This is a genomic window from Micromonospora sp. NPDC002296 (assembly GCF_040296145.1).
In the GTDB taxonomy this organism is placed as follows: Bacteria; Actinomycetota; Actinomycetes; order Mycobacteriales; family Micromonosporaceae; genus Micromonospora.
Map to the genome: position 1 here is coordinate 57,094 of NZ_JBEOWQ010000022.1, position 42,655 is coordinate 99,748.

General features: G+C 74.3%; 40 protein-coding genes and 2 tRNA genes. 18 read left to right on the forward strand and 24 right to left on the reverse strand.

From position 1 onward, the window contains the following. Window positions 1-191: 191 nt before the first annotated feature. A complete protein-coding gene (locus ABT023_RS18395) occupies window positions 192-1,727 on the forward strand; it encodes a glycosyltransferase family 39 protein (RefSeq protein WP_350887073.1) in 1,536 nt (511 codons plus the stop codon). 73 nt (window positions 1,728-1,800) lie between these two features. On the opposite strand, the gene ABT023_RS18405 is transcribed toward ABT023_RS18395, so the two are convergent. Then, window positions 1,801-3,474: a histidine kinase N-terminal domain-containing protein gene (locus ABT023_RS18405; RefSeq protein ID WP_502890709.1), complete on the reverse strand. Its 1,674-nt coding sequence runs from the start codon at window positions 3,472-3,474 to the stop codon at window positions 1,801-1,803. Window positions 3,475-3,499: 25 nt separating this feature from the next. After that, window positions 3,500-4,531, reverse strand: a complete 1,032-nt coding sequence (locus ABT023_RS18410) for an SIS domain-containing protein (protein WP_350887075.1) — start codon at window positions 4,529-4,531, stop codon at window positions 3,500-3,502. 258 nt (window positions 4,532-4,789) lie between these two features. Between ABT023_RS18410 and ABT023_RS18415 the strand changes: the two genes are divergently transcribed. Then, window positions 4,790-6,619, forward strand: coding sequence for a tetratricopeptide repeat protein (locus ABT023_RS18415; RefSeq protein ID WP_350886973.1), 1,830 nt, complete (start codon window positions 4,790-4,792; stop codon window positions 6,617-6,619). 121 nt (window positions 6,620-6,740) lie between these two features. Here ABT023_RS18415 and ABT023_RS18420 read toward each other — a convergent pair whose 3' ends face one another. Next, window positions 6,741-8,336, reverse strand: coding sequence for an MDR family MFS transporter (locus ABT023_RS18420; protein WP_350886975.1), 1,596 nt, complete (start codon window positions 8,334-8,336; stop codon window positions 6,741-6,743). A gap of 78 nt (window positions 8,337-8,414) precedes the next feature. On the opposite strand from ABT023_RS18420, the gene ABT023_RS18425 reads away from it, so the two are divergent. Next, window positions 8,415-9,011 carry a TetR/AcrR family transcriptional regulator gene (locus ABT023_RS18425; protein ID WP_502890710.1) on the forward strand — a complete coding sequence of 199 codons (597 nt, stop codon included), beginning with the start codon at window positions 8,415-8,417 and terminating at the stop codon, window positions 9,009-9,011. Between the two features lie 26 nt (window positions 9,012-9,037). Here the strand turns inward: ABT023_RS18425 and ABT023_RS18430 are convergent, their stop codons facing one another. Both ABT023_RS18430 and ABT023_RS18435 read right to left on the reverse strand, forming a co-directional pair. Continuing rightward, a complete protein-coding gene (locus ABT023_RS18430) occupies window positions 9,038-9,559 on the reverse strand; it encodes a GNAT family N-acetyltransferase (RefSeq protein WP_350886981.1) in 522 nt (173 codons plus the stop codon). After that, a complete protein-coding gene (locus tag ABT023_RS18435; RefSeq protein ID WP_161685399.1) occupies window positions 9,556-9,771 on the reverse strand; it encodes a biotin/lipoyl-binding carrier protein in 216 nt (71 codons plus the stop codon). The genes ABT023_RS18430 and ABT023_RS18435 overlap by 4 nt, the downstream gene beginning before the upstream one ends. A gap of 282 nt (window positions 9,772-10,053) precedes the next feature. On the opposite strand from ABT023_RS18435, the gene ABT023_RS29150 reads away from it, so the two are divergent. After that, window positions 10,054-10,128, forward strand: a complete 75-nt coding sequence (locus ABT023_RS29150; protein WP_386988480.1) for a 50S ribosomal protein bL37 — start codon at window positions 10,054-10,056, stop codon at window positions 10,126-10,128. 135 nt (window positions 10,129-10,263) lie between these two features. Here ABT023_RS29150 and rsrA read toward each other — a convergent pair whose 3' ends face one another. The 5 genes from rsrA to ABT023_RS18465 all read right to left on the reverse strand — a co-directional run bounded on the left by rsrA (window position 10,264) and on the right by ABT023_RS18465 (window position 13,637). Continuing rightward, the gene (rsrA, locus tag ABT023_RS18445) at window positions 10,264-10,551 is read right to left on the reverse strand and encodes a mycothiol system anti-sigma-R factor (protein ID WP_350886986.1); all 288 of its coding nucleotides are present in this window, start codon (window positions 10,549-10,551) and stop codon (window positions 10,264-10,266) included. Window position 10,552: 1 nt separating this feature from the next. After that, window positions 10,553-11,380: a sigma-70 family RNA polymerase sigma factor gene (locus ABT023_RS18450; RefSeq protein WP_350886989.1), complete on the reverse strand. Its 828-nt coding sequence runs from the start codon at window positions 11,378-11,380 to the stop codon at window positions 10,553-10,555. 234 nt (window positions 11,381-11,614) lie between these two features. Next, window positions 11,615-12,232, reverse strand: a complete 618-nt coding sequence (locus ABT023_RS18455; protein ID WP_350886991.1) for an alpha/beta hydrolase family protein — start codon at window positions 12,230-12,232, stop codon at window positions 11,615-11,617. Window positions 12,233-12,337: 105 nt separating this feature from the next. After that, on the reverse strand, window positions 12,338-12,730 hold the full coding sequence (locus ABT023_RS18460) for a WhiB family transcriptional regulator (protein WP_350886993.1): 393 nt from the start codon (window positions 12,728-12,730) through the stop codon (window positions 12,338-12,340). A gap of 199 nt (window positions 12,731-12,929) precedes the next feature. Continuing rightward, window positions 12,930-13,637, reverse strand: a complete 708-nt coding sequence (locus ABT023_RS18465) for an SOS response-associated peptidase (RefSeq protein ID WP_350886995.1) — start codon at window positions 13,635-13,637, stop codon at window positions 12,930-12,932. 103 nt (window positions 13,638-13,740) lie between these two features. On the opposite strand from ABT023_RS18465, the gene aroA reads away from it, so the two are divergent. The 4 genes from aroA to ABT023_RS18485 all read left to right on the forward strand — a co-directional run bounded on the left by aroA (window position 13,741) and on the right by ABT023_RS18485 (window position 17,954). Next, complete coding sequence (gene aroA / locus ABT023_RS18470; protein WP_350886998.1) at window positions 13,741-15,042, forward strand: 3-phosphoshikimate 1-carboxyvinyltransferase; 1,302 nt, start codon at window positions 13,741-13,743, stop codon at window positions 15,040-15,042. After that, a complete protein-coding gene (rsgA, locus tag ABT023_RS18475) occupies window positions 15,012-16,145 on the forward strand; it encodes a ribosome small subunit-dependent GTPase A (protein WP_350887000.1) in 1,134 nt (377 codons plus the stop codon). The genes aroA and rsgA overlap by 31 nt, the downstream gene beginning before the upstream one ends. 64 nt (window positions 16,146-16,209) lie before the next feature. Beyond that, on the forward strand, window positions 16,210-17,028 hold the full coding sequence (hisN, locus tag ABT023_RS18480) for a histidinol-phosphatase (RefSeq protein ID WP_350887003.1): 819 nt from the start codon (window positions 16,210-16,212) through the stop codon (window positions 17,026-17,028). 59 nt (window positions 17,029-17,087) lie between these two features. Next, entirely contained in the window at window positions 17,088-17,954 is an 867-nt protein-coding gene (locus tag ABT023_RS18485; RefSeq protein WP_350887076.1) for a hypothetical protein, read from the forward strand. 16 nt (window positions 17,955-17,970) lie between these two features. On the opposite strand, the gene ABT023_RS18490 is transcribed toward ABT023_RS18485, so the two are convergent. Then, window positions 17,971-19,173 (reverse strand): glycosyltransferase, encoded by a 1,203-nt coding sequence (locus ABT023_RS18490; RefSeq protein WP_350887006.1) that lies wholly within the window; start codon window positions 19,171-19,173, stop codon window positions 17,971-17,973. A gap of 191 nt (window positions 19,174-19,364) precedes the next feature. Here ABT023_RS18490 and ABT023_RS18495 point away from each other — a divergent pair, with 191 nt between their 5' ends. The 3 genes from ABT023_RS18495 to ABT023_RS18505 all read left to right on the forward strand — a co-directional run bounded on the left by ABT023_RS18495 (window position 19,365) and on the right by ABT023_RS18505 (window position 21,830). Further along, window positions 19,365-20,363, forward strand: a complete 999-nt coding sequence (locus tag ABT023_RS18495) for an SDR family oxidoreductase (protein ID WP_350887008.1) — start codon at window positions 19,365-19,367, stop codon at window positions 20,361-20,363. Continuing rightward, window positions 20,363-21,145, forward strand: coding sequence for an STAS domain-containing protein (locus ABT023_RS18500; RefSeq protein WP_350887010.1), 783 nt, complete (start codon window positions 20,363-20,365; stop codon window positions 21,143-21,145). Before ABT023_RS18495 ends, ABT023_RS18500 begins: the two co-directional genes overlap by 1 nt. A 115-nt stretch (window positions 21,146-21,260) precedes the next feature. Next, the gene (locus ABT023_RS18505; RefSeq protein WP_350887012.1) at window positions 21,261-21,830 is read left to right on the forward strand and encodes a DUF5709 domain-containing protein; all 570 of its coding nucleotides are present in this window, start codon (window positions 21,261-21,263) and stop codon (window positions 21,828-21,830) included. A gap of 53 nt (window positions 21,831-21,883) precedes the next feature. On the opposite strand, the gene ABT023_RS18510 is transcribed toward ABT023_RS18505, so the two are convergent. Beyond that, a complete protein-coding gene (locus tag ABT023_RS18510; RefSeq protein ID WP_350887014.1) occupies window positions 21,884-22,537 on the reverse strand; it encodes a response regulator in 654 nt (217 codons plus the stop codon). Next, window positions 22,534-23,661 carry a MacS family sensor histidine kinase gene (gene macS, locus ABT023_RS18515; RefSeq protein ID WP_350887016.1) on the reverse strand — a complete coding sequence of 376 codons (1,128 nt, stop codon included), beginning with the start codon at window positions 23,659-23,661 and terminating at the stop codon, window positions 22,534-22,536. Before macS ends, ABT023_RS18510 begins: the two co-directional genes overlap by 4 nt. A 121-nt stretch (window positions 23,662-23,782) precedes the next feature. Between macS and ABT023_RS18520 the strand changes: the two genes are divergently transcribed. Then, window positions 23,783-24,238, forward strand: a complete 456-nt coding sequence (locus tag ABT023_RS18520; protein WP_350887018.1) for an ATP-binding protein — start codon at window positions 23,783-23,785, stop codon at window positions 24,236-24,238. A 45-nt stretch (window positions 24,239-24,283) separates the two neighbouring features. On the opposite strand, the gene ABT023_RS18525 is transcribed toward ABT023_RS18520, so the two are convergent. Continuing rightward, on the reverse strand, window positions 24,284-25,222 hold the full coding sequence (locus ABT023_RS18525) for a ribose-phosphate diphosphokinase (protein ID WP_350887020.1): 939 nt from the start codon (window positions 25,220-25,222) through the stop codon (window positions 24,284-24,286). A 63-nt stretch (window positions 25,223-25,285) separates the two neighbouring features. Here ABT023_RS18525 and glpK point away from each other — a divergent pair, with 63 nt between their 5' ends. Further along, window positions 25,286-26,770: a glycerol kinase GlpK gene (gene glpK / locus ABT023_RS18530; RefSeq protein ID WP_350887023.1), complete on the forward strand. Its 1,485-nt coding sequence runs from the start codon at window positions 25,286-25,288 to the stop codon at window positions 26,768-26,770. An 84-nt stretch (window positions 26,771-26,854) separates the two neighbouring features. On the opposite strand, the gene ABT023_RS18535 is transcribed toward glpK, so the two are convergent. The 3 genes from ABT023_RS18535 to ABT023_RS18545 all read right to left on the reverse strand — a co-directional run bounded on the left by ABT023_RS18535 (window position 26,855) and on the right by ABT023_RS18545 (window position 29,529). Then, a complete protein-coding gene (locus ABT023_RS18535; protein WP_350887026.1) occupies window positions 26,855-27,982 on the reverse strand; it encodes a hypothetical protein in 1,128 nt (375 codons plus the stop codon). Then, complete coding sequence (locus ABT023_RS18540; RefSeq protein WP_350887029.1) at window positions 27,979-28,476, reverse strand: SigE family RNA polymerase sigma factor; 498 nt, start codon at window positions 28,474-28,476, stop codon at window positions 27,979-27,981. The genes ABT023_RS18535 and ABT023_RS18540 overlap by 4 nt, the downstream gene beginning before the upstream one ends. A 219-nt stretch (window positions 28,477-28,695) precedes the next feature. Further along, the gene (locus ABT023_RS18545) at window positions 28,696-29,529 is read right to left on the reverse strand and encodes a phosphoribosylaminoimidazolesuccinocarboxamide synthase (protein WP_350887031.1); all 834 of its coding nucleotides are present in this window, start codon (window positions 29,527-29,529) and stop codon (window positions 28,696-28,698) included. A gap of 238 nt (window positions 29,530-29,767) precedes the next feature. Here ABT023_RS18545 and ABT023_RS18550 point away from each other — a divergent pair, with 238 nt between their 5' ends. Beyond that, the gene (locus ABT023_RS18550; RefSeq protein ID WP_350887034.1) at window positions 29,768-31,096 is read left to right on the forward strand and encodes an ABC transporter substrate-binding protein; all 1,329 of its coding nucleotides are present in this window, start codon (window positions 29,768-29,770) and stop codon (window positions 31,094-31,096) included. 56 nt (window positions 31,097-31,152) lie between these two features. Here ABT023_RS18550 and ABT023_RS18555 read toward each other — a convergent pair whose 3' ends face one another. The 5 genes from ABT023_RS18555 to ABT023_RS18575 all read right to left on the reverse strand — a co-directional run bounded on the left by ABT023_RS18555 (window position 31,153) and on the right by ABT023_RS18575 (window position 36,211). Then, a complete protein-coding gene (locus ABT023_RS18555; RefSeq protein ID WP_350887036.1) occupies window positions 31,153-31,398 on the reverse strand; it encodes a hypothetical protein in 246 nt (81 codons plus the stop codon). A 224-nt stretch (window positions 31,399-31,622) separates the two neighbouring features. Continuing rightward, window positions 31,623-31,696, reverse strand: a tRNA-Met gene (locus ABT023_RS18560). Between the two features lie 281 nt (window positions 31,697-31,977). Next, window positions 31,978-32,051, reverse strand: a tRNA-Met gene (locus ABT023_RS18565). Between the two features lie 71 nt (window positions 32,052-32,122). Then, window positions 32,123-35,086 carry a UPF0182 family membrane protein gene (locus ABT023_RS18570; protein WP_350887039.1) on the reverse strand — a complete coding sequence of 988 codons (2,964 nt, stop codon included), beginning with the start codon at window positions 35,084-35,086 and terminating at the stop codon, window positions 32,123-32,125. Window positions 35,087-35,197: 111 nt separating this feature from the next. Then, window positions 35,198-36,211, reverse strand: coding sequence for a YlbL family protein (locus ABT023_RS18575; RefSeq protein ID WP_350887041.1), 1,014 nt, complete (start codon window positions 36,209-36,211; stop codon window positions 35,198-35,200). 182 nt (window positions 36,212-36,393) lie between these two features. Between ABT023_RS18575 and ABT023_RS18580 the strand changes: the two genes are divergently transcribed. Then, window positions 36,394-37,626 (forward strand): zinc-dependent metalloprotease, encoded by a 1,233-nt coding sequence (locus tag ABT023_RS18580; protein ID WP_350887044.1) that lies wholly within the window; start codon window positions 36,394-36,396, stop codon window positions 37,624-37,626. 140 nt (window positions 37,627-37,766) lie between these two features. Here the strand turns inward: ABT023_RS18580 and ABT023_RS18585 are convergent, their stop codons facing one another. Together ABT023_RS18585 and ABT023_RS18590 are read right to left on the reverse strand one after the other, a co-directional pair. Next, a complete protein-coding gene (locus tag ABT023_RS18585) occupies window positions 37,767-38,366 on the reverse strand; it encodes a hypothetical protein (protein WP_350887047.1) in 600 nt (199 codons plus the stop codon). A 68-nt stretch (window positions 38,367-38,434) separates the two neighbouring features. Beyond that, window positions 38,435-38,965, reverse strand: coding sequence for a M48 metallopeptidase family protein (locus ABT023_RS18590; protein ID WP_350887050.1), 531 nt, complete (start codon window positions 38,963-38,965; stop codon window positions 38,435-38,437). A gap of 514 nt (window positions 38,966-39,479) precedes the next feature. Here ABT023_RS18590 and ABT023_RS18595 point away from each other — a divergent pair. The 3 genes from ABT023_RS18595 to ABT023_RS18605 all read left to right on the forward strand — a co-directional run bounded on the left by ABT023_RS18595 (window position 39,480) and on the right by ABT023_RS18605 (window position 42,451). Continuing rightward, a complete protein-coding gene (locus ABT023_RS18595) occupies window positions 39,480-39,647 on the forward strand; it encodes a DUF5679 domain-containing protein (RefSeq protein WP_007464795.1) in 168 nt (55 codons plus the stop codon). Between the two features lie 204 nt (window positions 39,648-39,851). Continuing rightward, a complete protein-coding gene (locus tag ABT023_RS18600; RefSeq protein ID WP_350887052.1) occupies window positions 39,852-40,904 on the forward strand; it encodes a hypothetical protein in 1,053 nt (350 codons plus the stop codon). A 215-nt stretch (window positions 40,905-41,119) separates the two neighbouring features. Beyond that, the gene (locus ABT023_RS18605) at window positions 41,120-42,451 is read left to right on the forward strand and encodes an ABC1 kinase family protein (RefSeq protein ID WP_350887055.1); all 1,332 of its coding nucleotides are present in this window, start codon (window positions 41,120-41,122) and stop codon (window positions 42,449-42,451) included. Window positions 42,452-42,655: the final 204 nt, after the last annotated feature.

Below are 42,655 nucleotides of genomic sequence, written 5' to 3' on the forward strand. Positions count from 1 at the left end.
ACGGGCCGCCGATACGAGCGAAAACCAAGATTGCCCCCGATCAGGGAAATTGTCCCCTCCCCGCGCGCCGAGGAAACTCTTTCCATGTTCGAGCGTGACCCTCCCAGCGGCCCGGCGGGGCGGGCCGGAGAGCAGCCCTGACGCGTCCCCCGGGGCGGCCGGCGTGTGGAAGGCTCGACGGTGTGGACGAATTGCCCGTAAAGCGGCATTCGCCGGGGTGGTTCGGTGCGGTCTGGGGGTGGCCGGCGCTGGTGACCCTGGCGGTGACCGGCGCGGGGGTGGGCTCCGCCCAGCCGTGGCGGGACGAGTTGGCCACCTGGAGCGCGGCCACCCGCCCGCTGGGCGCCCTGGCCCGGATGGCCGGGGTCATCGACGCGGCGAGCTGGCCGTACTACCTGCTCATGCACGGCTGGGTGGCGGCGTTCGGCGACTCCCCCACGGCGCTGCGGCTGCCGTCGGTGCTGGCCACGGCCGGGACAGCCGGGCTGACCGCCACCCTCGGGTGCCGGCTGTTCGGCCGACGGGCGGGGCTGCTGGGCGGGCTGCTGTTCGCGGTCCTGCCCGGCACGTCCCGGTACGCCCAGGAGGCCCGCCCGTACGCGTTCGTCGCCCTTTTCGCCGTGCTGGCGACGCTGCTGCTGACCCGGGCGCTGGACCGGCCGGGGTGGCGTCGCTGGGCCGGGTACGCCGCGGCCGTCGTCGGGCTCGGCCTGGCCCACCTGGTCGCCCTCACACTGCTCGCCGCCCACGCCGCGACCGCGCCGTACGCCCACCGGGCCGCCGCACCGCACCCGGTCGGGGCGCCACGGTCAGCCCCCGCGCCCACCCGTCGACGCTGGCCGCCGTGGGGGTGGCTGGTCGCGGTGCTGGCCGCGCTGACCGCGCTGACCCCTCTGGTGCTGCTGGCCGTCGGCCAGCGTGGCCGGCAGCTCGACTGGGTCGACCGTGCCCGCCCGGCCGACCTGGCCGCCCTGCCGGGCGCGGTGACCCAGAGCGGCGAGGTGGGCGGGCTGCTGCTCGGGCTCGCCGCGCTCGGGGCCGCCCGGGCGGGGCGACGCGCCCTGCTCCCGGCCGCGTGCGTGGTGCTACCGGTGCTGCTGGTGTTCCTGGCCGGGCTGGCCGGGCCGCTCTGGGTGCCGCGCTACCTGTTCTTCACCGTCCCGTTCGCCTGCGTCCTGGCCGGCGCGGCGCTGGGCGCGACGGACCCGGCGGCGGAATCGGGCCCGGCGGCGCGGACCCCGGAAAGGGGCGGGGTGGCGCTGTCGGCGGCGCTGGGCGTGGTGCTCCTCGCCGGCCTGCTCGGCCTGCCCGACCAGGCCGCGCTGCGGCGCAGCCACGAGTGGCCGCGCGGCGCGCTGGTCGACTACCGGGGCGCGGCCCGGGTCGTCGACGAGGGACGCCGCCCCGGGGACGTGATCGTCTTCTCCCCCCGGGACGGCTGGCTCTTCCTCGATCTCGGCATCCGTTACCACCTCGGCGACCGGCAGCCCCGGGACGCCCTGGTCGTCCGGGACCGGGACGCGCGCGGGGACTACTGGGCCGACGAGTGCCCGCGCCCGGCCGAGTGCCTGGCCGGGGTCGACCGGGTCTGGCTGGTGGTCGCCGGCCGGCGGGCCGACCCGGTCGACGCCGTGTCCGGCGCGACCGGGGACACGCTGCGCGACGACTTCACCGTCGAGCGGGTCCACCCGCGCCCGGGCCTGACCGTGGCGCTGCTCACCCGGTGACCCGGTCCCCGCGCCATGGGCCGTGGGCCGCCCTGGGGGGGTCGCGGTGACCCGTGGCCGGCGAGCCGGCCGGTCAGGGGCGAGCCAGGGGGACCACCAGGACCGCCTCGGTGCCACCCTCGGTGCCGTTGCGCAGCTCGATGGTGCCGCGCAGCTCCCCGGTCACCAGCGCCCGGACGATCTGCAGGCCGAGCCGGCCGCCGCGCTCGGCGTCAAACTCGGCCGGCAGACCGCGCCCGTTGTCCGCGACGGTGACGTGCAGTTGCTTGCGGAACCGGTGCGCCGAGACGACCACCAGCGGCCCGGCCACGTGGCCGGGGCCCGTGACGGCGGGCAGGACGCGGTCCGCCTCGGGCCGAGCGGTCCCGCCCGCCGACGGGGACCCGACCGCCGGCGCCGCAACCGGCGGAGGGGTCCCGGTCGCTGAAGGCCCGGGCGCCGACGGGGTCCCGGCCAACGGGGCGGGACCGGCCGAAGGGTCCTCCGTGGCCGGCGGGAAGCCGTGCTCGACCGCGTTGAGCAGCAGCTCGTTGAGGACCATCACCAGCGAGGTGGCGATCTCGGCGGGCAGCACCCCGAAGCTGCCCCGGCGGCGCATCCCGACGGTCTGCTCGGTCGCCGCGACCTCGGTCGCCGCGCTGGCCACCCGGTCGACGATGCCGTCGAACTCGACCGCCTCGTCGCTGGACATGGAGAGCGTCTCGTGCACCAGGGCGATGGAGGCGACCCGGCGTACCGACTCCTCCAGGGCGACCCGGGCCTCCGGCATCGCGACCCGGCGGGCCTGGAGTCGCAGCAGCGCGGCGACGGTCTGCAGGTTGTTCTTCACCCGGTGGTGGATCTCCCGGATGGTGGCGTCCTTGGTGATCAGGGCGCGGTCGCGGCGGCGTACCTCGGTGATGTCACGGACCAGGACCAGCGCGCCGATCGGCACCCCGGCGGGCATCAGCGGCAGTGCCCGGGTGAGCATGGTCGCGCCCCGGGCGTCGATCTCCCGCCGGGGCGGTGCCTCGCCGCGCAGCGCGGCCAGGATGGCGTTTCCGGCGTCGGTGCCCTCCAGTGGGTCGCCGGCCAGCCGGCGGTGCAGCTCGGCCAGGTCCTCCCCGCCCAGGTGCGAGGCGTAGCCGAGGCGCCGGTACGCGGACTGGGCGTTCGGGCTGGCGTAGGTGACCTTGCCGCCCGCGTCCAGCCGGACCAGGCCGTCGCCGACCCGGGGCGCGGAGGTGGTCTCCCCCGGATGCCGGGGCGGCGGGAACGTGCCGTCGGCGATCATCTGGGCCAGGTCGTCGGCGGTGGTGAGGTAGTTCAGTTCGAGCTGGCTGGGCGTGCGGGCCGTGGAGAGGTTGGTGTCCCGGCCGACCACCGCGATCACCTCGCCGGACTCCCCGTCGGCGGTGCGCAGCCGGACCGGGATCGCCTCGTGCCGGGCCGGCACGTCGCCGTACCAGACCGGGTCGCCCTCCCGCCAGATCCGGCCCTGCCCGTAGGCGACGTCCAGGTGGGACACCTCCGGCCCGCCGACGATCCGCCCCACCTGGTCGTCCTGGTACGCGGTGGGGGCGGTCGTCGGGCGGACCTGGGCCACACAGAGGAAGCTGCCCTCGGCATCCACCGGCACCCAGAGCAGCAGGTCGGCGAAGGACAGGTCGGACAGCAGCTGCCAGTCTCCGGCGATCCGGTGCAGGTGGTCGATGTCGGCGGGGCGGAGCTGGGTGTGCTCCTCGGCGAGTTCGCGCAGCGTGGACACGCCGACCAGCCTGCCACGCCGGATCTCACATCGTCGCGGTGACCTTCTTGAGACCGCGCGGGGCGTCCGGGTTCTCGCCCCGGGCCAGCGCCAGCGCCAGCGCGAGCCGCTGCAACGGCAGGATGTCCAGCAGCGGGGCGTACCGCTCGTCGACCTCGGGGACGGCCATCCGGGTGGCCCCCTCCACGTCGGCGGAGCCGACCACCACCACGTCGGCGCGGCGCTCGCCGAGCCGGGGCAGCACCTCCCCCATCGACCGGCCGCCGGGGCCGGAGCCGACCACGGCCAGCACCGGGACGTCCGGGTCGGTCATGGCGAGCGGGCCGTGCAGCAGGTCCGCGCCGGAGAAGGCGAGCGCCGGCAGGTACGACGTCTCCATCAGCTTCAGCGCCGCCTCCCGGGCGGTCGGGTACGCGTAACCCCGGCCGGTGGTGACGAGCTGGGCGGCGAACCGGTAGCGCGGGGCGAGTTGGGCCGGGGTGGTGTCGTCCAGGGTGCGGGCGGCCAGCTCGGGCAGGGCGGCCAGCGCCGACCGCTCCTCGGCGGGCAGCACGCCGTCGCCGGCCCGGATGCCCTCCACGAGCAGCAGCAGGGCGAGCAGCTCGGCGGTGTACGTCTTGGTGGCGGCCACCGCCCGCTCGTGCCCGGCGGCGATGTCGACGCTCAGCTCGGCCACCTCGCCCAGCGGGGAGTCCGGGTTGTTGGTGAGGGCGAGGGTCAGCGCGCCGGAGGCGCGGGCGCTGCGCAGCACCTCGGCCAGGTCGGGTGAGCCGCCGCTCTGGCTGACCCCGACGACGAGCGCGTCGGACAGGTCGGGCCGGGCGCCGAAGAGGGTGACCGCGCTGGGCGAGGCGAGCCCGGCGGGCAGGCCGAGCCGGATCTCGGTCAGGTACGCCGCGTAGAGGGCGGCGTGGTCGGAGGTGCCCCGGGCGGTGAAGACCACGTGCCGGGGGCGGCGCTCGGCGACGACGGCGGCCACCCGGGCGATCGCCCCGGCGTGCTCGGCGGTGAGCAGCCGCTCGTAGCCGGCCGGCTGCTCGCTGATGTCGGTGGCCATCCCGGCCCCTGCATGTGTCACGGACACCCCTTTCCCTGCGCGATAGCCGCGCGTTTCCTGCTCAGTCTTGCACTCTTCCTCCACCACCAGCAATCTAGCGAGCAGCATTGCGCAGCGGATCACCATGTCGTCGCAACATCACCTACGCTTGCCCGGCCCGGCGCCGCACCGGCGAGCGGGGCCCGCCCGCCTCCGGCGAGCGCCCTCCGCGCGGACGAACCCGCCGGCGGGCGGGGCACCTACGAGCGGGAGGCCCACGTGTCCGAGGGAAGGGACGATCCCCCGCTGTCTGCGGAGGAGGAGCTGACCCTGGCCCGGCTCGCGCTGGACGAGGGCGACCTGTCGCACGCAGCCGGGCACGTCGCCGGCGCGCTGACCCGGGCGCCCACCCTGCCCGAGGTGCACGAGACGCTGGCCCGGCTCGCCGCCGCCAGCGGCGGGGGCGTCGACCTGTTCCCGCTGCACCAGCGCGCCTTCGTCGGCGTCGTGGTGGCCCGCGCGCACCTGCTCGCCGCGACCGGGCGGCCCGACGACGGGCTGGAGCTGCTGGCCGCCGCCACCGGGCACGACCCCCACGCCGACTGGGCCGGGGTGCCCTGGGTGACGTCCCCCGAGCTGCCCGAACGGCTCGACCCCGAGCGCATCGCCCGGGTGCTGATGCAGGTCTGTGCCACCGTGGGCGACCCGGTGCCGCGCGCCGACCGGGGGCCGCTGTCGCCGTACCTCGTGCTGGCCCGCAACGCGGTCACCGTCCACCCCGACCACGGCCTGCTGCTCGGCGCGGCGTCCGCGCTGGCCCGGCGCCTCGGCGAGGTCACGCTGGCGATCCACTGGGCCAGCCGGGGGGTACGCGTCGCGCCGTCGAAGCTCGGCGAGGTCTGGCTCGGGTACGCCTACCGCAGCGCCGGTCGGACCCGGGACGCCCTCGCGGCGCTCGGCCGGGCCGTCGAGCACGACCCGACAGATCTCGCCGTGTACGCCGACCTCGCCGGCACGCTGGCCGACAACGGCCGGCTCGACGAGGCCCTGGACTGGATCGACCGGGCCCTGGCCCGGGACCCCACCTTCGACTGCGCCGTGCACACCGCGCACCGGCTGCGCTTCCAGCGCGACGGCGACGTGGCGCACCTGGTGGCGCTCGCCGACTTCGTCCGCGACCACCCCGACGACTCGCACGAACACGGCGACCTCGCCGAGGGCTGCCGCAGCCGGCCCTGGCTCGGGCAGGTCACCCCGGCCGCCGGGGCGGCGGTGGCCGTGCTGCGCCACGCCCTGACCGAGGAGAACCGCGGCCACGGCGCGACCGTACGGCTGGAGACGCTGGAGACGCCGAGCGCCATGCGTACCGTGGCGACGGCCGTGCCCGGGCTGCGGGTCGAGGTGGCCGCGGTCGGCGACCCGGACCCGCGCGAGCCCCGGTGGGCCAGCGACCGGCCGCTGTGGCGCTGGGAAGGCACCGTCCCCGCCCCGACTGTGCCGGCGCCCTCGGCCGAGGCCGCGGACCGGATCCGGCAGCTCGCCCACCCGGCCTGGCCGCACCCCCCGGCGGCGTACGACGCGGCGGTCGGCCTGGCCACCCTGGGCCTGACCGACCTGCTCGGGCTGCTGGTGCATCCGCCCGCGGCACCCGCCACCGGGATGGGCCGGGTGCTGGCAGGCCAGGACCCGTCGCTGTGGGTGCGCTGCGTGCAGGTCTGGGCGTGCCTGGGGCTGCTGCACCACCGCACCGACGAGCCCTGGCCGGAGTCCACCCGCCGCCGGGTGCTGGTCGACCTGGTCTGGGGGGTGGAGGACTGGATCACCGAGGCGGCCCTGTTCGCCCTGGTGACCGCCGCCTGGGTGGACCCGCTCGTCCGGGCCGACGTGGCCCGGGTGGTGGCCGAGCGGCTGGCCGACGCGGCGGCGGTGGCCCGGGAGCGGCCGGTGCCGATCGTGGTGTCACTGGCGTACCTGGCGCTGGCCACCCCGGCCCTCGACGCGGGGACGGCCACGCTGGCCGGGGAGCTGATCTCCGGGCCGGGACCGCGCCGGCCGGGACCGCTGCGCCGGCTCTGGGCCCGGCTCACCCGCTCCCGACGCGGCCCCTGACCGACCCGGCCCACCCGCTCCCGACGCCGCCACTGACCGGCCCGGCGCCGGCGGCGACCGCGACCGGCCGCCGGCGGCGCGACCGCGCCGTACCCCGGAGGGTGGGCGCGGCCGGCGGTGGTCAGGCCGTGGGGGCCCGGCCGAGGGCGACCTCCGCCTGCTCCTCCCCGGCGGCACCGACGGGCGGGGCGTCGTTGGTCGAGCGCAGCGGGACCTCCCGGATGAACCAGGCGAGCACCGGCACCAGGACGGTGAACAGCACCGCCCACCAGAAGACGTGCGAGATGGCGTCGGAGAGGCCACCCAGCACCAGCTCCCGGGTCTGCGCCGGCAACTCCTTGAGCTTGTCCAGGTCGAGCTGGCCATCCTCGCCGCCCCCGCCGCTGAACGCGGACCCGGCGGGCGAGTCGGCGAGCCGGTTGGCGAAGATCGCGCCGAACAGCGAGATGCCGAACGAGCCGCCGATGGAGCGGAAGAAGGTGGCCGCGCCGCTGGCCGCGCCGAGGTCCTTCTGCTCGACGCTGTTCTGCGCGACCAGCATCGAGGTCTGCATGAGGAAGCCCATGCCGACGCCGAGGACGATCATGTAGAGCGAGGACTCCACCTTGCTGGTGTTGACGTCCAGGCGGGTCAGCAGCGCCATGCCGGCGGTCATCACCACGCCACCGACGATCGGGAACATCCGGTACCGGCCGGTCTTCGTGATCGCCCGGCCGACCGCCAGCGAGACCACCAGCATGCCGAACATCAACGGGAGCAGCAGCAGGCCGCTGTTGGTGGCCGAGGCGCCCTGGACGGTCTGCTGGTACAGCGGCAGGAAGTTCATCGCGCCGAACATGGCGAAGCCGAGCAGGAAACCGATCGCCGAGATCAGCGCGAAGTTGCGGTTGGCGAAGAGCCTCAGCGGCAGGATCGGCTCGGGGGCGCGGCGCTCGACGAGGCCGAACACGACGAGGGTGACCAGGGCCAGCGCCGCCAGGCCGAGGATCTGCGGGGAGACCCAGTCGTAGGAGTTCCCGCCCCAGGTGGTGACCAACACGATCGCGGTGATGCCGACCGAGAGCAGCCCCGCGCCGAGCCAGTCGATCCGGTGCTCGGTGCGGTACTTCGGCAGGTGCATGGTGGTGGCGAGCAGCACCAGCGCGACGCCGCCGAGCGGCAGGTTGACGTAGAACGCCCAGCGCCAGGAGAGATTGTCCGTGATGAACCCGCCGACCAGCGGGCCGGCGACCATGGCGATGGCCATGATGCCGGCGATCATGCCCTGGTAGCGGCCCCGCTCCCGGGGCGGGACCAGGTCGCCGATGATCGCCATCACGCCGACCATCAGCCCGCCCGCGCCGAGCCCCTGTACCGCCCGGAAGGCGATCAGCTCGACCATGCCGCTGTCCGCCCCGCCGAACAGCCCGGAGCCGGCCATGCCGCACAGCGCCGAGCCGACCAGGAAGATGACCACCGAGGTCAGGAAGACGATCTTGCGGCCGTAGATGTCGCCGAGCTTGCCCCAGATCGGGGTGGAGACCGTGGTGCCCAGCACGTACGCGGTGACCACCCAGGTGAAGTGGTCCACCCCGCCGAACTCGCCGACGATCCGCGGCAGCGCGGTGCTGACGATCATGTTGTCGAGCATCGCGAGCATCATCGCGATCATCAGGCCGAAGAGCACCACCCGGATGTTGGGTCGTCGCTCCACGGTCTGCTGTTGGACCTGACTCATCAGTAGGCTCCCCGAGGTGTGACTGGCTTACTTGCCGGCCGGTCAGCTTACTAGCCGCACGGTAGGTTGGACAGCAAGATGACGTCGAGCGAGTTGGGTGGCAAACCGGTGACAGAGAGCACAGGCGGCACGCGCGAGCGCATCAAGGCCGTGGCCCTGGAACTCTTCACCGAACACGGGTACGAGAAGACGTCGCTGCGCGAGATCGCCGAACGACTCAACGTGACCAAGGCTGCGCTCTACTACCACTTCAAGAGCAAGGACGAGATCGTCAGCAGCTTCGTCCACGACCGGCTGGACCGGATGGACGCGCTGATCGCCTGGGCCGAGGGGCAGCCGGCCACGCTGGCGACCCGGCAGGAGCTGATCGCCCGGTACGCCGACACGATGTTCGTCACCGAGGAGCACTCGGTGATGCGCTTCTTCGAGCAGAACCAGACCGTGCTGAAGAGCCTCGCCGCAGGGCAGCGGATGCGCGACCGGATGATGCGGCTGGCCCTGGCGCTGGCCCGGGGCGACGACTCACCGGGCGCCCAGCTACGCGCCGCAATGGCGCTGTTCGCCGTACACAGCAGTTGGTTCGCGATCCGCGACCCCCACATCACCGACGCCGAGCGGCGCAAGCTCGCCCTTGAGGTGGCCGACGAGTTGCTCGCCAGGATCGGCGAGGGCTGAGCGCGCGCCCCCGAGCCGGTCGCGGATCAATCCCCGGGGGTCGCCACGGGCAGTTCCCGGCGCAGGCCGAGCAGTTCCACCCCCGGCAGCGGGGACCAGTCCCGCTCCGGCGTGCGGACGAAGCCCAGCCGCTCGTAGAGCCTCCGGCCGACCTCGGCGAACCCGTCGCGGACGCAGATCACCACCGCCGAGCAGCCCAGCTCGGCGGCACGGGACAGGCAGGCCCGCGCCAGCGCCGCGCCGGCACCCCGGCCCTGCGCGGCCGGGTCCACCGCGAGCATCCGGAACTCGGCCTCGCCGGGACCGCAGATCTCGGCGTACGGGGTGCCGGGCAGCACGAACGTGACCGACCCGAGCAGTTCGCCGGTGGCCTCGTCCACGGCGACCAGCACCTCGCCGCTCATCGCCCGGGTCGCCACGTCGGCGAGCGCGACGGCGTAGCCGTTCTCCCCCTTGAGCTGCCCGTCAGCCTCGTACGCGGCCACGGTCAGCCGGGCCACCGCCGCGAAGTCGGCCGCGGCGGCCCGCCGGACCAGCAGGCCGCTCAACCGATCACCGCGATCAGGTCGCCGTCCTGCACCACGTCGCCCTCGTTGACCGCGAGCTGTTCGATGACACCGTCGGACTCGGCGACGACCGGGATCTCCATCTTCATCGACTCGAGGATCACCAGCGTGTCCCCCTCGGAGACGGCGTCCCCGGCCGACACGACGATCTTCCACACGTTGGCCACCATCTCGGCGCGGATCTCCTCGGCCATGTCGGCCCTCCCTCTCCACCGGCGTCTCTGCGATCGGTATCCAATCATGCTCCGGCCCGCCCCGGGGCCGGAGCGGGCGTGAGCATGCGACACGCGGCACGCCCAGTGGACGAAACAGGGGGCAGCCCGGACGGGCGCGGCGTCAGCACCGCCCCGGCGGACCACGGCGGACGCCGCCCGCACTAGCATCAGCGGGTCGGCCCGCGGGCGCCCGAGGGCCGGTATCCGACCACCGCCGCGCTCTGGCGCGGGCGGAAGTGACCAGCACCCGAGGAGGTCGACATGGCGAAGAAGTCCCGGAAGAAGAAGGCCCGGAAGAAGAGCAACGCGAACCACGGCAAGCGTCCCAACTCCTGACCGGCGCGGCGGCCTGCCCGCCGACCGTCCAGCGGCCCGGTCCACCCGCGTCGCAGGGGCCGAAGAACGACGGTGGCCCGGGTCGATCGACCCGGGCCACCGTCGTTTCGTTGTTGCGGCGCACACCCCGCCGGGTCAGTCCGCCAGCTCGCGCGACTCGGTCGTCTCGAAGACGACCAGCTCGGTGAGGCGGACCCGCAGCCGCTCGCGCAGCTGCTCCGGCGCGGTCTCGTTGCCGCAGCACCGGGCCACCAGCGCCTTCACCTCCTGTTCGAGGCCGTACTCGCGCAGGCAGGGCCCGCACTCGTCGAGGTGGTGCCTGATCAGCAGGCGACGCTCCTCGGCACACTCCAGGTCCAGGTAGAGGTAGACCTCGGCGAGCACCTCACGGCAATCCGTCCTGTGCGGCTTCCCACAGCTCACGTCACACCTCCCGGCCGGCGGCGGCGGCGGTCGAACCCTTGGCCGGCTGCGCGGCGGAGAACCCGCGCTCGGCGGCGTACCGTTCGAGCAGCTTGCGCAGATTACGTCGGCCGCGGTGCAACCGCGACATCACCGTGCCGATGGGGGTGCCCATTATGTCGGCCACCTCCTTGTAGGAGAAGCCCTCGACATCGGTGAGGTAGACGGCCATCCGGAATTCCTCCGGCAACTGCTGGAGGGCCTCCTTGACGTCGCTGTCGGGCAGTCTGTCCAGCGCCTCGGTCTCGGCCGAGCGGAGCCCGCTGGAGGTGTGCGACTCGACCGCGGCGAGCTGCCAGTCGGTGATCTCCTCGGTGGGCGCCTGAATCGGCTGGCGCTGCCGCTTACGGTAGGAGTTGATGTAGGTGTTGGTCAGGATCCGATACAGCCAGGCCTTCAGGTTGGTGCCCTGCTCGAACTGGTGGAAGGCCGCGTACGCCTTCAGGTACGTCTCCTGGACCAGGTCCTCCGCGTCCGCCGGATTGCGCGTCATGCGCAGCCCGGCGGCGTAGAGCTGATCGACGAAGGGCATCGCGTCCCGCTCGAAGCGGGCCCTGCGTTCGTCCGTCTTCTCGGTGGTCAACCGCACATCCCCTCGCGTCGGATGCTTTCCCGCCGAGGATACGCGCCAGGACCCCGGCGCAGATTCGGTTCCGGCCGGTGTGCTGGTCCTCACCGCCGCCGGCCCGTCCGGCCGTGCCCCGGCGGGCCACTCCGGTGCGTCGAGCAGCCGTCTGAGCCGCCCCGCCTCCCGTTCGTCCCGTTCCCGGCTCCGTGTCTCGGTCGGCACCGGTCACACCCCCCCTGAAGCAGAAATTTCGTCCATGGGAGGTAACGCGGACCGCCGGGCCCGGCATTCCGGCCGATCGGCCCCCGTTCCTGGCCCCGGCCCCGGCGGACGCCGGCGCTGGGACCAGGAAGGGCCTGGGCGGGACGGCGCCGGTCGCCCGGATCGGCACCCGACACCAACGGAGACAACGACGCGTGCCGTGCTCGGTCACGGCCGCCACGACCGGAGCGCGGGTCAGAGCGACGCCCAGCCCCGCCCGCGCAGCCAGTCGACCACCACGCCGGCCGTGCCGGCCGGGTCGTCGCGCAGGTCGTGCCGCTCGCCGGGGCGGACCACCACCCGGGCCGGTGGGCCCACAGCGGGCACGCCGAAGGGATCGCGGTCGCCGTTGACAACCAGCGTCGGCAGCCCGGTGGCCAACTCCGCCGCCCGGGAGCGCTCCGGCCGACCCGGTGGGTGCAGCGGGAAGGCCAGCGCGAGCACCGCGTCGGCGCCGACGGCCACGGCGGTACGGCAGGCCACCCGGGCGCCGCTGGACCGGCCCCCGACCACCAGCGCGGGCCCGGCGGGGTGCCGCCGCCGCACCTCGGCCACGACCGCCGTCCACGCCTCGTCGAGGTGCCCGGCGGGGGCCGGGGCACGCCGGCCGGCGACCCGGTACGGCTGGGTCACCCGGACCACCGCCACCCCGGCGGCCACCGCCGCGTCCCGGACCGCGACCAGGTCGGGCGCGTCGACGTCGCCGCCCGCCCCGTGCCCGAGCACCAGCAGGGCGAACGGCGGACCGGCCGGCAGGTCGGTGTCGACCCGGGCCGGCCCGCGTGGTGTCCCGATCTCCTCGTCATGCCGCACGGGCCCATTCTGCGGGTCGGCGGGGCGCGGCCCGGGAACCGCCCCGGCCCGTACGCCGAGCGCGGCCGTCCCCCCCCGTCCGGACGGGAGGAACGGGCGGCTGGGTCAGCTCAACGGGACCAGGGTGAGCAGCCGGTCCCGCACCGGAGGGCCGGCCTCATCGGCCGCGCCCGGGTCCGGGTCCACCTCGCTGCGCCAGGCCACCAGCATCGCCCGGCGTTCGCGCGGCGTGGTGCCGCCCCAGACGCCGTGGCAGTCGCCGACGTCCAACGCCCAGGCCAGGCAGGGCCCCTGCACATCGCAACTGCGACAGAGGGCCACCGCCGCATCGGCCGGTTCGTTGGGTGCCGGAAAGAATGTCTCCGGGTCCACGCTCTGGCAGGTCCCTCTGGTTCGCCAGGCTTCGTCCTGTTGCCGTTCACGCAGCGCCCGCAGCAATCGCGGATCTCGTCGTGCGGCGGCCACCTCATGCGGGCGGGGCATACGCGCCCGTGTCATCCACCCACCTCCCCCGTGGGACCGGCGTGATCGATGAACGTCGTTCGCACCGTGCGAATCGTCGTCCACTACCGGCGCTGTGTTGTATCGCACTTCGGGACACGGAGACAAGAGCCTCGCATGAAGAATGCCAAAAGAGTGGGCGACGATTCGCCGCAACTCTGGCGAATCAGTACGCGACAATGCGCTTCGTCGACTGTCAGAAAAGCGTCATGTCCCCGGTCGGCGCGGCCTGGGCCGGCACCCGGGCGGTCAGTTCCGGCCCGTCGTTGCGCACGTTGCCGACCGCCGGCCCGACCGGCCGGATCTCCAGGCCGGCCAGCCACCCGGCTGCGGGCGGGGCGAGCAGCGCCGCCGGGTCGTCCACGGGCCCCAGCCAGGACGCCCAGCGCTCCCGGGGCAGCAGCAGCGGCATCCGCTCGTGCACCTCGGCCAGTTCACCGACGGCTGCGGTGGTCAGCACGCTGAACGTCAGCACCGGCCCGGCCGGGCCCTGCCAGGTGGTCCAGATGCCCGCCAGGGCGAGCACCGAGGCGTCGGCCGGGGTCATGTAGTAGGCCTGCCGACCGCCCTCCGGCCGCCGGACCCACTCGTACCAGCCGTCGGCGGGGACCAGGCAGCGGCGGCGGGCGAACGCGGGCGCGTACGCCCGACTGGTGGCCACCGTCTCGGCCCGCGCATTGATCATCCGAGCCCCCTCGCCCGGCGAGCGCGACCAAGGCGGCAGGAACCCCCAGCGACCGGCGGACAGGGCACGGTGCCCCTCGGCGGAGAGCCGGACCAACGGCACGGCGGAGGTGGGCGCCACGTTGTGGCTCGACCGGACGCGGTCGTCGGTCTCGTCGTACGACTCGAACAGCCCGCTCAGGTCACCCGCGCTCCGGGCCGTCGCGTACCTCCCGCACATGCGGCACACGCTAACGTCCCGCGTCGCGTTCGGCTGTCCCGCCAACCGGGAGCGAGCCCGCCGGCCCGCCGCATCGGGGCCGGGAGGCGGCAGAATGTGACCCGTGGGGATTCCGACCGCGACCCGGCCGCTGAGGCCGTGGACCGCTCCGACCGCGTCCGACCCGGTGGTGGCCACGCTGCGGCTGCCCGGCTCCAAGTCGATGACCGCCCGCGCGCTGGTGCTCAGCGCGCTGGCCAGCGGTCCCTCCACGCTGTCCGGGCCACTGCGGGCGCGGGACACCGAGCTGATGGCCGGCGGGCTACGGGCACTCGGCGCGCACATGTCGATCGCGGACGACGACCGGTGGCTGGTCCGGCCGCACCCGCTGGCCGGCCCGGCGCACGTCGACGTCGGCCTGGCCGGCACCATCATGCGGTTCGTGCCGCCCGTCGCCGGTCTCGCCGACGGGCGGGTCACCTTCGACGGCGACCCGCACGCCCGCACCCGGCCGCTCGGCCCGCTGATCGGGGCGCTGCGCGCCCTCGGGGTTCGGGTCGACACCCCGACCAGCGGCAGCCTGCCGCTGACCGTGTTCGGCGCCGGCCGGGTGACCGGCGGCGAGGTGGTGATCGACGCCTCCGCCTCCAGCCAGCTCGTCTCCGGCCTGCTGCTCGCCGCTCCCCGCTTCGACCGGGGCGTGGTGGTCCGGCACGTCGGCCCGCCGGTCCCGTCCGCGCCGCACCTGCGGATGACCGTGCAGATGCTCCGGGCCGCCGGGGCGGCCGTCGACGACAGCGTCGCAGACGTCTGGGCCGTCGAACCGGGTCCGCTGACCGGGCGGGGCTGGGAGATCGAGCCGGACCTCTCGGGCGCGGTGCCGTTCTTCGCCGCCGCGCTGATCACCGGCGGCGAGGTGACGCTGCGTGGCTGGCCACGCAGCAGCGCCCAGCCGGTCGAGCAGCTCCGCGCCCTGCTGTCCCGGATGGGCGGCGAGGTGACCCTGACCACCAGCGGCCTCACCGTGCGCGGCACCGGCACGGTGCACGGGATCGACGCCGACCTCTCCGACGTCAGCGAGCTGACCCCGGCGCTGACCGCGCTCGCCATGCTCGCCGACTCGCCGTCCCGATTCACCGGCGTCGCGCACATCCGGGGACACGAGACCGACCGGATCGCCGCGCTCGCCCGCGAGTTCACCGGCCTCGGCGCGGACATCGCCGAGTCCGCCGACGGGCTGGAGATCCGCCCCCGCCCGTTGCACGGCGGAATGTTCCGCACGTACCACGACCACCGGATGGCGCACGCCGCCGCGGTGACCGGGCTCGCCGTCCCCGGCGTCGAACTTGACGACGTGTCGTGCACCTCGAAGACCATGCCGGAGTTTCCGGCGCTATGGTCGGCGATGGTGACCGGAAAGAGCTGACACGGCGGGGGGACGTCCTGGCGACCAGACGGCGGGAGTACGACGAGGACGACGTGCGGGTCCGGCCCGGGAAGTCCTCGCGCCCACGCACCCGGACGAGGCCCCTGCACGCCGACGCCGTCGACGGTTTCGTGATCGCCGTGGACCGGGGCCGCTACACCTGCGTGCTGCCCGACCCCGGCCCGGACGCCCCGCTCGTCACCGCGATGCGGGCCCGGGAGCTCGGCCGCAAGTCCGTGGTGGTGGGCGACCGGGTGGGCCTGGTCGGCGACACCTCCGGGGCGACCGGTGCGCTGGCCCGGATCGTCCGGATCGCCGAGCGCAGCTCGGTGCTGCGGCGCACCGCCGACGACGACGAGACCACCGCCGAGGGGCGGCTGGAGCGGGTCGTGGTGGCCAACGCCGACCAACTCGTGATCGTCAGCGCGCTTGCCGACCCGCCGCCGCGCACCGGGTTCATCGACCGCTGCCTCGTGGCCGCGTACGACGCGGACATCGAGCCGCTGCTCTGCCTGACCAAGGCCGACCTGTCCGGCCCCGAGCAGGTGCTCGGGTACTACGCCGAGCTGGAGCTGCCGTACGTGCTGATCCGGCCCGACTCCGACCTCGACGCGCTGCGCGACCTGCTGGCCGGCCGGGTGTCGGTCATGGTCGGGCACTCCGGGGTGGGCAAGTCGACGCTGGTCAACCGCCTCGTCCCGGACGCCGACCGGGCGGTGGGCGTGGTCAGCGCGATCGGTCGGGGCCGGCACACCTCGACGAGCGCGGTGGTCCTGCGGCTGCCGCCCCGCCCGGGCGCGCACACCGACCCGGGCTGGATCGTCGACACCCCCGGGGTGCGCAGTTTCGGGCTGGCGCACGTCTCGGCGAACAGCCTGCTGCACGGCTTCCCCGACCTGGTGGAGGGGACGGTCGACTGCCCGGTGAACTGCCAGCACACCGCCGACGAGGCCGACTGCGCGCTGGACGCCTGGGTGGCCGCCGGCAGGGCCGACGCCCGCCGGCTGGCCTCGTACCGCAGGCTGCTGGCCTCCCGGTCCGGGGACGGCGACGCGCGCGAGCCCGACCAGCGCAACCCCGGCGACCCGCTCGCCGGGTCGTGAGCCGCGCGAGCCGGGCGCGACCCGCGCGACGGGGCACGACCCGGCCGCCGTTACCGTCTCCGGCATGACCGGGTACGCAGACGACCTCGCCCTCGCCCACCTGCTCGCCGACCGGGCGGACGCCATCTCGGCGGCCCGGTTCCGCGCCCTCGACCTGCGGGTCGAGACGAAGCCGGACCTGACCCCGGTCTCCGACGCCGACACGGCCGTCGAGCGGGAGATCCGCGCGGTGCTGGCCGAGCGGCGCCCCGGCGACGGCCTGCTCGGCGAGGAGTACGGCGAGCAGCCCGCCGCCGGGCCCGACGGGCGGCGCTGGGTGCTCGACCCGATCGACGGGACCAAGAACTTCGTCCGGGGGGTGCCGGTCTGGGCCACCCTGATCGCCCTGCTGGAGGGGGACCGGCCGGTGCTCGGGCTGGTCTCCGCCCCGGCCCTGGGCCGGCGCTGGTGGGGTGCGGTCGGCGAGGGCGCGTACGCCGGCCCGGACGCCGCGCACGGCACCCCGATCCGGGTCTCCGGGGTGGGCCGGCTCGCCGACGCCAGCTTCTGCTACTCGTCCCTGTCCGGCTGGGAGGACGCCGGCCTGCTGGAGCCGGTGCTCCAGCTCATGCGGGACACCTGGCGCAGCCGGGCGTACGGCGACTTCTACGGCTACATGCTGCTGGCCGAGGGGGCGCTGGACGTGATGGTCGAGCCGGAGCTGTCCCTGTGGGACGTCGCCGCGCTGGTGCCGATCGTCACCGAGGCGGGTGGGACGATCACCGACCTGGCCGGCCGGCCCGCGCCCGGCGGCGACGCGTCCGGGGAACACAGCGCGGTGGCCAGCAACGGGCCGCTGCACGCCGACGTCCTCGCGAGGCTGGGTCGGCCCCCCGCGCGCTGAGCGCCGTCAGCCTCTATCCTCGCCAGGTGGTGTCCTCCGGTTGGTGCTTCCTGGCGGCGATGATCGTCGCGTACGGCATCGCCAACCTCCTGCAGTCCGTCGCCGCGGCGCGGACCACCCTGCACCACAACTTCGATCCCGGGCTGCTGCTACGGCTGGCCGGCCACCGCACGTACCTGATCGGCGTGGCCTGCCAGGTGGGCGGCTTCGTGCTGGCCTTCCTGGCCCGGCGGGACCTGCCGCTGTTCCTGGTCCAGGCGAGCGTGGCGGCCGGGCTGGGGGTGACCGCCATCCTCGGCGTGCTGGTGCTGAAGTGGCGGCTGCCCACCGCCGAGGTGGGGCTGCTCGTGCTGCTCTTCGCCGGGATCGCGGGGCTGGTCCTGTCGGCGCAGCCGGCCCAGTCCGGGCCGCTCGGCACCGCCGGCCTGGTCGCGCTGGCCGTGGCCCTGGCGGTGATCGCCGTGGTCGGCTTCTTCGCGGTACGGCTGCACGGCGCACCCGGGTCGGTGGCGCTCGGCTCGCTGGCCGGGATGGCCTTCTCGGCCGCCGCGGTGGCGGCCCGCCCGCTGGCCGCCGTGACGAGCGTGGAGGGGTTCTTCCGCGACCCGCTGCTCTACCTGCTGGTGGCCCACTCGGTGGTCGGCCAACTGCTGCTCGGCCTGGCCATGCAGCGCGGCTCGACCACGGCGGCGGTCGCCGCGATGGACGCGGCCGGGGCGGTGCCCGCCGCGATCGTGGGGCTGCTGCTGCTCAACGACAAGATCTGGCCCGGCCGGGAGTGGCTGGCCGCGCTCGGCTTCCTGACCACGCTGGCCGCGGTGATCGGCCTGACCAGGTACGCCGAGCCGCAGCACCACCACGAGGTGGTTCGGGAACGCGACCGGGCGGTACTGCCCGCCGCCGCCCCGGCCCACCCCCGCCGCTGAGCCGCCGGCCCGACCGCTACGCCGCCTCGACCGGCCGGCGTCGGCCGACCACCCGCTCGTAGAGCCGCTCCAGCGCGCCGGCCGTCCGCTCCCAGGTGTAGCTGCACCGCACCCGGTCCACCGCGGCGTGCCCGTAGGCGAACCGGCCGGCGTTGTCGGCGAGCAGCCGGCGCAGGGCCACCCCCAGGGCCCGGACGTCGCCGGGCGGCACCAGCTTCCCGGTGACCTCGTCGACCACGGCGTCGGCGATGCCGCCCATGGCGTACCCGACGACCGGCACGCCGCAGGCCATCGCCTCCAGCGACACCCGGCCGGCCGAGGAGTAGTGCGGGGTGCAGGCCACCACGTCGGCCGAGCGGTACCAGGTGGCCATCTGGTCGTGCGGCACCGCGCCGACGAGCGTCACCTGGTCGGCCACGCCGGTGCGCTCGGCCAGCTCACGCAGGCGGCGGGCCTCGGCGTGGTGCGTGAGCTGGTCGACCGGCGGCCCACCGGCGATCACCAGCTCGGCGTCGCCGACCAGCCGCATCGCGCGGATCAGGTCCTCCTGCCCGTGTCCGGGCGACAGGCCGCCGACGGAGAGGATCCGGGGGCGCTGGTCGCGCGGGGCCGCCTCCCCGTCGGGGTGGAAGTGCTCGATGTCCACCCCGGCGGGGACCATCGCCACCGAGGTGCGTTGCAGCCCCATCCGGGTCAGCTCGTCGACCTCGTCGTTGCACTGGGCGACCGCGATGTCCACCGCCCGGGTCAGGGCCCGCTCCAGCGGGATCCGGGTGCCCGGGCCGTCGTACCGGGGGCCGAGGTGGCGAAGCTGCTCCACGCCGAGGGAGTGGAACGTCTGCACGACCGGGATGTCGGTCTCCCGTACCGCCTGCGCGGCGGCCAGCCCGCCGACCCAGTAGTGCCCGTGCACCACGTCCGGGGTCCACTCGCCGGACCACCGGTCGGCCAGCCAGCGGCCCAACTCGGCCACGTGCGGGACCAACTCCGCGGTGGGCGTCGGAGCGGCCGGGCCGACGGCGGCCCGCTCCACCCGGTAGCCGTTCAGCTCCAGCGTCGCCGGCAGCGCCGGATCGTCGCGGCGCTCGTACACGTGCACGTCGTGGCCCCGGCCGGCCAGTTCGGCGGCGACCCGCGCGATGTGCTCGCGCGTGCCGACGACCGGACCGTCGACGGGCCGCGACGGTCCGGAATGCGCGCACACTAGGCCGACGCGCATGGGTCACCTCCACGCGTTTCCCGAGCTGGTGGGTCCTCCCGGTCAGAGGGTCCCATTAACCGCGACCCCCGGGTGTGAAACCTGGCAAGTCGGAAACGTACGACCGGCCGGGCCGGGGTCGCGACGGGGCGTGGCCGCTGTTCGACCAGGCTCGGCGGCATGAGCGGGCCCGGCGAGGGTACGGGCGAAGAATGCCTCTCACCCGCAGTCTCGATGACGCGAGCGTCGTGCTCACCGGCGCCTCCAGCGGCATCGGCACGGCGACCGCGTACGCGCTGGCCCGCCGCGGCGCGGCCGTGGTGCTGGCGGCCCGCAGCGAGGAGGCGCTGGAGCGGGTGGCGTCCCGCTGCCGCGCGTTGGGCGGCCGGGCGCTGGCCGTACCCACGGACGTCACGGACCCGGTGGCGGTCGAACGCCTCGCGGCCCGCGCGGCGGAGGAGTTCGGCCGCATCGACGCCTGGGTCAACAACGCGGCGGTCAGCGCGGTGGGCCTCTTCGACGAGATCCCCGTCCGGGAGTTCCACCGGGTGCTGGAGGTGAACCTGCTCGGGGCCGTGTACGGGATGAAGGCCGCCCTGCCGTACCTCGACGCGGCCGGCGGCGGGGTGCTGGTCAACAACGCCTCCGTGCTGGCCGAGGTGGCGATGCCCTACCAGTCGGCGTACAACGCCACCAAACACGGGATCCGAGGGCTGGCCGACACGGTCCGGCAGGAGCTCCGGGTCACCGGGCGGGGCAACATCTCGGTCTGCACGGTGCTGCCGGCCACCATCGACACCCCGTTCTTCCGGCACGCCGCCAACCACACCGGCCGGGAGCTGGTGCCGCCGCCACCGGTGTACCCGCCCGAGGTGGTGGCCGAGACCATCGTGCGGGTGCTGCGCCGGCCCCGCCGGGAGGCGTACGCCGGGGGTGCCGCCCGGCTGATCGGCGCGCAGTGGCGGCTCGCCCCGGCGCTGGCCGAGCGGGTCCTCGGCTGGTACGCCCACCGCACCCAGTTCGGGCCCGCCGGCCGGCTGGACAGCACCGGCAACGTCTTCACCGCCGACGCAGCGGCCGAGCGGGACGGCGGGTGGCACGGCCGGCGGCGGCAACTCGTCCGGATGACGGCCGCGTTCGGGCTCGCCGCCGCCGGCACCGCGGTCGGCACGATGGCGGCGATGAACCGCCGAGCCCGGACGGATCGCTGATGAAGCGCCCCGACCGACCGGATGCGCGCGACACCACCGACGTGCAGAATGGGGCGGTCATGCCGACCGACGTGCGCTGCCTGGTGGAGACGGACGAGTCGTCCGGGGTGCTCCGGCTGTCCGGCGTGCTCGATTCCGCCGCCACCGGGGCCGTGCGCGACGCGCTGCTCCTGCGGCTCTGCGAGCGGCCCGGCCCGGTGGTGGTCGACCTGTCCCGGCTGCGGGTGGCCGATCCCGCCGCCCGACGGGTCTTCGCCGAGGTGCGCAGCGAGATCGCCGACTGGCCGGCGGCGGACGTGCTGGTCCTCGACCCCGCCGAGACGACGGCGGGCGACGGGCTGCCGGTGTGCTCGACCTTCGACGAGGCGATGGCGGCGCTGGCCCGGGCCCCGATGACCGCGGCGACCACCACGGAACTGGCCCCGGTCGTCGGCGCCGCGCGGCAGGTCCGGATGCTGGTGACCAACGGCTGCGCCCGGTGGGGGATCGGTGCCCTGGCCGAGGTGGGCTGCATCGCGGCGACCGAAATGGTCAACAACGTGGTCGCACACGCCCGCACCGGGATGACCGTCCGGCTGGCGCCCCACGGCGACACGCTGCACATCGGCGTACGCGACCACTCCCGGCAGCAGCCGTCGTACCGCGGGTTCGCCCCGGTGGACACGGCGGGCGGCCGGGGCATGCTGTTGATCGACACCGTGGCCCAGCGCTGGGGCAGCACCCTCCTGCCCGACGGCAAGCTCGTCTGGGCAGTCCTGCACCCCCCTACTTATTCCGTTTAGCGGCTTTTTCGCAGGGGCAGTCCGACTCCATGCTCGACGGGGACGGGGTGGGCCGGACGGGGAGATCGGGCGGGGGCGTCGGTTACGGGCGGTGGGCAGCGGGTAGTGATCAGCCATGCGCGACAACGAGTACCCGACCCCCGTTTCCGATCCGGAGGCCGAGGGCCTGCCCGACACCGCCGACGACGACTCGACTGCCAACGACGACGTCCTGACCGGCCGGGAGGCGGACGGCCCGGAGCCGGCCCAGCTGCCCGGGGACCGCACGCCGGTGGCGGTGGACCGGTTCGGCACCACCGCCGAGGAGCAGCTCGACGGCGAGTCGCTGGACTACAAGCTCCAGCGGGAGAGCTACGAGCGCCCCGCCGACGACCCGCTGGCGGCCCCGGTCGACCCGGGCATCGCGGCCGAGGCGGACAGCGAGGAACAGGCCGCCCAGGCGCAGCTCGACGCCGACGTGCTCAACCCGGGCCCCACCTCGGACCCGAACTCCCCCGTTTCCCTGTACGACCACGGCCAGCTCGGCGCCGCCGACGCCGAGGTCGGCCGGCTGGTCGAACCGGACGAGGGGGCGCACTCCGACCTGGAGCCCGACAACATCGCGTACGACGCCGGGTCGGCCGGCGGCGGGGCGACGGCCGAGGAACTCGCGATCCACGAGACCCGCCCGCCCGACTCGCACTAGAGCGGACCGCCGGGACGCGTCGGCGGGGACCGGAGTGCCGCGGCCTCGGGCCGTCAGTCGTCCAGCCCCCGCTCGATGACGTAGCGGGTCAGCTCGACGCGGTTGTGGAGTTGGAGCTTGCCGAGCGTGCTCTGCACGTGGTTCTGCACCGTCCGGTGGGAGAGCCGGAGCCGCTCGGCGATCTGCTTGTACGACATCCCCTTGGCGACCAGCCGCAGTACCTCGGTCTCCCGGTCGGTCAGCCGGGGCGCGGCGGCGTCCGGGGTCGCCGGGCCGACCGCCAGCCGCCGGTACTCCCCCAGCACCAGCCCCGCCAGGCCCGGCGTGAAGACCGGTTCGCCGGCCGCCGTCCGGCGCACCGCGTCCAGGAACTCGGCCGGGGCGGCCGACTTGACCAGGTAGCCGGTGGCGCCGGCCTTCACCGCGTCCAGCACGCTCTGCGGCTCGCCGCTGGCCGACAGCATCAGCACCCGCACCTCGGGCAGCGCGGCGCGCAGGCCGCGGATCACCTCGACGCCGGAGATGTCCGGCAGTTGCAGGTCGAGCACGACCACGTCGGGTCGGGCCGCGGCGGCCACCCGGACGGCCTGCCGCCCCTCCCCGCTGGTCGCAACCACCAGGTGCCCGGCCTCGGTGAGGTCGCGGGCCACCCCCTCACGCCACATCGGGTGGTCGTCGACCACCATCACCCGGACGCCGGTGCTCATCGCCCACTCCTCGGCACGCTCAGCTCGATCTCGGTCCCCGCACCGGCGGTGGAGACGATCCGCACCTCGCCGCCCAGGTCGGCGACCCGTCCCCGGATCGACTGCGCCACTCCCAGCCGCCCCTGCGCCGCGGCCTCGGCCAGCCGGCCCGCCGGGATCCCCGGCCCCTCGTCGCGTACCGAGACGGTCACCTTCTCCCCCTCGTCCTCGATCAGCACCCAGGCCCGCCCGCCGGCGTGCCGGGACACGTTGTCGAGCGCCGCGCCGACGGCGGCTGCCAGCTCGGCGGCCACCCACCCGGGCAGCGGCACCGGGCTGGCCGGCGCGGAGACCACGACCGTCGCCGAGGCGTACCGGTCGAGCATTGCCCGCAGGTCGCGGGTGTTCCCGTCCCCGGCCGGCGCGGCGATGCCCGCCTGCCCGATCAGGGCGCGCAGGGCGGCCTCCTGCTCCCCGGCCAGCCGGGCCAGTTCGCCGGCCTCCCCGTCGAGGTGGGCGCCGCGCCGCTGCACCAGCGCGAGCACCTGGAGCACCGAGTCGTGGATGTCCCGGGCCAGTCGCTCCCGTTCCCGGGTGGCCGCCTCCAGCTCCACCGCCCGGTGCAGCCGCTGCTCGGCCGTCACCGCGAGCCGGGCGACGTGGCCGACCACCGCGCCGGCCAGCAGCAGCAGGATCGCCCCGGTGAAGGTGGACTGGCCGATCCGGTCCCGGGTCGCCAGGTCGACCCCGCCGACCAGCAGCGCGGCCACCGTGCCCCGGCGCCGGCCGCCGGAGACCGCCCAGGCGAGCACCGGCCCGGCCAGCCAGACCACCGCGAGGCTGGGCGCGCCGGTGGCGAGTGCGGACCGCCCCTGCACCCACGGGCTGACCAGCAGGACCCCGAGCACGACCGCGAGGTCGGCCACCAGCAGCGGCCAGCGCCGCCGGTCCGGGCGGGCATAGCCGTACGCGGTGGTCACCGTCCAGCCGAGCATCACGAGCAGGACCACCCCGGCCGGCGCCGGGTGGGCGTACCGGTCGGCGTCGCGCAGGGCCAGCAGGCCGACGTACGCCAGGGCCGCGAACCGGAACACCGCTACGGCCCGCCAGAGCGGGACCTCGAATCCACCGGGCGGCGACGGCACGCCCGTCACGATGCCACAGCCCGGTACGGGGCCCGCAGGGGTGGCGGATGCGCGACCAACAATCCTGGCGTACGGTGGAAAAGCCGCAAATCAGGTCCGCGACCCACCTCCGGACGGGGCCATGACGAACGTAGAACTGCCCGCACCGCGTACGGTTGTGCCCATCGACACTTCCCCCCTGATCGCCGAGGCCTTCGAACAGGCACAGGTGACCGAGCTGCGTCACTCGGTCACCTCCTGCGCGCACGCGGCCGGCCTGGACGGGCAGCGCCTCGACGACTTCGTGCTGGCGGTCAACGAGCTGATCACCAATGCGGTGCGCCACGGCGGCGGGCAGGGCTGGCTGCGGATGTGGTGCCATCCGGGGCAACTGGTCTGCGAGGTCGCCGACCACGGGCGGGGGATCAGCGCCCGACGGCTCGACGACCGCGACCGCCCCGCGCCCGACACCGCCGGCGGCTGGGGCCTCTGGCTGGCCCGCGAGCTGAGCGACGCCATGGAGGTCGAGACCGGCGCGGCCGGCACCACGGTCCGGATCAGCGCCGCCCTCGGCGCCCTCCGGCGCGCCGGGGGTTGACCCCACGCCGGCACGCCACCGGGCATGGCTGACGCCGGGCATGGCTCAGCCGAAGAGGGCGCTGACCGACTCCCCGTTGTGAATCCGACGCATCGCCTCGGCCAGCGCCGGCGCGACCGAGAGCACCTCCAGCTTGGGCACCCGCTTCTCCGCCGGGATCGGCACCGTGTTCGTGCAGACGATCTCCAGCACCCCGTCCTGCCCGCTGAGCCGGTCCAGCGCACCGCTGGAGAAGAGGCCATGGGTGCAGGCCAGCCGGATCGAGCGGACCTTCAGCGCGCGCAGGTGGGCCATCAGCTCGATCACCGTGCTGCCCTTGGCGATCTCGTCGTCGAGCACGATCACGTCCCGGTCGGCCACCTCACCGATCACCGTGCTGATCTTGACCAGGTCGTCGCTGAACCGCTGCTTCGCGCCGGCCGCGACCGGGGTGCCGAGCATCCGGGCGAAGGCGGCGGCCTCCTTGGCGTTGCCCAGGTCGGGCGACACCACCACGGTGTTGCTCAGGTCGTACCGTTGGAAGTGGCCGGCCAGCTCGCGCAGCGCGTGCAGGTGGTCCACCGGGACGCTGAAGAACCCGTGCACCTGCGGCGAGTGCAGGGTCATCGCCAGCACCCGGTCCGCGCCGGCCGAGGTGAGCAGGTCCGCGACCAGCCGGCCGCCGATCGAGATGCGCGGCGCGTCCTTCTTGTCCGACCGGGCGTACGCGTAGTGCGGCAGCACCACCGTGATCCGGCCGGCCGACGCGCCCCGGGCCGCGTCGATCATGAGCAGCAGCTCGACCAGGTGCTCCTGGGTCGGCGGCACCAGAGGCTGGATCAGGAAGACGTCCCGCTCCCGGCAGTTCGCCTGCAACTGCACCTCCAGGCAGTCGTTGGCGAACCGGGACACCCGCACGGGGTGCAGCGGCACCCCGAGATGGGCACAGATCTCGGCGGCGAGGTCGGGATGGGCGGTTCCACTGAAAACGGCGATGTCGCGCACGTTGACTGATCGTACGGCCGGCGGTGGCCGGCGGACACGCGGCCGGGCGGGTACGGTGCTGCCGTGACCGGAGAGTACGTCGCCGCCATCGACCAGGGCACCACCTCCTCGCGGTGCATCGTGTTCGACCGGGCCGGGGAGATCGTCGCCGTGGCCCAGCGCGAGCACCGGCAGATCTTCCCCCGGCCCGGTTGGGTCGAGCACGACGCCGAGGAGATCTGGGACAACGTCCAGCTCGTGGTGCGGGAGGCGCTGGACGCCGCCGGCACCGGCCCGGAGGGGCTGGCGGCGGTCGGCATCACCAACCAGCGGGAGACCACCGTGGTCTGGGACCGGGCCACCGGCCGCCCGGTCGCGCACGCCGTGGTCTGGCAGGACACCCGCACCGGGCCGCAGCTGCGCGCGCTGGCCGACGCGTACGGCGAGGAGCGGCTGCGCGCCCGCACCGGGCTCACCCTGGCCACCTACTTCGCCGGCCCGAAGCTGCGCTGGCTGCTCGACCACGTCGACGGGCTGCGCGAGCGCGCCGAGCGGGGCGAGGTGCTGTTCGGCACGATGGACAGCTGGCTGATCTGGAAGCTGACCGGCCGGCACGTCACGGACGTGACCAACGCGAGCCGGACCATGCTGATGGACCTGGAGACCCTCGACTGGGACCCGGAACTGCTCGACGCGCTCGGCGTGCCGGCGGCGATGCTGCCGGAGATCCGCTCCTCGGCCGAGGTGTACGGCACCGCCGACGGGCTGCTCGCCGGGGTGCCGGTGGCCAGCGCGCTCGGCGACCAGCAGGCCGCCCTGTTCGGGCAGACCTGCTTCCAGCCGGGCGAGGCGAAGTGCACGTACGGCACCGGCAGCTTCCTGCTGCTGAACACCGGGGCCAGCCCGGTCACCTCGACGCACGGCCTGCTGACCACGGTGGCGTACCGGATCGACGGCCAGCCGGCCGCGTACGCCCTGGAGGGGGCGATCGCGGTCACCGGCTCGCTGGTGCAGTGGCTGCGGGACAACCTCGGGCTGATCGCCACCGCCGCGGAGGTGGAGGACCTGGCCCGCACGGTCGACGACAACGGCGGCTGCTACGTGGTGCCGGCGTTCTCCGGACTGTTCGCCCCGCACTGGCGCAGCGACGCGCGCGGGGTGATCGCCGGGCTGACCGGCTACATCACCAAGGGGCACCTGGCCCGGGCGGTGCTGGAGGCGTCCGCCTGGCAGACCCGCGAGGTGGTCGACGCGATGAACGCCGACTCGGACGTGGCGCTGCGCCGGCTGCGGGTGGACGGCGGGATGACCGCGAACGGCCTGCTGATGCAGTTCCTCGCCGACGTGCTGGACGTGCCGGTGGTCCGCTCCCGGATCACCGAGACCACCTGCCTCGGCGCCGCGTACGCCGCCGGGCTCGCCGTGGGCTTCTGGCCGGACCTGGCCACCCTGCGCGCCCAGTGGCGCTCCGACGCCCAGTGGACCTCCACGATGGGCGCGGAGCACCGCGACCGGGAGCTGCGCCAGTGGCGCAAGGCCGTCCAGCGCACCCTCGACTGGGAAGACTGAGCCATCTCCTGACCGGCTCAGGCTCGGTGCCACGGGTTACGGCGTTCGTACCGCCGAACATCCGGGCGGCCGGGGAGGGTTGGGCTAGTCAGGCAGATCCCGGGACAACTGGTAGCCGGTGTGCACAGGGCCCATGATGCTGGCCAGCAGCGACATGGTCAGCTCCGCCCGGCTCGCCCCGTTGTCCAGCCCGCGCCCCGCGCACCCGCTCCAGGTGACCCGCACCCGGGTCTCCGCGCCCCCGTGGCGCACCAGGAGCAGCGCGTCGTAGTCGACCGGCTCCGGCCGGGGGCAGGAGGAGCCCGTGACGTCCGGATTGCCGCCGGGGCGGGCGGCGTTGAGCCCGGCGGCGAGCGCGGCGGCGTCCGATCCGGTCAGCCGTGCCGAGGCCTGAAGCCGGTCGAGCCTGCTGGGGAACGACGAGCCGTAGGAGCAGATCCCGATCGAGGCCGGGTCGGGCGGCAAGAACGGTGCCTTCACCGCAGATTTCGCGGGCTGCGCCACCGGGCCCGACGGCCCGCCGGTCACGGCGGGCGCGGCGGCGATCGCGGGGCGGCGGGCGGCGCAGCCGGCGTGATCGGTCTCCACCAGCCGGAGGCTGTCCAGGATCCGCCGGGTGGTGGCCTCGTCCCGGGTCCGCACCGTCACCGCGACCTGCCGGGCGGACACGGTGACCGAGCCGGCGTACCGGCCGTCGGGCAGCCGCCCCTCGGTGCGGACGGCCCGCACCCCGTCCACGGTGACCTCGCGCCCCACCAGCCCGTCGCCGCCGGGCTGGTCGACCGGCTGCTCGCCGATGACGGCGACCTCCTTGCCGACGGGCTCGGGGGTCAGGCAGGCGGGCTGCGCGTGCCGTCCCCGGACCACGCTCGGCTCGCCGGTCATCAGGCAGCCGAGGTTGTTCACCGTCCAGGCCGCCGGCACCCGGATCTGCGCGCCGAGGGAGCTTTCCCAGCGCCAGTCGGCGGTCGCGGCCCGGTCCTCGGCGGTCGCGTCGACGGCGGGCGGGCGGTCGGTCAGCACCGACGCGGTCCCCCCGGCGGCGGCGAGCACGGCCAGCACGCCTGCCCCGGCCGCGACGACCCGGACCCGGCGGCGGCGTGCCACCCGGGCACGGACCGCTCCGACCAGGCCCGGCTGCGCGTCCTCCGTCTCGTGCTCTCGGCTGCGGAACGCGTCCCGGACCAACGTCTCCACGTCGTACCGGCTCATGGCAGTGCCTCCCGATCCATCGCGGGCACCACGGCCCGGAGCGTGGCGAGGGCCCGGGCAGCCTGGGAACGCACCGTGCCCGGGGTGCAGCCGAGAACCTCGGCGATCTGCGTGTCGGAGAGATCCTCGTAGTACCGCAGCGCCAGCACCGCCCGCTGGCGGCGGGGCAGCCGGCCCAGCAGCGCCCAGGCGGCGTCCCGGGCGGCGTGCGAACCGGCACCGTCCGGGCCCGCCGGGCCGTCGTCGGGCGCGGCGACCGGGACCTCGCGCGACGAGCGCCGCCGCCACCAGCGCAGGTTCTCGTTGACCAGCACCCGTTTCAGGTACGCCTCGGGCTGGCTCATCCCGGCCACCCGGCCCCACCGGACGTACGCCTTGGCCAGGACGGACTGGACAAGATCCTCGGCCTGGTGCCGGTCACCGGTAAGCATCAGCGCGAACCGCAGCAGCGATCCCCCGCGCGCGGTCACGAAATCCTCGAATGTCGGCTGCATGGCACCTCCACCCCGGGAAAGGCCACGGGACGCCCGAAGTGCTGCATGCGCCGGGGACGAGTCCGGTCTCGCCTCGCAACAAGATCGTCTGTCGTTGAGCGACACATCGCCCGGCGTGTCACGTCGCTGGACGACAAAGGATCAAGGAATCCGGATCACCCGGCCTTGATCAGCTCGACGAAGGAGCACCGGGCGGCGAGACGCGGTTACGGGTCGCCGTCAGGCCCAGGTGTTGCCGGTGAGCTTCTCGTAGACCTCGACGTAGCGGGCCCGGGTCGCCTCGATCACCTCGGCGGGCACCTCGGGGGCCGGCGGCTGCTTGTCCCAGCCGCCGCCGGTGGCCCAGTCCCGGACGTACTGCTTGTCGTAGGAGAACTGCGCCCGGCCCGGCTGGTACGACTCGGCCGGCCAGAACCGGGACGAGTCGGAGGTGAGCACCTCGTCGCCGAGGACCAGCGTGCCGTCCGCCGCCCAGCCCAGCTCGATCTTGGTGTCGGCGACCAGGATGCCCCGCTCGGCGGCGAGCTCGGCACCGCGGCAGTAGACGTCGATGGTGATCTGCCGCAGCCGCCCGGCGGTCTCCGCGCCGACCTTGTCCACCACCTGCTGGTAGGTGATCGGCTCGTCGTGCTCGCCCTTGGGCGCCTTCGTCGACGGGGTGAAGATCGGCTCGGGCAGGATCGACGCCTCGACCAGCCCGCGGGGCAGCTCGACGCCGGAGACCGCGCCGGTGCGCTCGTACTCGGTGAGGCCGCCGCCGGTCAGGTACCCCCGGGCGACGCACTCGACCGGGACCATCTCCAGCCGCCGGCAGCGGATCGCCCGGCCGGCGAACTCCGCCGGCACGTCGGTGGCGGAGACGACGTGGTTCGGCACCAGATCGGCGAGCTGCTCGAACCACCACAGCGACAGCGCGGTCAGCAGCCGGCCCTTGTCCGGTACGGGGGTCGGCAGCACCACGTCGTAGATCGAGATCCGGTCCGAGGCGACCAGGATCAGGTCGTCGCCGTCGGCGTAGACGTCCCGGACCTTGCCCGAGTGCAGAAGTTCCACGCGGCCTAGTACACCACGGCCCTCGAAACGGCCGGGCCGGCCACCCGGGAGGGTCCACCGGCCACGGCCGGCCGGACCGGGATCGGGACGCCGGGAGGAAGGGGCCGACGAGCCGCCCGGCGAGGCCGGTCGATCTTCGGGTCGCCTCGGCCCGATCCCGGCCGGACGGCCGTTGACACCCGCCCGCGCCGGCTGTGTAAATGGTCCGACCGCCCGCCGGACGACCAGGAGAATCCCTGTGCCCACCGCCCGTCCCCCGCTCCCCCACGCCGGCGCCGACCCGGGCCGCCGGCGGCTGCTGGGGGCGCTGTTCGGGGCGCCGCTCGCGGCGACCGGCCTGACCGGGTGCGGCGACGAGGAGGAGACGCCCGTCGATGACGGGCTGATCGAGCTCTCCGTCTTCTGGTACGGCAGCACGAAGCGGGCCGAGCTGACCGAGAAGGCGCTGCGGCTCTACTCCGCGCGCAACCCCCGGATCAGCTTCCGGGTCACCTGGCAGGGCCTCGACGGCTACTACGACCGGCTCGCCACCCAGGCGGCCGGCGGGAACGTGCCCGACCTGATCCAGGTCGACGACACCGTCCTCACCGAGTACGCCCGGCGGGACATCCTGCTCGACCTCGGCGGGTACGTCGCCGACAACCGGCTCGACCTGCGCGGGCTTTCCCCGGGCCTGGTCCGCTACGGCGAGGTCGACGGCCGCACCGTGGGCGTGGCGGCGGCCCAGACCACCGCCGCCGTGGTCTACAACCGCGCCCTGCTGCGCCGGCTGAAGGTCCCGGAGCCCCGCACCGGGATGTCCTGGCAGGAGTACGTCGACTGGGCTGCGCGGGTCACCCGGGCCGCCGACGGCCGGGTGGCCGGCACGATGGACCCGTCCGGGGACCACCGGGCGCTCTGGCTCTGGCTGCGGTCCCGGGGTGGCGAGCTGTACCAGGGCCGGCAGCTCGGCTTCACCGCGGCCGATCTGGTCGACTGGTTCGAGCTGTGGCAGACCGCCCGGACCCGTCGGGCCACCCCGAGCGCCGCCCTGGTCGACCAGGCCGACAGCGGCGAGCCGAACCGCCAGTTGGTGGTGACCGGGCACACGGCCGCCTCGTTCGCGTGGGCCCACCAGTTCCCCGAGCTTCAGCGCTACACCGACGACGAGCTGGCCCTGGCCGCGTTCCCCGGCCCGCCGGGCGCGCAGTGGGCGCGGGCGTCGATGTACTGGGCGGCGTTCCGTGGCACACGGCGACCCGACGTGGTGGCGGAGGTGATCAACTTCCTCACCACCAACATGGAGGCGGGCGTGGCCCTGGGCCAGGAGCGGGGGGTCAACCCGAACCTCGCCAACCGCCGGTACGTCAAGGAGAGCGTCACCGACGCCGGACAGCAGCGGGCCGCCGCCCTCGCCGAGGCTCTCGCCGACGCCCTCGGCCCCGCGCCCAGCCCACCCCCGAAGGGGCACGCCCGGGTGCGGGCCCTGCTCGTCGCCACGGCCGAAGGGGTCCTCTCCGGCCGGTCCGGCATCCGCGCGGCGACGACCCGGTTCATCGCCCAGGCCAACGCCGCGCTGGCCGAGTGACCCGACCCGCCGCGCCGAGCGTGACGGGTCGGCCCCACCCGGTCAGCGCGAACCGGTCAGCGTGGCGGCCGGTTGCGCCGGTTGCGCATCAGCATCAGCACCAGCAGGACGATTCCGCCGACGACGACGAGGCAGCAGAGCAGCCCCAGGAAGCCGCCACCGCCCCGGCGTCGCCTGGCGGCCTCGACCACCAGCTCGCCAGGACCGGTGGACGCCCAGGCCGCGACCGGGACGAAGACCGACAACACGACCGCACCGAGGACCGCGCTCAGCCGGCCCCACCACTTGTTTGACGAAGACATGCCCCCCATCCTCGCCGAGCGGCGCAACAGCGGCACCCGGACGGACCGGATTTCACCGGGAGCTTCCGGACGGACCGCCTCAGGACGAGGGAGACCGGTCGCGAACAGGAACCGGAACCCGGGCGGGACCAGGAAGGCCAACCCGGACAGCGACGCCGGAAGCCGGGCGGCGGAGAATGGAAAAGCAGAAGGGCCCGGAGTAATCTCCGGGCCCTTCTGGCTCGTAGCGGGGACAGGATTTGAACCTGCGACCTCTGGGTTATGAGCCCAGCGAGCTACCGAGCTGCTCCACCCCGCGTCGGCTTCTAAAGCTTAGCGCATCCCCTGGACGGAGATCAGCCGGCCCCTCGGGCCGGCGGACGACCGACCCCGGGGGGCGTCGCGTCACGTCTCCGGGCGCCGGCAGCCCTCCGCATCCGGCACGGTCCGGCAGCCCTCCGCATCCGGCACGGTGCCGAGCATCCGCAAGCCACCGTGCCGGGCATCGCAGGCGCAGGGGCCCGGGACCGAGCGCCGGGGCCCGAACCTACCGGACAACGCGAAAGGCCCCGGAGTAATCTCCGGGGCCTTTCCGACGAGTAGCGGGGACAGGATTTGAACCTGCGACCTCTGGGTTATGAGCCCAGCGAGCTACCGAGCTGCTCCACCCCGCGTCGACTGGTTAACCCTAGCGCACCGCCCGGGCGGACCGCAAAACGGCCCGACCCGGGCGACTCCGCGCAGGTCAGCCGCCCGCCGAGGGCGACGGGGCGGGACTGCCGCTCGGCGTGGCACCCGGCGTCGGCGAGGCCGGCGTGGCCGCCTGCTGCGCCCGCTGGAACGCCGTCATCGCGTCGTCGAGGGCCTTGAGCGCCCGGCCGTACCGCTCGAAGTCACCGGACGTCTGCGCGGCCTTGACCTCGGCGATGGCCGCCTGCACCTTGCCTGCGGCCTCGGCCAGCTCGCCCGTCAGCGGCGGCGCGTTGGTCCCGCCGGGCGGCGGCGTGCCGCCGGACGGCGGGGTGGCACCCTGGGCGGCCTCCTTGCCCTGCTCGACGAGCTGCTTGATGCCGTCGGTGATGTTGTTGGCCAGCACCACGTACGAACCGCCGTCGCCGTACGACAGCAGCACCTTCTGCAGCAGCGGGTACGCGTCCTGCTGGTTGCTCTTCACGTACACCGGCTCGACGTAGAGCATCCCGTTGCCGAACGGCAGCGAGAGCAGGTTGCCGTACTGCACCTGGGCCTGGTTCGAGGAGAGCAGGTTGAGCTGCTGCCGGATGTTGGCGTTGTTGGTCATCTGCTGGTGCACCTGCACCGGGCCGGAGATCCGGGTCTGGTCCGGCAGCTCCAGCACCTCCAGCTGCGGCTTGCCGTCCACGTACGAGCCGGAGATCAGCGCGGCGAGGTTCTGCCGGCCGTTCGGGGTGACCGCCGAGGTGAGCTGGAAGCGCGGCGCGTCCTGGCCGGGGAACTGGGTCCACAGGTAGAACGGCGGCTGCTTCTGCCCGCCGTCCGGGTTGTCCGGCACGTTCGGCACCTGCCAGAAGTCCTGCGCCGAGTAGAAGTCACCCGGGGCGGTGACGTGGAACTTGGTCAGCAGGTTGCGCTGCACCTTGAACAGGTCGGCCGGGTAGCGGAGGTGCTCCCGCAGCTCGGCCGGGATCTTGTCGTTGGGCAGCACCAGGTCCCCGCCGAACGCCTTGTTCCACGCCTTCAGCACCGGGTCGGTCTGGTCGAACTCGTACAGCCGGACCGTGCCGTCGTACGCGTCGACCGTGGCCTTGACCGAGTTGCGGATGTAGTTGACGTTCTCCCGGGCGAGCTGGAACGTGCCCCGTCCGGTCAGCTCGTCGGTCGTCTCGGCCTGGAGGTTCACCCGCTCGGCGTACGGGTAGGTCGCGGCCGTCGTGTAGCCGTCGACGATCCACTGCACCCGGCCACCGACCACCGCCGGGTACGGGTCGCCGTCGACGGTGAGGAACGGCGCGACCTTCTCCACCCGGTCCCGGGGGTTGCGCACGTAGAGCAGCTTCGAGTTGTCGTTGACCGCCTCGGAGAGCAGGAAGTTCGACTCCTGCTGCTTGATCGCGTACAGCAGCCGGCGGGTGAACGAGCCGATCTCGACGCCACCCTCACCGGTGTAGGTGTAGTACTGCTCGCCGCCGGTCTGGGTCGGCCGGTCGAACTCCGCGTTCCGCTCCGGGTTCGCCTGCCCGACGATCGCGTAGTCGTCCGGGCCCATCCGCTCGCCGTAGTAGATGCGCGGCTGGCTGGCCGGGATCTGCTCGACCTGCGAGGAACACGCCTCCTGGGTCTTCTCGCCCAGGAAGCCCGAGACGAAGTACGGCTGACCGCCGCAGACGACCTGGTTGGCCGGCGCGGCGACCAGGCCGTAGCCGTGGGTGTAGACGGTGTGCCGGTTGATCCAGGTGTTCTGCTGGTCGGTCAGCTCGTTGTAGTTGACCTCCCGGACCCCGACCACGTAGTCGGAAGTCTTGCCGGACACGGCGTACCGGTCGATGTCCAGCTTCGGGCCGAAGTCGTAGAAGCCCCGGACCTGCTGGAGCTGGGTGTACGTCTCGGAGACGAGCTGCGGGTCGAGCAGCCGCACGTTCGGCACCACGGAGGTGTCGGTGGCCAGGCTCCCCGGTGGAACGAGGTTGCTCGCCGCGTACGGCGAGGTCTTCGTGTCGGCCAGCCCGAACGCCGACCGGGTGGCCCCGATGGCGCGCTCGATGTACGGGGCCTCCTTGTCCTTGGCGCTCGGCTTGACCTCGAAGGTCTGCACCGCCCAGGGGTAGATACCGCCGATGGCGACCGCGGAGACGCCGAGCAGGGCCAGCGAGATGCCCGGCCAGACCAGGTTCCGCATCACCGCGTTGGAGAACACGATGATCGCGATTGCCACCACGACCGAGATGTAGGCGAGGATCTCCTTGGCCGGCAGCAGGGCGTTGATGTCGGCGTACCCGGCGCCGTAGAGCTTCGCCCCCTCGTTGTAGTCCAGCAGCATGGAGCGCCGGTCCAGCACGTACGCGACGGCCTTGAGCAGGACGAAGACCGCCACGAGCGTGCTCAGGTGGGCCCGCGCGGCGTTGGTCATCCGGTCCCCGACGCCCTGCAGCCGCACGCCGCCGAAGATGTAGTGCACGGCCAGCGCGCCGAGCAGGGCGAGCACGACGGCGGTGAAGCCGACGCCGAGCAGGTAGCGCCAGAACGGCAACTGGAAGACGTAGAACCCGATGTCGATGCCGAACTCGGGGTCCTTGACGCCGAAGTCGCCGCCGTTGCGGAAGAGCAGCCACTGGTTCCACCGGCTCTGCGCCGAGAGCCCGGCGAAGAGCCCGACCACCACGGCGGCCAGACTGATCCACAGGCCGAGCCGCGGGCCGAGCACCATCCGGTACCGCTCCAGGGTGGCCTGCTCCAGCGAGTGCGGGCGCAGCCGTGGCCGCAGCCGGTGGGCCAGCCACAGGTTGCCGCCGACGATCACCGCCATGGCGAGGCCGACGACGAGGAAGAGCAGTACCCGGGTGGTGAGCACGCCGGTGAACACCTGGGTGTAGCGGACCTCGTCGAACCACAGCCAGTCGGTCCAGGCCTGCACCCCCCAGCCCAGCAGGGTGAAGAGCACGAACACCCCGATCAGCACCCCGATCGTGACGCGTCCGCGCCGGCTCATCCTCGGCAGGGGGCTGCTACGCATGACCACTCTTGGCTCCGCACGCTCGATGTGATCGGCTCCGACCAGGCACACAGCGTACGGGGTCTTCCTGAGAGCGGCGGCCCACGGTCACGCCGGGCAGGGTCGGTTCGGTCAGCAGCGGGTCGGCTCGCCGCCCTCGCGCAGCGTCGCCAGGGCCGTCAGCGCGTCGTCGATCGTGCCCACCTTGAGCAGCGGAAGGCCGGGCTGCGGGTTGCGGACCGCCTCGGCGCAGTTGGCCTGCGGCACCAGGAACACCTTGGCCCCGGCCTGCTTCGCGCCGACCAGCTTCTGGGCGATCCCGCCGATCGGGCCGACCCGCCCCTCGTCGTCGATCGTGCCGGTACCGGCGATGATCTTCCCGCCGGTCAGGTCGGCCGGCTCCAGCTTGTCCACGATCCCCAGGGCGAACATCAGGCCGGCGCTGGGACCGCCGATGTCGTTCAGGTCGATGGAGAGGGTGAACGGGTGCGGCTGCTGCTGGTCGATCTCGATCCCGATCCGCGGCCGGCCGTCCTGCTCCCGGCTGGTGACCTGCGCCGTGGCGGCGGCGCCGTCGCGGGTGTAGCCGATGGTCAGCGCGGTGCCCGCCGGCTTGGCCCGGACGAGCTCGGTGAGCCGGCCGGCGCTGGTCACCGGCGTGCCGTCGACCGAGGTGACGACGTCGCCGACCTGCAGCGCCCCGGCCGACGGGCCGCCCGCCGTCACGGTCTTCACCTGCGCCCGGACCGGGTACCCCAGCTTTCGCAGGGCCGCCGTCTCGGCGCTGGTCTGGGAGTTACGGAAGTCCTTCTCGTTGCGCTGCTCCACCTCCTGCCGGCTCTCCCCCGGCGGGTAGACCAGCTCGCGCGGCACCACGGCCTCGTCGGAGGAGAACCAGCCGGACAGCGCCGAGCGCAGCCGGACGGTGGGCTGCACGCCGACCGTGGTCAGCCGGAGCTGGCCGGCGGAGGTGGACGTCGCCCGCCCGGACACCTGGATGACCTCCTTGCCGTCCGAGGTGCCCAGCGTGTTCACCGTGGGCCCGGGACCGAGCACCACGTACGGGATGGGCGCGTTGAGCACACCGAAGCTCAGCAGGGTGGTCAGCAGGGCACCCAGGAGGACGGTCACGCCGCGACGTCTCATGGCGCAGAGCGTACCGACCGGTCCGGCGAGGGCCCGGACGGTGACGACGACTTCGCCCTCAGCGCAACGCCGGTGGCGGCTACCTGGGGCGCAGCCCGCGTACCGTAGACGTCGTGCCTGATATTCCGTTCGGTTTCGCGCTCCCGGGTGGGCAACCACCAGATCCCAACGATCCCGCGCAGATGCAGCAGTTCATGTCGCAGCTGCAGCACCTGCTCTCCGCGCCGGGCAGCGGGCCGGTCAACTGGGACCTGGCCCGGCAGGTGGCCGCCAGCCAGCTCGCCGCGGCGGGCGATCCGGCGGTCTCGCCGCACGAGCGGCACTCGGTCGAGGAGGCGCTGCGCCTCGCCGACCTCTGGCTCGAGCCGGTCACCGCCTGGCCGACGGGCATCCGCACCTCGCTGGCGTGGAACCGCAACGAGTGGATCTACAAGACCCTGGACGTCTGGCGCAAGCTCTGCGACCCGGTGGCCAGCCGGATGGTCGGCGCGATGGGTGACCTGGTGCCGCCGGAGGCGCGGGCCCAGCTCGGCCCGATGCAGTCGATGATGGCCACCCTCGGCGGCGCGCTGTTCGGCGGCCAGCTCGGGCAGGCCCTCGGCTCGCTCGCCGCGGAGGTGCTCTCCGCCGGCGACATCGGGCTCCCGCTCGGCCCGGCCGGCACCGCCGCGCTGATCCCGGCCAACATCCGGGCGTACGGAGAGGGCCTGGAGCTGCCCGAGGACGAGGTGCGCCTCTACGTCGCCCTGCGCGAGGCGGCCCACCAGCGGCTCTTCGAGCACGTGCCGTGGCTGCGCGGGCACGTGTTCAACGCCGTCGAGACGTACGCGTCGGGCATCCGGGTCAACCGGGAGGCGATCGAGGAGGCCATGGGGCGGGTCGACCCGACCGACCCGGAATCCATGCAGGCGATCGCCCTGGAGGGCATCTTCACCCCGGAGGACACTCCGGCGCAGAAGGCGTCGCTGGCCCGGCTGGAGACCGCGCTCGCCCTGGTGGAGGGCTGGGTCTGCCACGTGGTCGACAACGCCGCCGGCGAGCGGCTGCCCAACGTCGTCCGCCTCGGCGAGGCGTTCCGGCGGCGGCGGGCGGCCGGAGGGCCGGCCGAGCAGACGTTCGCGGCGCTGGTCGGGCTGGAGCTGCGCCCGCGCCGGCTTCGCGAGGCGGCGGCCCTGTGGGCGGCGCTGACCGAGCACCGGGGCATCTCCGGCCGGGACGCCGTCTGGGGCCACCCGGACCTGCTCCCCTCCGACGACGACTTCGCCGACCCGGCGGCGTTCGCCACGGCCCGGCTCGACCTCGACGACGAGTTGGCCAACTTCGACTTCAGCGCGCCGGGCGGCCCGGAGGAGCAGGCCCCGGGCTCCCCCCGTCCGCGCCCCGAGGGCACCGGGGACGACGCCGAGGAGTCCTGACCCCGTTCTCCCGAGCGCACCCGAGGGCCGTCGGCGCACCGCGCCGGCGGCCCTCGCGCGTCAGCGGCGGCCCTCGCGCGTCAGCGGCGGCCCTCGCGCGTCAGCGGCGGCCCTCGTCCGTCAGCGGCGGCCCTCGTCCGTCAGCGGCGGCCGGAGAGCAGGGCGCGGGTCGTCTCCCAGCCCTCGACGGCGGGGTCGAGGGTGGCCAGGTCGGCTGGGCCGCGCAGCCGCCGCCAGGCGGCGGTGACAGCCACGTCCCCGGGGCGCGGGGCGTTGCGCCGCACGTCCGCCGGGAGCGCGGTGTCCAGGTCGACCTCCGGCAGCCATCCCGGCACGGGCAGCCGGGACGCGACGCCGAGCAGGCCGGGGCCGGCCCCCTCGGCGGGGGCCACCGCCACCGACCGGGTGGTCAGCGGGCGGAGCAGCTTGCCGACGGTCAGGCCGGGCAGGTCCGGGGCGTCGGCGGCAACGACGGCCGCCTGGTCGTAACCGGTCAGCGCGGCGAGGACGGCGGTGACGGTGGCCTCGGGCACCTCGTACACGGCCATCCCCGGCCAGACGACGGCCTCGGCCAGCGACCTGTCCTGCGGGGTGGCCGCGATCGCCGTCTCCACCTCCTGGAGCGTGGCGAGCAGGTCCACCACGTCCTCGGCGAGCGCGGCCCGCCAAGCCACCGGGTCGATCCCCGGCGGCGCCCATGCCACCGGTCCGAGCAACGCCACCACCACACGTCGGGCCACGCCCCGACCCTAGGCCGTCGGCCACACCACCGCGCGCCCGGTGCCGGTGCCGTGGCCCACCGAACCGGTCAGTCGGTCAGCGGGCCGCCGGAGGCGGCGGCGACGCCCTCCAGGTACCCACGGGCCCGCTCGGCCTTGGGACAGCGCCCCACCAGCGCCCAGAACCGGGCGTTGTGGCTGGGCACGATGAGGTGGGCCAACTCGTGCAGCAGGACGTAGTCGATCACCCAGTCGGGCATGTCCTGGATCCGGTGCGAGAGGCGGATGGTCCGGTCGGCCGGGGTGCAGGAGCCCCAGCGGCCGTTCTGGTTGGTCACCCAGCGGACGCTCGACGGCACCGCCCGGTCGCCGTACTCGGCGAGGTAGAGGCTGCGCAACCGGGCGGCGCGGCCGAGGAGCTCGTCGTCGGAGCGGGCGAGGCGCCCTTCCCGGGCCTCCAGCCGGGCCAGCATCCGGTCGACCCACTCGGTCTCCTCGGCCCGGGAGAACTGGTCGGGGATGAGCACCACGACCCGTTCACCGTCGCGGTAGGCGGACACCGTGCGTCGCCGGCGCTGGCTGCGCCGTACTTCGACGACCGGCTTCCGCACCCCTGCCATCAGTGGGCCGCGCAGCCTCGTTTTGCTGTCACGAAGGAAAGCTAATGGGTACTGACCAGGGGTCCGCAAGAGTCAACACCACGACACGCGCCCGGAAAGTCATGGTTGGTGGTCGGAAGTCCCGAAAAAAAACCTTGCAGACCGTCACGAAGACGCTCCGTCACGGTCGAGGGGACCGTGCCGGGCGGCCCGAGGGCTCGATCCCCACCGTAGGTGATCACCGTCCCGACCGCCTCCCCAGGGCCCCCTCCTGGGGCATCTGGGTGCTTTCACCCGGCGTGTCCCCGCCAAACTGACTTATCCGACCTAATTCGGCATGCACACTCTCGACGTCGACTTGCTCACAGTGTCGAAGCACAGCTGACATGGAACCGCCCGTACCTGGGTAGGGTCCGCGGACCAGCGGTCACGAGGGTGGCCGCGGAGAAAGACCCAGCGTCGGCGCCCCGCGTGGCCCGCCGCCGGGCAACCGCCGGAGCCAGATCGACCGGCGGACGAGACGAGGAGGGCACCCGTGGCCGACCAGGCCCAGACCTACAACGGTTACTGCGTCAAGTGCAAGGAGAAGCGGGATTTCGAGGGGCACGTCGAGGTCTCGAAGACCGGGATGAACATGGCCAAGGGCAAGTGTCCGGTATGCGGCACAACAGTGAACCGCATCCTGGGCAAGGCCAAGGTCTGACCCGTACGGGTCCGGTGCGGGGGAGGACGGCTGCGGCCACCCTCCCCCGCACCGTTTCGGTGCCCGTCCGGTGTCGGCTGGCCGACACGGTTACCGACCGGTTGTGGATAACTCGACTTTTTCTGTGGAGAACCCAGGGCAGGGCGGGGCGCACCTGTGGACAACGATCGACGGACAGCGGTGACTCGGTAACGATTCGTCATCATGAGCCCTCCCGCGCTGCCCCGGCCCGTTCTGCTTCCCGGCCTGACCCGCCTGTGGCGGGACCGGCACACCCTCCAGCTCGGGCTGGGATCGAGCCGTGCCGTCCTCGTCGAGGTGGCCAACCCCCGCGCCGTTCGGGTGCTCGACCTGCTCGACGGCTCCCGCAGCGAACGGCTCGTCCTGGCGCACGCCGCCGACGCCGACGTGCGGCAGGACGAGGCGCGCGGGCTGCTCGACGCGCTGCGTGACGCCGGGCTGGTCGTACCCGCGCACACGCTGCTCCCCCGCGACCTCGCCGGCCCGGCGCGGCACCGCCTCGCCGCGGAGGCCGGGGCGCTGGCCCTGGCCGCGCCGGACCTGCCCGGCACGCCGGCCCAGGTGCTGCGGCGACGCCGGGCCGCGCGGGTGCTGGTGACCGGCGGTGGCCGGCTCGGCGCTCCCGTCGCCGTCGCGCTCGCGCAGGCCGGGGTGGGACACGTCCACGCGAACCTCGCCGGGTCGGTGCGCCCGGCCGACCTGGTCGGCACCGGGCTGGCCGCCACCGACCTGGGGCACCCGCTCGCCCCGGCGGTACGCGCCGCGGTGGACCGGGCCGCCCCCGGCACCGCCACCCGCCCGCTGCCCCGTAACCGGCCCGACCTCGTGCTCCAGCTCGGCATCGACCGACCGGCAGCCCTGCTCGCGGCCGGGTTCGCCCAGCGTCGCCAGCCGCATCTGCTGCTCACCCTGCGCGAGGGGGTGCCGACGATCGGCCCGCTCGTCCGTCCGCCCGTCGGGCCCTGTCTGCGCTGCGTCGACCTGTACCGCACCGAGCGGGACCCGGGCTGGCCGGCGCTCGCGGCCCAGCTCGCCGCCGACGCCTCGGACCAGTCCTGCGGCACGGCCACCCTGCTCGCCGCAGTCGGGTACGCCGTCGCCGAGGCGCTGGCCCACCTCGACGGCGGCACGCCGGAGACCCTGGGCTGCGCCGTGGAGGTGACCGGCCCCGGCCGGCTGCGCCGGCGCACCTGGCCGCCCCACCCGTCCTGCCGCTGTGCCGGACGGGGCCGCTGACCGGCCGCGACGGCTCCCTCGGGGTCGGCGGGCGGGGTCGGGGGGACCGGCCGGCGGCCCGGCACGACCGCCGGGCAGGGGCCGCCGGGCAGGGGCCGCCGGGCAGGGGCCTGGGTCGGAGGCGGGCAGGCCCGGCGGGCACCGATCCGGGGGTCGGGCGGCCCGGCCCGGCCACGGAGCAGCCGCGAGGCCGCCGAGTCGGTAACAATGGCCGAGTGACCGACATCCCGCGCCGGGCCGTGTCCCGGACCGCCAAGCTCGCCGCTCTGCCGCTCGGCTTCGCCGGCCGGACCGTCCTCGGCATGGGTAAGCGGGTCACCGGGCTGGCCTCCGACGTGATTTCCGCCGAGATCCAGCAACGCACGGCCGAGCAGCTGTTCAGCGTCCTCGGGCAGCTCAAGGGCGGGGCGATGAAGTTCGGCCAGGCGCTGTCGGTGTTCGAGGCGGCCCTGCCCGAGGAGGTCGCCGCCCCCTACCGGCAGGCCCTCACCAAGCTCCAGGAGGCGGCGCCGCCGCTGCCCGCGGCCACGGTGCACAAGGTGCTCGCCGAGCAGCTCGGTCCGGCCTGGCGGGAGCGCTTCGACAGGTTCGACGACACCCCGGCCGCCGCGGCCAGCATCGGGCAGGTGCACCGGGCCGTGTGGCGGGACCCGGACGGTGGGGCGTCCCGCGATGCGGCCGTCAAGATCCAGTACCCGGGGGCCGGCGACGCGCTGCTCACCGACCTCAAGCAGCTCTCCCGCCTCGGCGGGATGTTCCGGGCGATCCAGCCGGGGCTGGACGTCAAGCCGCTGCTGGTCGAGCTGCGCGAGCGGATCACCGAGGAACTGGACTACGAGTTGGAGGCCGAGTCGCAGCGCGCCTTCGCCGCCGCGTACGCGGACGACAGCGAGATCTTCATCCCGGCGGTGCTCGCGGCCACCCCTCGGGTTCTGGTCACCGAGTGGATCGAGGGTACCCCGCTGGCCGAGATCATCCGGGCGGGCACGGAGGCGCAACGCGACGAGGCCGGCCGGCTGATGGCCATCCTGCACCTGTCCGCGCCGGCTCGGGCCGGCCTGCTGCACGCCGACCCGCACCCGGGCAACTTCCGGCTGCTGCCGGACGGCCGGCTCGGCGTGATCGACTTCGGGGCGGTGGCCCGGATGCCGGAAGGCACGCCCGAGCCGATCGGCCGGCTCGCCGGGCTGGCCCTGCGCGGCGAGGCCGACGGCGTGGTCGAGGGGCTGCGCGAGGAGGGCTTCGTCAGCCCCACCGAGCCGATCGACGCCCAGGCCGTACTGGACTTCATCCGGCCCATGCTGGCCCCGGTCGCGGAGGAGGAGTTCCGGTTCACCCGGGCCTGGCTGCGGGCCGAGGCGACCAGGCTGGCCAGCCCTCGCTCACCGGCGTACCAACTCAGCCGGCAGCTCAACCTGCCCCCGTCGTACCTGCTGATCCACCGGGTGACGCTCGGCTCGATCGGCGTGCTCTGTCAGCTCGAGGCCAAGGCGCCGTACCGGTCGATCCTGGAACGCTGGCTGCCGGGCTTCGCCCCGGTGGCCTGAACCGCCGCCCGAACGAACGGCCGGAACCTGCGGCGCGAACCGCGGGCCGGAATCCGCAGGCCGACCGGCCGACGACGCAGGGGCGGGGGGGGCGGGGGGGGGGCCCCCCCCCCCCCCGCGGGGGGGGGGGGGGGGGGGGGCCCGCTGGCGGTGGCCCGAGCGGAGGGGGGCAGGTAAGCACAGGAGTGGGGGGGTTCTTTTGTG

Bases quoted from the DNA above. Each gene is read 5' to 3' on its own strand.
- hisN (WP_350887003.1), top strand. From the start codon at position 16,210: ATGACCGGGTACGCAGACGACCTCGCCCTCGCCCACCTGCTCGCCGAC.
- ABT023_RS18580 (WP_350887044.1), top strand. From the start codon at position 36,394: ATGCAGCAGTTCATGTCGCAGCTGCAGCACCTGCTCTCCGCGCCGGGC.
- ABT023_RS18500 (WP_350887010.1), top strand. From the start codon at position 20,363: ATGAAGCGCCCCGACCGACCGGATGCGCGCGACACCACCGACGTGCAG.
- ABT023_RS18505 (WP_350887012.1), top strand. From the start codon at position 21,261: ATGCGCGACAACGAGTACCCGACCCCCGTTTCCGATCCGGAGGCCGAG.
- ABT023_RS18520 (WP_350887018.1), top strand. From the start codon at position 23,783: ATGACGAACGTAGAACTGCCCGCACCGCGTACGGTTGTGCCCATCGAC.
- ABT023_RS18590 (WP_350887050.1), bottom strand. From the start codon at position 38,965: ATGGCAGGGGTGCGGAAGCCGGTCGTCGAAGTACGGCGCAGCCAGCGC.
- ABT023_RS18410 (WP_350887075.1), bottom strand. From the start codon at position 4,531: ATGGCCACCGACATCAGCGAGCAGCCGGCCGGCTACGAGCGGCTGCTC.
- ABT023_RS18490 (WP_350887006.1), bottom strand. From the start codon at position 19,173: ATGCGCGTCGGCCTAGTGTGCGCGCATTCCGGACCGTCGCGGCCCGTC.
- ABT023_RS18425 (WP_502890710.1), top strand. From the start codon at position 8,415: ATGACGTCGAGCGAGTTGGGTGGCAAACCGGTGACAGAGAGCACAGGC.
- ABT023_RS18420 (WP_350886975.1), bottom strand. From the start codon at position 8,336: ATGAGTCAGGTCCAACAGCAGACCGTGGAGCGACGACCCAACATCCGG.
- ABT023_RS18435 (WP_161685399.1), bottom strand. From the start codon at position 9,771: ATGGCCGAGGAGATCCGCGCCGAGATGGTGGCCAACGTGTGGAAGATC.
- ABT023_RS18535 (WP_350887026.1), bottom strand. From the start codon at position 27,982: ATGAGCCGGTACGACGTGGAGACGTTGGTCCGGGACGCGTTCCGCAGC.
- ABT023_RS18575 (WP_350887041.1), bottom strand. From the start codon at position 36,211: ATGAGACGTCGCGGCGTGACCGTCCTCCTGGGTGCCCTGCTGACCACC.
- ABT023_RS18465 (WP_350886995.1), bottom strand. From the start codon at position 13,637: ATGTGCGGGAGGTACGCGACGGCCCGGAGCGCGGGTGACCTGAGCGGG.
- ABT023_RS18460 (WP_350886993.1), bottom strand. From the start codon at position 12,730: ATGACACGGGCGCGTATGCCCCGCCCGCATGAGGTGGCCGCCGCACGA.
- ABT023_RS18540 (WP_350887029.1), bottom strand. From the start codon at position 28,476: ATGCAGCCGACATTCGAGGATTTCGTGACCGCGCGCGGGGGATCGCTG.
- ABT023_RS18570 (WP_350887039.1), bottom strand. From the start codon at position 35,086: ATGCGTAGCAGCCCCCTGCCGAGGATGAGCCGGCGCGGACGCGTCACG.
- ABT023_RS18495 (WP_350887008.1), top strand. From the start codon at position 19,365: ATGCCTCTCACCCGCAGTCTCGATGACGCGAGCGTCGTGCTCACCGGC.
- ABT023_RS18485 (WP_350887076.1), top strand. From the start codon at position 17,088: ATGATCGTCGCGTACGGCATCGCCAACCTCCTGCAGTCCGTCGCCGCG.
- rsgA (WP_350887000.1), top strand. From the start codon at position 15,012: ATGGTCGGCGATGGTGACCGGAAAGAGCTGACACGGCGGGGGGACGTC.
- ABT023_RS18600 (WP_350887052.1), top strand. From the start codon at position 39,852: ATGAGCCCTCCCGCGCTGCCCCGGCCCGTTCTGCTTCCCGGCCTGACC.
- ABT023_RS18510 (WP_350887014.1), bottom strand. From the start codon at position 22,537: ATGAGCACCGGCGTCCGGGTGATGGTGGTCGACGACCACCCGATGTGG.
- ABT023_RS18555 (WP_350887036.1), bottom strand. From the start codon at position 31,398: ATGTCTTCGTCAAACAAGTGGTGGGGCCGGCTGAGCGCGGTCCTCGGT.